Genomic DNA, 57671 nt, shown 5'->3' with positions numbered 1-57671 from the left:
GGAAGTAAGCAATTAACGCAGCATCAAAGTCTACGATTTTCTTCACTTCAACGTCAGCCATATAGCCTTCGTTAGATGCATAAACAGATACAGCTTGGTCAGCAATTGAGTAAGGAGCATATTGTTTCTGCTTCATTAACTCAGTTACACGTTGACCATGCTCAAGTTGCTTACGCGTTGCTTCATCAAGATCAGAAGCAAACTGAGCAAACGCAGCCAATTCACGGTATTGTGCTAGAGCAGTACGGATACCACCAGACAATTTTTTGATGATCTTAGTTTGAGCAGAACCACCAACACGCGATACCGAGATACCCGCGTTCACAGCAGGACGAATACCTGCGTTGAATAATGATGTTTCTAAGAAGATCTGACCGTCAGTAATCGAAATTACGTTGGTTGGTACGAATGCAGATACGTCACCCGCTTGAGTTTCAATGATCGGTAACGCAGTTAAAGAACCAGTTTGACCCGTTACTGCACCGTTCGTGAACTTCTCAACATAGTCAGCTGAAACGCGCGAAGCACGCTCAAGAAGACGTGAGTGAAGATAGAATACGTCACCTGGATACGCTTCACGACCTGGTGGACGACGTAATAACAATGAAATTTGACGGTAAGCAACAGCTTGCTTAGACAAATCATCATAAATAATTAACGCATCTTCACCGCGGTCACGGAAGTATTCACCCATTGTACAGCCTGAGTACGGAGCTAAATACTGCATAGCTGCAGGATCAGCTGCCGCAGCTGCGACAACAGTTGTATACGCCATAGCGCCAGTTTCTTCTAGCTTACGTACAACGTTTGCAATTGTTGATTGTTTTTGACCAATCGCAACGTATACACATTTAATGCCAGAGTTTTTCTGAGCGATGATCGCATCGATCGCCATTGCTGTTTTACCAGTTTGACGGTCACCAATAATCAACTCACGCTGACCACGACCTACAGGGATCATGGTATCAACTGATTTATAACCAGTTTGAACAGGTTCGTCGACTGATTGACGCCAAATTACGCCTGGTGCTACTTTTTCAACAGCATCAGTTAATTTTGCATCAATTGGGCCTTTACCATCAATTGGGTTACCTAAAGCGTCTACGACACGGCCAAGAAGTTCAGGACCAACCGGAACTTCTAATACACGACCTGTACAACGCGCTTTTTGACCTTCTTGCAGGCTTAGGTAGTTACCTAAAACAACGGCACCCACTGAATCCTGTTCTAGGTTCAGTGCCATACCAAATAAGCCGCCGTCGAATTCGATCATTTCACCGTACATTGCATCCGCAAGACCGTGAATACGCACGATACCGTCAGATACCATGACGATGGTACCTTCATTCTTCGCGGTCGCGCTGGTGTCCAGATCGCCGATACGCTGTTTAATGAGCGCACTGATCTCGGATGGATTCAGTTGTTGCATTGCGCTATTCCTCAATCTTTTTTAAGTTCAGTCTTTTTGCTATTACGCAAGAAGACGAGTCCGCATTTTTTCAAGCTTGTTAAGCGCAGAGTCATCTATCACTTGGTCGCCTGCATGAATCACAACACCTGCGATTAACGCTGGATTAACGCTAACAGTCACATGAACAGTTCTGTTAAAACGTTTTTCAAGCGCATGAGCTAAAATATGCTCTTGTGTCGCATCTAATGGAAAAGCAGATTCAATCTCTACTTCCAAAGTGTTGTTGTTCTGCGATTTCAGTAATTCGTATTCTGCTGCGATTTCAGGCAATAAAACTAAACGATCATTATCTGCAAGTAATGTCAAAAAGTTCGACACAGCTTGTGATTGATCTTCACCTAAAACTTTCGCAAAAAGACTTACCTGCTCCGCAGGAGTCAACTCAGGGCGATTTAAATAAGCGGAAAATGCTTCATCTTGCACCGCAGCACTGAGCAGTTGTAATGCATTTGACCAAGAGTCAGTTGCATTTTGCTCAGATGCATAAGCAAATGCTGCCTTAGCGTATGGGCGTGCCAACGTCAAGAGTTCAGCCATATTTCGCCTCGCTTAAAGTTTAGCAGCCAGCTGAGTCAGCATGGCATTATGAGCTTCTGCGTCAACTTGTTGGTTCAGAATTTTTTCTGCGCCAGCAACTGCCAAAGCAGCAACTTGTTGACGTAATTCTTCGCGAGCAGCATTGATGTCTTGATCAACAGTTTCTTTCGCCTGTTGACGAATACGCTCACCTTCAGCAGATGCTTGGGTACGCGCTTCTTCTACCAATTGTGCTGCACGACGGTTCGCTTGTTCGATCAATTGAGCCGCTTGTGCTTTTGCTGCGTCTAATTCTGCCTTAACTTGTGCTTGCGCATCAGCAAGGTCAGCTTTTGCTTTTTCAGCAGCATTTAAGCCATCAGCGATTTTACGCTGACGCTCACTAATCGCATTGATTAGTGGTGGCCAAACGAACTTCATGCAAAATGCGACAAAGAACGCAAATGCAATCGCTTGACCAATCAATGTGAGGTTGATATTCATTTCGCTATTCCTCAATATGTGGATTTAGGAATTAAGCTATTAACCTACAAATGGATTAGCGAAGATGAAGAACAAGCCAATACCAACACCGATCATAGGCACAGCATCAAGAAGACCCGCAATTAAGAACATACGAGTTTGAAGTTGTGGAGCCAATTCTGGTTGACGAGCAACAGCTTCTAAGAAGCGGCCACCTAAAAGACCGAAGCCAATCGCAGTACCTAAAGCACCAAAAGCGATCAAGATAGCAGATGCAATTGCAACTAGACCTAAAGTGAGTTCCATGAAAAATTCCTCAGAGGTTAGGTTATTACCAAATTAAACTAAAATTTAAGCCTAACCATCGATTGATAATTAGGCAATACTATTAATGCTTTTCGCTTGCCATGCTCAAGTAAACGATGGTCAGCATCATAAAGATGAATGCTTGCAACGTAATTACAAGAATGTGGAAAATAGCCCAAGGCACAGATAACGCCCATTGAATCCAGAACGGTAATAACGCGATTAAGATGAAGATTAACTCACCCGCATACATGTTACCGAACAGTCGTAGAGCCAACGAAACTGGTCGAGCAAGAAAAGTTACTAATTCCAAAATCAAGTTCACTGGAATCAATAACGCTTTTGCAACTGGGTTACTTGGGTTAAATGGGTTAAGTGCCAATTCACCGACGAAACCGCCGATCCCTTTTTCACGAATACTATAGAACAAGATCAGTGCAAATACAGACAATGACATACCAAGGGTAATGTTAGGATCTGTAGATGGAACAACCTTGAAATAAACGTGGTGAGGGTCCATACCAAACACGCTTGCACCAATCTTTTGAGCTAGAAAAGGAATCCAGTCAACAGGAATCAAGTCCATTGCGTTCATGAGGAAAATCCACACGAAGATGGTCAATGATAAAGGAGCAATTAAACGTGATTTGCCGTGGAAAGTATCACGAACACTTGAGTCCACAAACTCGATAATCATTTCGATTGCAGATTGGAATTTAGTTGGAACGCCAGCATTTGCAGCTTTCGCAACTGTCCAAAATAACAAACAGAAAATAACACCAAGTCCGATAGACCAACCCATTGAATCCAAGTGAATTGCAGTGAACCCCATCGAATGAGCTTCTTCAGCAGTCTCAGCCAACTTCCATGTACCATCAGGCATTTTGCCATAGGTCATATTGGTCAAGTGATGCTTGATATACTCGGTCGAAGTAAGGGCATGTTCTTCAGCAGCCATAAATCACACCTGGTCAATGTCAATCATTAAAAAGAAGCGAAGCGAATTCTGCGAACTGCAATAATCTCACTCACACTTCCAAAAAATCTTAAATGTGTTTTAAACTCGTTTTTGTAGACGTGACACCCAAAATGGCGCGACCCACGACATCGTTTGAACGAGGATAAATCCACAAAACAACGCAACCGGTGACAGCGGTTTAACATTGCTCAAAATTAAAATAAAACCCACGATCACGATTGCAAACTTACCCAGCATCCCTCGATACATGTTCAGCATGACTTGTTTTGATGCTCTTGCGCCTGCCGTTCTAAACGACTGCCAAGCAAAATAACAATGTGCCAACCAACATACCAAAGCCCCAAGCGCAGCACTTAGAGCAGCAGTGGTGTCTTTCATCATCCATGCAAGCAAAGCTGCAACAGGAATCATACACGCTTGTAAGAAGACCAAAGCTTTTGCTAATCGTCGGTCAATCAAGCGACTAGTTTGGCTCATTTTTTATCCACTCACAACATAACTGCTTGACAAGTTTTATTGATGATCGTTTCGAATCGCAGGCATTATAGAGTTACACCCCTGAACATGCAATCTTTTCTCGACTTAAGTCTGTTTTTTTCGTTAGCATATTTTCCGACGATAGAGTCAACTCATTTTTTATTTTTTTCATCATTTTTGAGTACTTAATACGCATTTATCAATTTTTGAAGCCAATTTTTTCCATGCAGCAACAAAATTATCTTGACCACGCATACTTTCATCAACTGGTTGGAACACGACTGGATTTAGCTTTTGATATTGACCACGACTTGCTGATGTTTCAGCCAACAAGCACATTTGTGTTTTAGGGCGACTATCTTTTAAGAATTTAATTTGAGCTACTGTGGGTGCAATATGAGGATCATCAGTCAATGCTCCAGCAAATTTCAAATTGAGTGCTCTTTCTAAATATTGATAGGCATCATGATAAGACCAATAAGGTTTTGCTTTATTGGAACTTTCATATTGCTGTGAAACCTGTAGCATTTGTTGCGAAAACTCTTTTGCATTCGCCATGTATTTGGCTTTATTTTCTGGATATTGTTGTGAACGTAAAGTTGCAATAAAGAAAGCGATTCGCACTGCATTGTTTGGCTCTAACCAGACATGACTATCTACGGTGTTTGCCAATGCAGCACCACGCAAACTACGCTGCGGTAAAATCGTCAAAATACCAGAATCTAAAAGTGCAATTGCTTTAGGGTTTTGATTAAGCAACTTATCTAAAGGTGCTTCATGTACTTTACCTAGCCACAATACCAGCGAAGCATCTTGAATCGCCTTACGATGAGCGGGTGTGAGTTGTACATCATGTCCTGTTTGATCGCCAAGTAACAGAACAGGCTCTTCTATGCCTGCTGTAACCTCTTTAGCAATTAAATAAATTGGATGCGTTGAAACAACTAAACTTTGAGTCCATCCCCATGTGCTTAACATTGAAAAGAAAACAAATACTATTAGGCGGGACATCACAACATTACTCAACTCAGCGAAGCGTGTTATAATATAACAAAAGTTAAAAAACACCTATGTCTTTTTTAGATTTGTCGCGCTCGCCTGCCGAGCTTCAACTTATATAGATGGTTATATTGAATTGCATGTTATGATAATGGGTCTATTGCGATATCATAAAGGCGATGAGTGCATGAAAAGCAATAGATTCTACAAAAACAATGAGGTCTACCTATGAGTTCTTGTTCACATGAACATAACAATGCTTTACATGGTGTTCACGGTCATCACGATATTAAGGCTCGCATTGCTGAAGCAGAAATTTTGTGTACTGCAGTTGGCGCTCGCTTAACACCTTTACGTAAAGAAGTGCTTGAACTCATTCTAAATGCTTCTGCTCCAATGGGCGCTTATGACTTACTGGCTAAAATCAAAGGTCAAGCAGACCGCCCTGCTGCCCCACCTACAGTTTATAGAACTTTAGACTTCTTATTAGAAAAAGGTCTAATTCATCGACTGACCTCAATTAATGCCTATATTCCTTGTTGCCACCCACGTGAAGGGCATCAAGCTGCTTTTCTGATCTGCACTGAATGTCATTCAGTGAAAGAGGCTTCAGCACAAGGATTAATTCAACAGCTCGATCAACTTGCTGCTTCTGACCAATTTGCTGCCCAACACAGCATTATTGAAATTTCTGGAAAATGTCATCAGTGCAACACACGCCAATAAGCGCTCCACTTATTCAGTTGGAGAATATTTCTGTTCGACGCGACGAACGAGATATTTTAAGAAATATTGATTTTGCATTACAGGCAAAAGAAATTGTGACGCTAATTGGTCCAAATGGTGCAGGTAAATCAACTTTAATTAAGGTACTGCTTGGCATCATGGCACCCAATAAAGGCAATGTGCACTTTTCCAAGAAATTAAAACTCGCTTACGTCCCACAAAAATTCAACCCCTCAGCCAGTCTTCCCTTACGTGTTCAAGACTTACTTGATTTAGAAATTTGTGCCGCTGATTTACGCGAAGAAATTATCCGGGATACGGGCATTCAAAAATTACAAGCCTCCAAAGTACAACAACTCTCAGGTGGCGAACGACAACGGGTTTTACTGGCACGTGCACTACTCCGCCAACCCGATATCCTAGTGCTTGATGAACCCATGCAAGGTTTGGATATTCAATCCGAAGCTGAGCTTTACGACTATGTGAGAAGCCTACCTGAACGCTACGGTTGTGCGGTATTAATGGTGTCACATGATTTACAATGGGTAATGCAAGGCACGCATCGCGTTGTTTGTCTGAACAAACACATTTGTTGTAGTGGTTTACCTGAAAGTATTCAGCAGCATCCTGAATACCAAGCGATTTTTGGTACACAACGGATGTTCTATCAGCACCATCACAATCATTGCGGACATAGCGATCATGCGGAACCCTGTTCTCATGATCCACGCCCACACATTCACCCTGAAGCGAAGGTCTAAGCAATGATGGAATGGTTACAACTACTATTACCTGCTTGGATTATGGGGTCACTTTTGGTATTTCTGACAGCACCACTCGGCTGTCTGATGCTTTGGCGCAGAATGTCCTTTTTTGCTGATACCATGGCACATGGCACACTACTGGGTGTCGCGGTTGCAGGCATTCTGCATTTACCTTTTTGGCTGGGCGTGGGCTGTCTGGCTGCTTTACTGGTTGGTATTTTATGGGTACTGCATGACTCTCGCCTCCCTAATGATGCCTTACTCGCATTAAGTTCAGCGACATTACTGTGCTCTGGTTTGTTATTAATTCAGCATATTCCGAGTTTACGCCCCGAATTATTAAGCTACTTATTTGGCGATCTTCTTAGTATTGAATGGTCTGATTTACCCATGTTTGCGGTCGTGATTGTAGGTTCGCTTATCGTTTTGTATCGTTCATGGTCTGCACAAATTCAAATTGCAATTGATCCCGATATTGCAATGAGTGAAGGGGTGAGAGCCAATTGGCAACGCTTGATTTTCATGCTGTTATTGGCGCTATTTACAGTACTTGCGCTCCGTGCTGTTGGCTCACTCCTCATGGGTGCATTACTGGTGATTCCTGCACTAAGCGCACGCTTACTTGCACATTCACCTAAACAAATGGTGATTTGGGCATTCTTACTGGCTCAATTGGCTGTGACGGTTGGCTTATGGTCTAGTGCGGCGTTAAATATTGCCACAGGTCTCAGTATCGTTTTATGTATGGCGCTTTGCTTTGCCGTTATTTTTGCAGTACAAAAATTCTTACCGAATTTTAAAACCAATTAAATGTTTCCAATCTTAGCATTCAATACTTGGATGCTATGTCGACTATTATTTAACGATTATCAATATCGCAAAAATCGTCAAAAATAAGCTATTAAGCACTGCTTACATCGGGCAAAATCATATCTTTGTATCATTTAAAAATAACGAACCAAGGAGAGCTTCATGACTGCTCAATCCGTCATTCTTCCATTACCTTCTGATCATGCCCGTTTTATTGTTTTGCGTTTAAAAGATTTAAGCATATCTGAACTCAAACAGCAGATTGAAGCTCTGCTCTCAACCCGTGATCGTCTGATTACCCAACACCCTAACGATCAAATTAAAACAGCGATTGCCTTTGGTCCTGAGCTTTGGTCAAAGCTTTATTCTCAGACACCTGAGGACTTTAGACAGCTTGACCCGCAACATGGGGCTTTTGACATGCCTGTGGTACCTGCAGATGTATTTATACACATTGCGAGTGCTCGTGCTGATATCTGCTTTGCGATCAGTCAAGCTTTCTTCAATGGTATTCAAAGCAAAGTTGATGTTTTAGATGAGCGTGCATGCTTCCGTTTCTTTGATGGTCGCGATATGACAGGCTTTATTGATGGTACAGAAAATCCTCAATTCCCAGATGACCGTGCTGAAGCTGCCCTCCTTGCAGAAACAGCAGGGGCTTTTGCAGATGGCAGTTTTATTTTCGCACAGCGCTATATTCATAATTTAGCAAAATGGCAACAACTCAAAGTCGATGCTCAAGAACATGTTTTTGGACGTACCAAACTTGAATCTATTGAACTTGATGATGACATCAAACCCCAAAATTCGCATGTCGCACGTACCGTGGTAGAAGATGAGGATGGCGAAGAAATGGAAATCTTGCGTCACAGTTTGCCTTATGGTGATGGTAAAGGTGAACAAGGTCTATTTTTTGTTGCCTATACCAACAATTTGAGCATTATTGATGCCATGTTAAGACGAATGTTTGGTACCACAGGTGATGGTATTCATGACCGTTTGTTGCATTTCACTACTGCGATTGATGGGGCATATTATTTCGCACCGAGTGATGAATTACTCGAAGAAGTTATTGAATTATAAAATTTAGAATTGAAAAGAATAAAATTTCTTCAATATAATAAAAAACTTTGCAGCATAAATAGCATCCAACTCGATCTAATATGCTGCAAAGAGAATTATTTAAATCATTATCAGTTTAAAGAAAAAACATGAACAATACGCAATATTCAGAAAATGAAAGATTTGAAAAGCTCATTCTTCAGCTACAAGAGAAAATCAAAAAAAATCCTAAAGCCTATCAATTAAAAGTATTTATGCTGGCTATTTTAGGAAATTTATATATAGGAATCATGATTTTATTCTTATTAGCCCTCATTCCCCTATTACTGATGTCGATTCTATTTTTAAAAGCTTTTGCAATTAAACTCATTCTAATCGTTGGTTTTTTTATTTGGGTCATTTTACGATCTTTGTGGGTTAAGCAAATACCACCTCAGGGTTATGCAATTACTGCTACGGATGCTCCTGAATTATTTGAGATTATTCATAAATTACAACAACAGCTCAATGCACCTGATTTTCATAAAGTGCTTATCGTAGAAGACTTAAATGCTGGCGTTGTTCAAATCCCTCGTTTTCTAGGTTTAGGCTCTTCTCAAAATTATTTATTGTTAGGGTTGCCATTACTTAAGTCCTTAACCGTAGCACAATTTACTGCGGTTCTAGCTCATGAATTTGGTCATCTCGCGAAAAATCATGCACAATTTTCAAACTGGATTTATCGTCAACGTATTCGTTGGACGCAGTTAGTCGAGGTATTAGAACAGAATCAAAGCCGCGGAGACTTTTTATTTAGACCTTTTCTCAATCGCTTTGTCCCGTACTTTACGGCTTATTCTTTCCCTCTTGCACAGGCAAATGAATATGAAGCAGATGCCATCGCGGTTCAACTAACCTCTTCGCAATCTACAGCCGAGGCATTAACCACTGTGAGTATTATTAGCCAATATCTTGATGAAAAATATTGGACTGAAATTTATAAACATGCGGATGATATGCCACAACCAGTGATGACACCGTTCTTTAATCTCACCCATGCCCTGACACATGAATTAGAGAAAGAAAATACTGAAGCTTGGTTGTCAGTGTCGATGCAACAAATGACAACGCATCTTGATACTCATCCATCATTACAAGATCGTTTAAAAGCAATCGGGGTGGTTCCTGAGTTTAAATATCCTTCTGCTGAACAACGTGCAGATCGCCTACTTGGCAAGCAACTCGAAAAAGTAACCGCTACTTTTGATCAAATGTGGCAGAGTAATATTTCTTCTTCGTGGCAAGAAAGATACCAGTTCATTCAAGGTGGCAAACAGCGTCTTATCGAACTTGATCAAAAACAACAGACCGATGATTTGAATATTGATGAAGCATTTGAACGTGCTCAACTCACGCTATTTATTGCCAAACAAACAGAGCAAGCATGTCAACAATTGGCCGCACTTCATGAAAAAGCACCAGAACATGCTGAAATTTGTTTGGAATATGGCAGAGCATTATTAGAAAAAAATGATGATCAAGGTTGTGTCTACATGATTCGTGCCGCAGAACTCAATGAATTCATGATGACAACTTGCTATGAAAGACTACGTGATTTTTATTGGCAACAAGGACAACCAGATCAAGCACAACATTATCACAACTTACTTGTAGAGCGTCTTGAATTAGAGAGTCTTGCACAACAAGAGCGAAATCAACTTCACTTAAACAATAAGTTCACTCCGCATGATTTAAGCTCAATCGAGTTACAACAACTCACAGATGAATTGAGCAAAATCAAGGATTTAAAGAAAGCATATTTCGTCAAAAAGAAAGTTGATTATTTGACACATTTACCCTGTTATGTCTTGGCATTTTCAACGACTCGTTGGTACCAATTCACCAATAAAAAGCGAATTGAGGATGTTTTACAAGAAATTCAAAATAATATGCCATTAAATCAAGCCGTCTTAATTTTAAGTATTGAGGGAGATAATTATAAATTTGGTCGCAAAATGCGATGGATTAAAGGTTCTCGTATTCTTTAATTGATAACACAAGAGAAGAGGTGTTGTAAGCACGGCATCTCTAATCAATAAACTCGAAAGATTTATAGGAATATGTTAATTCAGCTGCAATGACTCTCCCCTTAAGCTGCTAAAATTTGCTATATTTGACGTTTTTCTGCGACATTTATTTCGGTAACTATGAATACGGCAATACAAGCAGCTCTTGATCATGCGGTACAATCCCTTCAACAACAAGGGGTACTTCCTTCAGATTGGACAAACACGAGCCATTTAACCCGTACCAAAGACCGAAGTCACGGTGACTTTGCATCCAATATTGCCATGATCGGCTCTAAAGCTGCTGGTATGAAACCACGCGATCTTGCTGAAAAAATCTTAGCGGCACTACCTGAAGTCGCCGACATTACAAAAGCAGAAATCGCAGGCCCTGGTTTTATTAACTTCTTTCTAAACGCAGACCAACGCTTCGCTGTACTTGATCAAATTCAAGCACAAAAAGACCAATATGGACGCAGCCAAGCCAATGCAGCTAAAAAAATCCAAGTCGAATTTGTTTCTGCAAACCCAACATCTAGTCTGCATGTGGGACATGGTCGTGGTGCAGCTTACGGCATGACTGTTGCCAACCTTTTAGAAGCAACAGGTGCACAAGTTGACCGTGAATACTATGTCAATGATGCAGGTCGCCAAATGGATATTTTGGCAACATCAACTTATTTACGTTATTTAGAATTGACTGGGCAAACGCTTGTTTTCCCTAAAAATGCCTATCAAGGCGACTATGTTAAAGAAATCGCACAAAGCATTATTGATCAAGATGGCGATGCACACGTTCGTCCAGTTGCTGACATTTACAACGATGTGCCTGAAGATGTTCAATATGCTGAAGAACTCGATGCCGAAGGCAATAAAGTTATTCTGTCTGGTGATAAAGAAAAACACATTGATGGCTTAATCGCCAATTCACAACAACAGTTAGGTGCGGGCTATCGCGTATTTCACCAAGCGGCTTTACATGCCATTTTGGATGATATCAAAGATGACCTTGCTGACTTTGGCGTGACTTTTGATGAATGGTTTAGCGAAGCTTCGCTAACCGAAAAAATTGATGAAGCACTTGCGACGCTTGATCAACGTGGCTTTCTCTATGAAAAAGATGGCAATATTTGGTTTAAATCAACTGAATTTGGCGATGAGAAAGACCGTGTGGTCAAACGTCGTAATGGTCAAACCACTTATTTTGCATCTGACATTGCTTACCATTTGAATAAACTGCAACGTGGTTATACTGACTTGATTGATATTTGGGGTTCAGATCACCACGGTTATATTTCACGTGTAAAAGCTGCGATTGATGCAATGGGTTACGACTCTAAAAAACTGACTGTTCTTTTAGTTCAGTTCGTGAGTTTATGGCGTGGTGGCGAGATGGTACAAATGTCATCTCGTTCAGGTCAATTCGTGACTTTACGTGATCTACGTAAAGAAGTCGGCAACGATGCGGCGCGTTTCTACTACGTGATGCGTAAATCAGAACAACATATCGACTTTGATTTAGACCTTGCCGTTTCTCAAAGCAAAGACAATGCGGTGTACTACATTCAGTATGCCCATGCACGTGTAAATAGTATTTTGAACCGCGCAAAAGAGAAAGGCATTACGTTTGATGTCGCATCTGCTCGCCAAGTTGCTAATCTGTTAGCATTAGAGACTGAAACAGAGATTCTCGCTAAATTAGCAGCTTATCCTGAAATTTTGATTCGTGCTGCAAATGTCTACGAACCACATCAAATTGGTAATTATCTAAAAGACTTAGCTGCGCTATTTCATGGATGGTATGCTCAAGATGGCGTTAAATTTGTTGATGAAACAAATATTCCTTTATCACAAGCGCGTTTATTACTTTCAATTAACGTACAACAAGTTTTACGTAATGGCTTAGAGTTACTGGGTGTATCTGCTCCTGAAGCGATGTAATCAATACACAGTTGCAATAAAAAGTTTGAATCTGAAATATTGTTGTTAACAACGCTATACAGATCTACTTTTAAACTTAGCCTATCATTGGTCGGCAATATCTTAAACAAAGCATTATTTTCAAACATAATGCTTTGTTTTTAACCAGATTCAAGTTACAAATAATCTAATAGGATCAAGAGGAATTTCAGGTGTTTGGAAAAACGCAACGTGGTGTATCTGAACGACCAAACAAGCCGAAAAAACCACTTATTCCAAAGTGGTTGGGAATGCTTGTCGCGATTCTTGCGATTCTATGTGTTGGTGTCATGCTCATGCTATGGCAACCATGGCAACCTGTTCCAGCAAAAAATCAGGTAACCTCCGATCATTATCAAGAAGAAGATACCAACAAAGATTATCGTTTCTACGATTTGTTGCCACAACAACAAGTTACTCCAATCCCTGAACAGGCTGTCCCTGAAACCAAACAACAAGGTAATGTCGTGATTATTGAATCACCAAAACCTGAAATGACCACTGAAGATCCAATAACGATCACCTCGACTGAACCAACTGCACCAGATCAAGCCAGTTATATCTTACAAGTACGTAGCTATCCTGATCCTGACAGTGCTGATGCACGTCGTGCAGAAATTATTCTGAATGGTTTATCTGCCGATGTTATAAAAACGGTTGAAAATGGGCAAACATGGTATCGTGTTTTCTCTGGTCCTTATGATAGCCAAGATGCAGCACTTGCTGCTCAACAAACCTTGCAACATAGCGGCATTGACTCCATCGTAATCAAGCGTTAATACATTGATAACATGAGAAAGGGGAAACGATCTGTTTCCCCTTTCTCATTCTATATCTGGCTTTAAGCACATTGAGAGTGCAGGCTTTTCTGCTCAGCTCGCTGAAACGCTGGACGCTGCTGAACACGTTGGACAAAGGCTTGAATATTTGGATATTTACCATGTAAACGTTTTTGAATTGCAATCAGTGGAAATGCCATTTGAATGTCTGCAAAAGAAAAAGCTCCAGCAAAATAATCATGCTCTCCCAAATACTGCTCCAGATATAGCATATGTTCTTTCATTCGAGGGCGAACAAAGCCAGCTTTCACGCCATCGGTAATTTTTTCAGCAACAGGTCGAATAATCCACGGGACATGCTTACTCACATTATTGATGACGAGAGTCATCACCAATAAAGGCATGAGAGAGCCTTCAGCGTAGTGCATCCAATACGAGTATTGGAGCTGATCTTTGAATTGCTGCGGTTTGAACTGTTGTTTAACATCATACTGCTGTTGCAGATAATCCAAAATAACAGCCGACTCCACAATGACATTCTCATCATCCACCAGAATTGGTGCTTTACCTAGCGGATGAATCTGTTTCAAACTTTCAGGAGCTGCGTAGCTAGGTAATCTCTGATAATACTCAACTTGGTAGTCCATACCAAGCTCTTCTAATGCCCACAAAATACGGAACGAACGTGAGCATTGTAGGTAATGTAAGGTAATCATTTTTGTGCCTGCTTTGTCTACGCAACTGCTGTATGAATCCCTCTCACAGTTACGTTTAGAATTATGATTTGCCCAAGCACAATAGCATTTTAGTCTCAAACAATCACGGTTTGTATGTCTAAACTGCGTAACAAAGTTTTCGTCACCGGTGTTTTACTACATACATTCAGCAGCTTTTCTTGTAACACTTGTGATGGAATCTGCTCAAATATAATACGATGTGTCATCTTTTCTTGCTGTTCGCGGTTGGTATGAAAATCAACTTCAACACTGAAAATCACCCAAGTTTATTTGCTTATGCTGCGCATACATGCCTAAGGTAATCATGGTACATGATGCTAAACTTGCACTCAGAAAATCATAAGGTGCAGGTTCCGTATCATGGCTTCCAAAAGATTCGGGTTTATCGGTTAGAAATTGGTGTGTTCCACTCGTGACTTCCCCTTTCCACGGTTCAGGTAAAGTTAGAACTTTTGCACTCGCTATTATACTCATTTCGATGCCCTCATTTGCTCAGGCAGTACAGGTGCTTCGAGACGCTTCCCTTGATAATCAGGAATTTCACCAAAACGAGCATCATGATTGATCCAATCTTCTCGTGCTTGCTGTAAATCTTGCATCGTACGTCCAACGAAGTTCCACCACAGCAAAATTGGTGATTCAAACGGTTCACCCCCGATGAGTAACACACGATGACCTTCAGTCAGTTCAACTTCGATTTCAGTCAGCCCCGTTTCCAACACCACCATATTATCGGCATTGAGTTCATGCCCATTGACCTGAGCAATGCCTTCAAGTGCCATAAAAGCATATTCAAAGTTTGGATTGAGTGGAATACGGGTTTTAGTATTCGCTTGTGCAGTTAAGTCCACACCAACCAAAGGTGTATGTACTTGCACAGGAGAAACCATATCAAGAAAATCCCCTACTAAAATGGTAAATTCAACCTGATCCTTACTGACCACCGGTAGTTCTGGATAATGCTCAAACTTTGGCTCCATATTGCGCTTGTCATCAGGCAAAGCAATCCAAAGCTGTGCTGCATGCATCTTGGTTTCTGTATCTGGTGCAACTTCGGTATGAGAAATTCCTCGCCCCGCCGTCATTAAATTCACTTGCTTAGGACGAATCAGTTGTTTTGAACCAAGACTATCGGTGTGCATCATGGTGCCTTCAATCATCCATGTAAAAGTCTGCAAACCAATATGTGGATGCGGTCCTACATCCAAACCATCTCCAGCGGGAAAACTCACTGGCCCTGCATGATCCAGAAAACACCATGCCCCCACCAAACGCTTTTGACGACTCGGCAAGGCTCGCTTAATGATTGTGCCCTTACCAATTTCTGCCGAGCGAATCGTAAATTCTTGAATAAACTGATTGATATAAGTTTCACAATCTTTTGAATCAGAAATATCGTAATTGTTATTATTACTCATGATATTACTCTCTTTTACCTATGCTATTGCAATGAGTTGTTTTATTGATCTTAACAATATCAACAGTATTCAATATAGTCTTTTGGTAATACGCAGAGTGCTATGCATGAGACAATCTGTATTATTATTCAACAGCTTGATATATCAATGTGGTGGCATTTCCACAATAAAGCTTGTTAAGCGTCGAACAACAGGCAAAAACATAAGCACGACAGGATAGGCAATCAACCATGAAAACAGCCATGTTGACAGCCACTTCGTTGTAAATCCATCTATTAGCCCAACATTCATTAGTAAGTTCACCAATGATAATGTTGCGCTCATCAGCCCTGATAATAATAATGGCATAATCCAAGCAGCATATTTTGCGGGTAATTTAGTAAAGAAATTCTTCTTTGTTTGTTGTATGCCATTTGTCCCCATACTCATTCAGCCTGTTTCTTTACATGTTGCTTTAGATTCTTCATAAATTGACCGAACTGCGGTAAGAATTCTTCGAATAGTGGATGATCTTTATTTTCGAGCATCACTTCGCTGAAAAGTTTTAAACCCACCGCAAAAGCTTTCGTGGTTTGATCATCAAAAAATTCAGCACTATTTAAACGTTCAACGATCTGAAAAATATCATCATGATTTCCAGTATAAAACTCTAAACGTTCGGTATAAGTTGACGCTTGCCCTTTTGCATCTTTTAAATGTTGTACGGTGACATGGTATTGATGTTGTTTCATAAGTTTTCTCTAAATTAATATTGGATAAGGTGTTTATAAACGTCCAATCGCAATTGCCGCTTGATCAATCTTTTCAGCAATTTGATAAATTTGTTCTTGCTGTAGATCAGCGATATTGAGTTTTAATCGTAATGCTGTTTTTAGATTTTCCATTGCTCGATGGATCTCTATCAGTTGATCGTTGTTATGGATTTCACGTCTAATCCGTAGTTTTTCCAATAAGGCTGTCAACATTTCCTTCTGATCTTTCAGGTACGTTTCGCCATATTCAGTGACTTGGTATTGTTTACGCTCGGCATCGAGCAAAGAAATATAATTCATTTCTTCTAAACTGGTGAGAGTTGGGTAAATTGTCCCTGCGCTTGGTATATAGCCATCACCCACTAAATCACTAATTTCTTTAATAATTTCATAACCATGTTTGGGGCTTTGCTGAATTAAATGTAAAACCAAAAGCTTCATTCGCCCTGATTCAAACAAACGTCCACGACGGCCTGTTCGGTGATGTTCCCGATGATGTGTATCACGTTCGCTTTCATGATGATTTGATTGATGTCTCATCTTTATTTTTCTCATATTGCACAATTTATGCATATTAAGATATATCTTAAATAGTCTTATAGCAAGTTAAGATATATCTTTAATTTTTAAGCTTTTGATACTGAATAATTTATTTATTTTTTTAAATAGATCTTCAGAAAGATTAAGTAATAAAAAAGAGTGCATCAGCACTCTTTAACAATAGACTTTACTTCCAATAAGATTCATTTTTTCAAATCTTATTATTTGATCAAACTTTTTTCTGTTTAAACCGTTCATCAATTTTTGAAGACAGGAAATCAACAACAGGCTGTAAAGCATGATGCTGTTGTTGCCAGTTTTGCTTTTCAATCTCACCTTTATATTCTTGCACCATTCGCTGCAAAACAGGCTGATGTTGCGGTTGTAACTGAGCAATCACCCATTGCGCAGCCTGATCTTTAGGCGCAATCTCATTCGTCACCAAACTAAAATAAATACGGCATAAGGCCAGAATCTGGTTACGCTCATCCGCATCTTCATCCCAATGTGCCACTATCGATGGATAGGTATCTGCCATCGCCTGCCAGAGTTGCTGATCCGGAATTTCAACTGACCACTGCGTCAAACTTGGTCCAAACAAGCTACGATGATGTAGTTGTGCTTTCTTCAGTAAAATACTCAGATCTGGGTCTGCATGTTCGCTAAGCATATCGCCTTGGCTTAACTCATCCCGCAACCATTCCCCAAACTGTAGTTCATAGCTGAGTGGATAACTTCCCGAAAGAATATGGTCTTTGCGTACGATGGTGACTTCAAGTGCACGTTGCGCAGCACCAATCGGATGCGAAATTTGTAATAAGGTTTCTGCCAGTTGCTGTCGTTGCGGAAGTGTCAGTGCTTGACTCACCACAACCAAAATATCCAGATCACTTTCTGGACCTAGCCCGCCATCAACAGCTGATCCATATAGATAAATGGCAAAGAGAGATTCACCCAAAAGCTGCTGTAAATATCCTGTTAACTGTTCCAGTTGCAAGGTTTCGGACATGCTTTACCTCTTTGCTAATCGCATAAAAAAGGCAGGATTTTCATCCTGCCCTTGGTCTTATTCCCACTCAATCGTAGCTGGTGGCTTAGATGACACGTCATATACAACACGTGAAACATCTTTGATTTCATTCATGATACGCGTTGAGATTTTATCAACCAAATCATACGGTAAATGTGCAAAACGAGCTGTCATAAAGTCAACTGTTTCAACCGCACGAAGTGCAATCACCCATGCATAACGGCGACCATCACCGACAACACCAACTGATTTTACAGGCTGGAATACTGCAAATGCTTGCGCAGTTTTATCATACCAACCGCTTGCACGAAGCTCTTGCATAAAGATGTCATCTGCAAGACGTAAAATGTCTGCATATTCTTTCTTCACTTCACCCAAAATACGCACGCCCAAACCTGGACCTGGGAATGGGTGACGATAAAGCATTTCATGTGGTAAACCTAAAGTTGTACCTAGACGGCGTACTTCATCTTTAAACAAATCACGAATCGGCTCAACCAATTCAAAAGCTAAGTCATCTGGTAAACCGCCCACATTGTGGTGTGATTTAATCACATGAGCTTTACCATTTTTAGTTGCAGCAGATTCGATCACATCTGGGTAAATCGTACCTTGTGCAAGGAAATTTACGCCATCAAGTTTACGTGCTTCTTCAGCAAATACTTCAATGAATTCACGACCAATAATTTTACGTTTTTTCTCAGGATCAACTTCACCCGCTAACGCAGTTAAGAAACGCTGTTCAGCATCAGCACGAATCACACGGATACCCATGTTTTTCGCGAACATATCCATTACTTGCTCACCTTCGTTTAAACGAAGTAAGCCATTGTCTACAAATACGCAAGTCAACTGATCGCCAATCGCACGGTGTAAAAGTGCAGCAACAACAGAAGAATCAACACCACCAGAAAGACCTAACAGAACTTTTTGATCGCCAATTTGCTCACGCAATTGTTCAACACGCAAGTCAATGATGTTTTCAGAATTCCAGAGATTACGGCATCCACAAATCCCATGCACAAAGTTCGATAATAACTCTGCGCCTTTCGCTGTATGGGTCACTTCAGGGTGGAATTGAACACCATAGAAACGACGTGCTTCATCACTTACCGCGGCAAATGGACAGCTTGGTGTGCTTGCAGTAACAGAGAAACCTTCAGGAATCACACTGACTTTATCGCCATGACTCATCCAAACATTAAGCTTGTCGTCACCATCATTGAGATCACCCAACAATTGATCGCGTACCAATACATCAACAGCTGCATAACCAAATTCGTGAACTGTACCTGGTTCTACTTTACCACCAAGCTGTTCAGACATAGTTTGTAAGCCATAGCAAATACCCAATACTGGTACACCAAGTTCAAATACAACTTGTGGCGCACGTGGACTACCTTCTTCATGTACGCTCTCAGGACCACCTGACAAAATAATCCCGTTCGGATTAAACGCACGAATGTCTTCTTCAGACATATCGAAAGCATACATTTCAGAATAAACACCCGCTTCACGTACGCGACGTGCAATCAGCTGGCTATATTGAGAGCCGAAATCCAAAATAAGGATACGATCTTCAGTAATTTGAGTATTGGTCGTCATGGCTAAACATTAAAGGCAAATGAATTAAGCGCCATATTCTAACATTTTTCACGCTTTGGCGCACCGCAATTCATCATCTATCTTATTTTTTAGCATGTATGATCAATTGCGACTGATATTTAAACTAAAATTCCCCAAGCACGTGTTGGAAAAGAGAATTAAATCAACAATTCTTGCTGATTCCGATCAACAAAAAGCAAAAATTGGTGCTAAGATGATGAGTCGAAAATATGCATGACCACGGAAAGGTATGCAGTCGGCATCATCGTTTCCTTTTTGTGCGACTGCACTATCCTTGGAAAGAGGAAAATAAAAAGGTAACTAAAAGCCTAAAAGATATTGGCTCAGTCAATATTCTAAAATATTTCACTATCATCTATGGCTTGCCCTATCACGAGCAACAATTAGGACTTGAAGGACCAATAAAATAATGTTTCAAGAAATGATTGCGGATTTTCAACAGAATTTCTGGTTATATATTTCGATCCCATTTATTAGTGGCTTTATTGGCTATGTAACGAAAGTTATTGCCATTCAAATGATGTTTGCACCACTTGAATTTAAGGGACTCAGGTTATTTGGTCTTCCAATCGGATGGCAAGGCATCGTCCCGCGAAAAGCTGAAAAAATGGCGACCATAGCTGTTGAGTTAATGACCTCAAAGTTAATTCAGCCCCAAGAAATTTTTGCCAGACTGGATCCCAAACGTATTGCTCAGGAAATTGAAAAACCGTTAATGGCCTCTGCCGAGGATATTACTCGCGAAGTTGCACAACAATATCAACCGGGTTTATGGGAAGGTATGCCTGAGTTCGCACGCAAGAAATTAATTAAGCGAGTTCAAGCCAAAGCCCCTGAGATTGTTGAACATATCATGGGCGAAGTGCAAAAAGATGTGATCAAATACTTTGACATCAAACACATGGTGATTAGCAATCTCCTCAAAGATAAGCGTCTTCTCAACGAAATTTTCAAAAAAGTCGGTAAGCAAGAGTTTAGATTCTTTAGTAATGTCGGCTTTGTCTTTGGTTTTGCGATCGGTGTTGTACAAATGTTGTGTTGGGTGGTCACTCAAGGAAAATATCCTTGGATGCTGCCAATGTTCGGTGGCTTTGTCGGCTTTTTCAGTGACTGGATGGCTTTACAAATGATGTTTAGACCATTGTACCCAAAGAAGATTTTGGGCTACACATGGCAAGGTTTGTTCATTAAGCGTCAAAATGAAGTCGCGGCAGACTATGCAGCGCTCATTTCTAAACAATTACTCACATCCCGTAATATGATGGAAGAGCTTTTCTCTGGAACAAATTCAGATAAAGTCATCGAACTTGTCAGTCGCCATGTCAAACAAGAAATTGACCTACAGGCAGGTATCGTTCGTCCATTGGTTGTTTATGCGATTGGTGGTGAAAAATATCAAAATCTGAAAGCAGAAGTTGCCGAACGTATTTTAAAACAACTCCCAGAGACGATGCGCTATGTAGAGTCTTATGCCGAAGATGCCATGGATGTTCGCACGACTTTAGTCGAACGAATGCAAAAATTAAGCCCTGAAGAATTTGAAGGTATGCTCCGCCCTGCATTTAAAGAAGATGAATGGTCATTGATCATTGTTGGCGCAGTACTCGGTTTCCTTGTTGGGGAAATGCAAATTCACTTTATGCTCTAAAGCAATACCATCAGAATCAAACAAGGAAGCCAAGGCTTCCTTTTTTATGCTTAATGCAAGTGTTTTTCTATTTTGATCACTTCAATGTCAGTGGGTTTATAGCGGTGGGTATCCACCTCTCCCACTAGCCGAACATGATCACCCACTTTCAAGCCTGCTTTACGCCAAATATCATCATCAACTTCAATGCCAATCGTGCCACTCAGATCTTTAAATTCGTAATGATCACTTCGCAAATGTTTCGTAATTTGGCCTGTTAAAGTAACACCCATTTCATCAGCCAGTTGAGCAATCTGATTCACCATTACCACATTTTTTGCTGCTTATTGCACAAGCACATGATCATCTTTACCTGCCCAAGTTGATGTTGATAAGCCAATTAAAATCACTATTCCACAAGGCATCAAGATTTGTTTCATTGAATATCTCCTCCAGTTCTTCTCTTTATTATTATCTAAACAGAGATAAGCCGTTGCTTCAGCTTCTGTTTGTAATTAAGCATCAACTTTATCTGTATAAAAACCGATCCACACTCACTAACGTAGGGATTGTTTTAAATGGCTCATTATTTCTCAATCATATGATCTAAGCTCAAACGACCAGCACCATGCAACATTAAATAAAATAAACCACCAGACATAGCTAAGTTTTTCATAAAGTTGATTTGTTGCATTTGATCATCTGCGCCGTGGAAAATGAATGCGGTAATAATGCTAAAGATACCTAAACCAAATGCAGCTAAACGAGCTTGAAAACCAAATAACAGCGCAAGTCCGCCACCAAACTCAACCAAGATCGTCACTGGTAACAATGCGGCAGGCACACCCATCGATTCCATATAACCCGCTGTAGCGCCATAAGCACTGAGCTTGCCCCATCCTGCAATAATAAAAATATAGGCCATTAGAATACGAGCAACAAGCGTAACGATATTTTCTACACCTGACTGCGTTACCATATTTTTTACGATAACATTTGGATTAAACATAATTGATTCCACACTCGTTGTTTTTTAATACAGAAACAGTTTATGTGTGCTTTATTTTGCAATAAACATTATATTAATTAATGCATCGTTCTATATTTGCAACAAACATCATTATTCCAGATCAAAATTAATCATGTCGCTACTCAATGAATGTTACCAATTAAATTGGTTTTTATACTGACATTCTATAGTTGCACTGCTACGATTTAGCTCAAATTCATACTGTTAACAGCTTCATGGAACTTATTGATTTTATTCTGCACGTTGATGAACACCTTTTAGAATTTATTACCAATTATGGCGTATGGATTTATGCCATTTTATTTTTAATTATCTTCGTGGAAACGGGTCTCGTAGTGATGCCTTTTTTACCCGGAGATAGCTTATTATTTGCTGCGGGTGCACTAGCAGCATCAACTGGTGCGATGGATCCGTGGGTACTCGGTATTTTATTATTTATTGCCGCAGTATTAGGTGATACCGTAAATTACCATATTGGGCGTTATATCGGCCCACGTGTATTCGAAATGAATTTACGATTCATCAATCAACAACATTTACTCAAAACACAGCAGTTCTTCCAACGTCATGGCGGTAAAACCATTATTTTTGCCCGCTTTGTTCCGTTTGCACGTACTTTTGCACCATTTGTGGCAGGTGCAGGCAGTATGAATTATAAATTTTTCCTCACCTATAACGTAATTGGTGCTTTTTGTTGGATCGCATCATTTATTACGTTAGGTTATATCTTTGGTAATATGCCAATCGTTAAAGATAACTTCACCCATTTAATTTTTGGCATTATTATCATCAGTATCTTACCGGGCGTGATTGGTTTTGTTCGGCAAAAACTCAATGAGCGTAAAGCTCAATAAATTAAAATAATCGAAAAATCATAGGCAACATACAGATCAGTAATAACATAGCCGACCCTTTATATAAATGGTCGGCTGTAATTCCATTGAAACTCCCAACCAAAAGTGCTCGTCCGAAGTACATCCAAAAAATACTTACAGGGATTAAAATCAAACTAAAAATCGCAAAAACCAGCACTGCATTTTCAATCGAATTCCATGTTTCAACAGGAAAAATACCTGCCGCTAAAAGCACTGTTTTTGGATTTTTTAAAGTAGCGCTAAACAATTTTGTCTTACGTATCTTCTGATGGCGTTGATCATATTTTTGCAAATGCGCACTTTTCCAAAGATGAAATGCCATCCAAAGTACCACTGCTAAACTCACCGTATGTAAAATCACATCTAAAGCTGGCCAAATCGGCTCAAAGAGATGAATAAATAATGCCCACAAACTTATGCCATATACATATCCCAACCATTCAATTGGAATGAAGATTATCGTCTTAAAAGCGCCTTGTTGATGAGTTGCACTGGCGAGCAATGCATTGGTTGGACCGGGTATTAATAACACCGCCAACATCGCCAAAACAAAAAACCAACTTTCAATCATAGACAGACCAGATGACAAAATATGCTCGTCACCTTAAACGAATTTGAAGCAAAAAAACAAATTTAGAGGAAAAAATTAGGCTATAAAAATTAAAGAAATGAATATAAATATTATTAAGATATTGTTTTATATATTTTTATCTTGAAATATTTTGCTAAAATTTAGTTATTTATCACTGTAGTAAATTACAGTGATAAATGAATTTCAACTTATGATTTTGAACGTGGCTTGACCACAATTGCACAACCTTTGAACTGTGCAGCTTGCACAATTGCATCCTGCTGACCTAATAAGTTAGCGAGCTCGGTGTTCTTGGTGTTCATCGACTGGCCCATATTTAATGAGATTGTTGGTGAAATTCCCCAACCACCGCCTCTTGCCCAACCACCACCAAGTCCAATACCGACACCAACCCCAGTACGTTTAGGTGTCTGCACACCATTATCGATGTATTGTTGAATACGATTATATTCAGCTTGCAACTGTTGGCAGTTTAAAGCTTGGTACTGAGTTGGTGAAACATAAGACGGCTTAACCGTTGATGCGCAAGCACCTAATAACATACTGAGTGCTACCACAGGCATCCAATATAAGCGTTTCATAAGATTCTCTTATTTTTTTGATTCAATCTCACCAAATAAAGTGACGTAAGCTAAGGTCAACTTATGTTCTGATGCCAAGTGAATCAAGGGTAAATTCTTTTGATGTGATTCTTTCATCAACACGGATGGCGGTAACATGCTTTCTAAAACAGGCAAACCTTCATCTTTTAATTGCTGAACCACTTCACGCGGTAACTTTGCTTGAGACTGGAATTGATTTACGACGATTCCTTCAATCTCCAAGCGATCATTATGATCATCTTGGGTTTCGAGTACATTTTCAATCAAAGTTTGTAACGCGCGTTTCGAGAAGACATCACAATCGAAAGGAATCAATACTCGGTCTGCTGAAATTAATGCTGATAACGTAAAAAAGTTAAACGCTGGAGGAGTATCAATAAAAATACGGTCATAACGCGCACTCAGGGACTGAATCGAGTCGCGTAACTTATAAATTTTGTGCTTACTTTCTAATGCGTGCTCCAAAGCACCAAGACTTGGACTTGCAGGAATCACATCTAAGTTTTCAAAAGATGAGCGATGAACGTAACTTTCTAAACCCTTACCACGTGGTGCTTTCAAAATCGAACCAATTGCATTACCAATCAGGCCCTTTTGCTGCGTGCTTCCCAAAATATCTTCAAAGAAATTTTCAATGTTTGGCTCTAGTGCTGCTTTGTCAGCAGAATATGTTGCATCTTCACCTAAAAGGTACTGGCTTGAATTTGCTTGTGGGTCAAGATCAATCACCAAAGTTCTTAAACCTTGCTTAGCACTAATTGCAGCTAAGTTGACTGTAATACTTGATTTCCCTACACCACCTTTTTGGTTAAATACCACACGAGTTAACATGATTTCCCTCTACAAGATTTTTGTAAACTGCACGCAGTTTAACCTAGTGCAAAAACAATTACTAAAACAATGTCAAACAATTACGCAAAAACAGGTTTAATGATGACTAAGCCAATAATACCAAGCAATGCCACTGTACCGACCAATAAACCTGCACGGCGCTGTTGTAACAACACGCTGTTGTCTTTTTTATAAATTTTGATTAAAGATGACCAAAGTACAAAAAAGAGAATCACTTTGGCATAAAACCAAGGCGCAACCTCAAAGTTTTTCATCACCACTAAAATAGCACCTGTCACAATAATCAGCGTCAGTGATAAGTGTTGTAAGCCAACGAGTGCTTTAAATCCCTTTGGATTTGGCTGCTGATCCTGAACACCAACAAATAAAGTCGCTGCACGAAAAACAAAAGCAATAATCAGCAAACTTACAGCGGACATATGAATAATTTTGGTGAGTAAATGTGCGTCCATGATCCATCCTTAACTTTTAGGTGCGTGTGCACATTCAGGACTGGCTGGCGCTTGACCTTGCCATTCACTAGCAACGTAAGCATGAATTGCTAAAGCATGAATTTTACCAGGACTCATTAGTTCAGCAGCCACAGCATAAATTTTTTGATGACGCTGTACTAAACGTAAACCCTGAAACTCCTCACTCACCACAATCACTTTAAAATGTGATTCTTTTCCTGGGAAATAGCCTCCATGTCCAGCCGACTCATTCAGTACTTCCAAATGGGTCGGTATTAATGTTTGCAAACGCTCAATCAACTGTTGCTCTAATTTCATCAGCCACTCTATAAAGTCAGATTGTGATAGTGCCTTAGTATACATGACCCTAGATGAAGAGAAAATTTTGTACAAAATTTTGCCTTTTAACTTTTTTAATCGCAGAAATGCTTTAATTTTATGCAATTAATTAATTTATTTGCATAAAGTTGTTGACCCTTGTTTTGCTTAATGTATTATAAGCGGCACGCGGGAATAGCTCAGTTGGTAGAGCATAACCTTGCCAAGGTTGGGGTCGCGAGTTCGAGTCTCGTTTCCCGCTCCAGTTTGGTTTTTTAAGTGTAAGTTTTAGTAAAAACTGCTCAATATGCGGGAATAGCTCAGTTGGTAGAGCATAACCTTGCCAAGGTTGGGGTCGCGAGTTCGAGTCTCGTTTCCCGCTCCAAATTTAAAAGGCCCTAGTCGAAAGATTAGGGCTTTTTTCTTGTTGATTTTATTATATTTTTTAAAATTCCCCGTTCCTTTGTTATTCGAGTCAATAAAAAATATTCTTAATGTAATTTGTATTTTGTGACCAAGATGTGACCATAGCGTGCCCATAACTATAAAAATGCTCTTAATTGATCTCAAATGCTCTCATTTCATCACTACTTTTTAGCCCCCTCAGAGCTTTTTTGGCTGTAAAAAACACCAAACTCTTTTCAAAGTACAGTATTTTTTTACCAATCGTTCAATAATTTGTGACCATTTCACTTTTTGATGTGACCATTTGTGACCAAACTAGTCATTATCATTTTGATTATTATCAATTTTCTTAAAAATCAATAAATCACCCACTCCCACATCTAATGCAATACAAATTTTATCAATGGTTTCAAAATCAATCCGTACAGATTCATCATTATAAAGTTTGTGCAAAGTAGATTTATTAATTCCAGTACTTCTTACCAAATCAGCAACCTTAAGTTTCCTTTCTGCTAATAAAACTGCCAAGTTTGAAATAATCATAAAATTTCCTACTTAAATCATAAAAAGTACTTGCAACAACATAAAAATATGATAATTTATGTCTTAGGAATAATTTTTCCTAGTTACCTAGTAAAAAATATGAGGCTCTATTATGTCATATACCTATCTCACAGCCCAGCAACTGGCTGAAAAAATCCAGTACGACGCTCGTACTATTCGCAACCAGCTAAAGGACAGTGTCTTTATCGAAGGTGTTCACTACATCCGTCCTTTTGGTGGCCGCAAAATTCTTTTTGTTTGGGAACGCATTGAAACTGAAATGCTTAAATTCACTGGTTTAAGCATGGATGCCCTGCAATAAGGCTTAGGAGGTTTAACTGATGGCTACCATCCGGGAACGAAGTGGCAAACTGATTGCCGACTTTCGCTACATGGGCATTCGTTGCAGAGAAACAACCAATCTTGAAGACAATGCTTATAACCGACGCATTTTGAAAAAACGTCTCGAACAGCTTGAAGCTGAAATTACTTTGGGAACTTTTGAATACGAAAAGTACTTTCCAAAAAGTAACCGTGTTGAGGAGTTTAAGGAAAAAAGAAGTCAGCAAATTGCTGTACAGACCAAAGTTCCTCTTTTTAAAGAGTTTACTGAATTGTGGTTTAAGCAGAAACAAGTTGAGTGGAGAACCTCATACCAGCAAAAGGTTTCAATTGTGATCAAAAACTATTTGATTCCTGCTTTTGGTAATCAGGTTCTCTCGAAAATCAAGAAGTCAGACTTGCTGAACTTCCGTGCCTCTCTCGCCAAAGTGACACACGGAAAAGATCAAACAAGTCTGAAAGCATCGAGGATCAATCAAATCATGACGCCTTTACGTATGATACTCAATGATGCGGCTGAACGATACGAGTTTGAGTCGCCTTATAAAAATATTAACAATCTGAAGGAAAGCAAGATTGAAGTCACACCTTTTTCTTTGGAAGAGGTGCATAAAATTCTTACCACAGTGCGTGAAGACTTCCGCCCCTATTACACCATTCGCTTTTTTACGGGTATGCGTACCAGTGAAATCGATGGTCTGCAATGGAAAAATATCGACTTACAGCGTCGTGAAATCCATATCAGAGAAGCGTTAGTGAATGGTGTGCTTGGTGCAACCAAAACTTATGGTTCTGACCGCACGATCCAGATGAATGACCGCGTTTACCAAGCCTTTCTGCAACAGAAAAGCTTAAATAATGGTAAATCAGAGTTTGTTTTCTGCAATCGTGATGGTGGACCTCTCGATTACCGTCTGGTGAATAAACGTGTCTGGCATCCGATCTTGCGCTTTCTAGGATTGAAGTCTAGAAGAGCCTACCAAACACGTCATACAGCAGCAACTCTTTGGTTGTCGGCAGGAGAAAATCCGGAATGGATCGCACGTCAATTGGGACATTCAACGACTGAAATGCTATTCCGAGTCTATAGCCGTTACATTCCCAATGTTACGCGCCGCGATGGCAGTGCATTTGAAGCCATGTTGGAAAAACTAAATACAGAGGAGCTTGCACATGAATAGTAAAGCTTTCTTTGGTGGTGTGGTCGTCAGCCCTGAAGCAGATATGGTCGCTCGTGAATTAATCCATGAGCTACACATTCCGAAACTGCACAATCTGGCCTTTTTGCTGGAAATCAATAAATGCTTCGATGATCACCAAGCATTAAGACTCTGGCTACAGCGAATGCTAGATGAAGGGCAAGCTCATTACGATGACTTGGCTCAACAGGCCCGTCTCCGCTTAATGAGTCTCGCTCACTCATAAAACAAACATAAAAGGTCATCAAATCGATGACCTTAGCCCCTTTATACCTATAAAAAGGTCAACATATGAATAAAGATATTTCAATTTGGATGCCACTCTATATTGGCGACCTACAGGCGAAATTTGCACGAATGACAGCAGAACAAATTGGTGCGGCACTGCTGTTAATGATGGATTTCTGGAAAAATGGTGCCATTCCTCATGATTTAGCAACGGTATGCAGCATCACGAAATTACCGCAGCACACCAAGGCTAAAACTTTGTTAAATACGCTGATAGCCCTGGAATTGTTTGAAGTCGAATCTGAGCAGATTCATTCAAATTTTTTAACCAGTTTAAAAAGCCAAGCATTGCAAAATCAGCAAATGAAATCTGATAAAGCTAAAAATGCAGCTCAAGCACGTTGGGGTAAATCCGCAAGTAATGCTCAAGCATCAACCAAGCAACGAAAAGTAAATGCTCAAGCAGCTCTTGAGAAGAGCCCGAGTATTACTCAAGTCATGCTTGAATCATGCCCTTCATCTTCATCTTCATCTTCATCTTCATCTTCATCTTCATCTTCATCTTCATCTTCAAATTTTGAAGAAAAAAATGAGAATTTTTTAGAAAATTCAAAGTGGATTTAGGAGATCAGTCATGAATACCATGCTTAAAACACTCCAGTTTCGCGCAGAAACAACGGAAACACTTTGCGCTACCCATCATATACCCTTGATGGAAATTGCAGGTCACAGGCTCTGTAAATTGTGTGCCAAAGAAACCGTCCATCACTCAAATGCAGCCTATGAGGATGAACTGCAACAGCGATTGCTACAACAGAAAATCAAAAACTCAGGGCTCAATAAACGCTATCTGGACCGTGGCTTCAAGAATTTTGTAGTTGCATGCCCTGCTCAAGACAATACCATCAAGCTATGTCAGGCCTTTGCACAACAGATTATTTCTGACCAAAACCCGAACATGTTGATGATTGGTACACCGGGTACAGGTAAAACCCATCTGAGTGCATCAATTATTCGCAACATTCTGCATAACAGTACAAAATCTGCACGCTACTATACCAGTGCAGAAATTGCTCAAAAAATGATGGACACATGGTCAGATGCTTCACTCTCTGAAAAGGAAGTTATCGAACATTTCTCCAGTTTTGATTTATTGGTGATTGATGAATATGGCCTGCATGACCGGCATGAGAAACGTTTGGAGATGGTGCATAAGATCTTATATAGCCGTTACGACAACATGAAGTCGACGCTGCTAATTTCCAATTTCACATTACAAAATATACAGCGGGATTTAGGTGTCCGATTATGGTCACGGTTGCATGAAAATAATTTGACTGTAGTGCCGTGTTATTGGGATGACCGAAGAATAAATGGATAGCTAAACTGTTTGCTTAAGCCAATTATCTCAATAAAATATAGGGGTAGCTTTGTACAACAAAGCCCTTGAACTGTTAACCTTAAGCATACAAATAAATTTCATAAACCCATTTATTTCAATCTAGCAGAAAAGTTGATTACAGCTTCTAAGATTTTAGAAGCTGTTTTTATTAATTTTCTAGGGCATTAATATAATTCTCGAATTAGAGACAATATTTATGAAGGCAACTACAAGGAATTAATGAGATGAAATAGTATTTAATTTCCGACTCTTTAAAATCAATATTCCATAATTTTCTACATTCATCTCACAAAGATAGTCAAAAAGAGACCTAAAGAATTTAATTTTAACTATTAAAATTAGGTTACTTTAGCTCCTCAATGTCAGGATCATTTTCTAAATATTCATATTGCGATAATAATTCCCAACATTCATTTTTTTTTGCCCATTCAGAAATCATTTTCCCTTTGGCACTTTCATGCAGGTATTTATTAACTTCCTCTGACCAAATCAGAATCTGTTTAACAAGTCCTTCAGAAAGTTTTTGATTTAACCAGATTTTTTGAAGGTTAACACGACTTCCGATTTTTTGAGATAAAATTGCCACTGTATATGCAGTTATATTAGCTTGGAAAGCAGGAAATTTTGACCTGATAACTTTCTGTGCAGTTTTGAATATGATGGTTTGTGCAATAATATTTTTATAATAGATGACATCAAATTGTAACTGCTTATCCTCATCGGTCGACTGAATCATATTCATAAATGCAGTAAAGTTCTTTTGCCCTCCTAAACTCACCAGATCAGGCTTTTGCTCCCATGCACAAACATATTTGGCTAATTCAGTTTTAGTAATTTTTCTGCTGGTAGGTATAAGTTCCTGTATACGTTTAATGCCAGCAGGAGTTTTGCCCTCACGCTCAAGCATTACTTTATAGCTTCCCCCAGCTCTTTCATAGAACCATCGGCTTACACCATCAGGGCAATAAGTTGATAGTGCTAACTTTTCAAGATTAATATGATAAGGTTTATTCGCTGAAAGATCCGATTGCTTGACTGCATTTTGGCTATTCGCATAGCGTGAAATATCTGAAATCAGTTGCTCTTCTTCCAGAGGGTCTGTTTTTCTTAAAACAATGATTTTCGCAGGTACATGCACAGCTTTCAGGTTAACTGCTGGATTTTTTTTCTTGGTAAAGAACATGGAAGCTGTTGTTTGTCCTCCATTTACGATTTGCATTCCCTTTAACCAAGAGATACCAATTCCACCGTTTTCTAATCTGCCTAAATGTGCTTCATCTGCGATAATTACCACGCCATTGTTGTAAGCCATGAAACGTTCTGGCTGATCAATTAAAGTATCACGGATACCTTTATTTACTTTTCCTGTCTGACTTAAAAAAGATCTAACGTTTGCCTCTAGAATACGTGGACCATATTTTTCATATACATATCTTAAAGCCTCTCCAGGAATTACAGTCATTGCATAATCATACTCTCCATGCTCATTTGGAACCCACACACATGGAAGTGGGCTACCAGAAACATGTTCAAAATTCACAATGAGTTCATCCCTAGGTTTACCTTCTTGTAGGTGATTAAATAGCCTTGATATATCAATAACTTCAAGTTTTATTGTTTTACCTTGTATTTCTCTACTTTGAAATTGACGAGTTTTTGCCACTCTGTCTGTTAATACATAAATCCGTATCTGTTCAAATTGAGAATAACCATCTTCTATCGTACGAACTAATGGGTATGCTTCATGAGACTCATCCATTTTTGAAGATAGCTTTTTTTCAACACAGTATTTGAGAAATCTCAAACAGCGTTCTGCTGCTGCTTTAATTTCTGAGTCAGGAATATTTTCTAATTCGTTATTGCCACTATATTCAGTAACATATAGATCTAATTGATCGGCTTCTTCAGATATTGCAAAGCCACTTAAACGGAGTATACCTTGTATATTTGCATAATAACGACACATCTCAGGCTCGAATGTCATACCAATCTCTGACATGTGCTGAGTAACAATTTCAGTAAATATAACTTCTGCATATAAACCTTGTTGATCTGATTCTTCAGTTCGTGTAGATATTTCAGTTTGTACATCACTCTGAATATTTTTTAAAAAATCAATTAATTCCACAATTTCCAATTCCTAATTTCTGAAGAACTAAACTTAAATCAATAGACTGGTTTATAAAGGGTGTTAAATCTATTTCATATTTAGCATGTCTTATATTTACAGCGATATTCCCAGGTACTAATCGTGGAAAATTTTCATCAACCAACCAAAAAAACGAGTTTTCAGTTTTAAATTTACGGATATAGTTTTCTTTCTCACTTTCCAGATATCCAATTCTCAACAAAAGGTTATTAAACCTAGAAAGTTCAGCTGGATAATCATTTAACTGCTCACGAATTAAATTAATTCGTTCAGTTAATGTTTTACCTACTGAATTTAGAGAAAAACGATAGCCATTTAAAAATAGTGGTGATTTCTCACTATCATCTAATTGTTCGAGTGAATTAATTTTTGCAACAAAACCTTGATTTGATAATGTACTTTTAGTTTCTATAGCACCAGAACCCATTTCAAAGTCTTTTAGGCCATCCAGAGGCCCTTTCCAAGCATTTAATACTTCTGAGATAGGTAGATTTAAGGAAATTAAACTCAATATTACCTCTAACTCCCCTATTAAACCTAATTCCGCCTCCTGAGAGAGCTCTCGCTCCCCTTTCGACATAAAAGAAAGCCAAGCATAAATTCTATTAATAAATACAGAAACTAGTTTATTTTCATTCAAGTCCTGATATTGGATTATTGTGTTACATACATCCACAATCATCTTTGTGAATAAGTCCAGATCACCTCACGGCTTTGTTGCATAAACATTCAAAAGCTGAGTTCTCCCCAATCCATTCAAATTTAAGACACAACTTGGGTGCGAGGTCTACCTAATTCCGTAAATCTATTCAGAACTGCCACACGCGCATGAATTTCATTGACCTGACTTTGAAAATGTCTTGCCGTCAGCCTATCACCTAATAATTTGATGCAATGCATCTTGGTTTCCACCAAACTACGACGGTGATAACCCGACCATTTTTTCCATAGGGTTCTGCCTAAATGTTTAACCGTTTGAAGTAACTCATTTCGTTCTATTGAACTTATTTTAGAATCTTTCCAGGGCTTGGCATTCTTTCTGGGTGGAATTACTGCATGTGCTTGACGATCTGAAATCACTTGTCTGCAGCACTTCGTGTCGTACGCGCCATCGGTATAGACAGAATCTATTCGCTCATCTAGTGGAATTTGATCCAGTAAATCACCTAGTACTTGTGAATCACTGACATTATTTGTCGTAAGCTGAACGGCACGTATTTGCAGTGTTTCAGCATCTATACCAATATGCAGTTTACGCCATTGCCGACGGTATTCAGGCTGATGTTTTTTACGCTTCCATTCGCCTTCACCTAAAAATTTTAAACCCGTAGAGTCGACGAGTAGGTGTAACCCATCACGACTTTTCTGATAGCTTATCGCAATATCAATATGCTTTTGTCGTCTACAAAGGGTGGAGTAATCTGGTGCTGTCCAATTCAAGCCACAGAGTTTAATCAGGCTTTGAACAAAGCCAGTAACCATACGTAAAGAAAGACGGAATAGAGATTTGATCATTAAACAGCATTGAATCGCTGTATCGGAATAAGTTTGATTTCGTCCGTGCTTGCCTTGTGGTTGTGCATACCATTGCGTCTTAGGATCAAACCAGATTGAAATATTTCCTCGCTTGATTAAAGCTTGGTTATACGAGGACCAATTGGTTGTACGATAGATTTTAGGTGTAGGCTTCTTCATCTGGAAATTATATTACTGAAGAAGCCTTCAAGAATAGCTTTGTGCAACAAAGCCAATCTATACTACCTTTTATGAAAATTGGTTCATATTTTTTCATCAAATTGAGAAAATAAAAATCGAAAATAACCCTTATCAATTTCAGTTAAATTTTTAAAATCATGTTAAAAAATTACATATTTTTTGTTATTTTCAACATAACTTATAGTATAATTATAATATATAAAACAGCATCTTGTGATAGGAAAATGAAAAAATGAAGCTCACATCTAATAAATTTTTAATTCCCTTTACTCTTATCATTTTAATCAGCAGTTTTTTAATTATTCTCTACCGTATTACTATCAGCTAATACAGAAATTTTTCATATAATGATATGAAAAGAATTTAAAAAATTTAGATCAAATGAAAACCGACATAATTTAGATATATTCAAATTATGTCATTATTGTTTCATCGTACTCATTCGCTATGAAATAAAATAAGCCAAATGAAATATTTTTACCAAGGCAAAAAGATCAACTTCGGCATCTGGACAGGTAAGACTTGATCAAAATATAAAGTACCCAAAAATGTTTATCCTATTTAAATGTGTTAAATCAAAAAACAATGACCATCCAACAACTTAAAATATTATATCTGCCTATAACTTTATTTGACAAAAGGTGGCAAAGTGCTTGCTACTTTAAAATTAGTGGCATTCCACCTGTATCGAAAGATCATAATTTCTTAAATGTTGTTGAATAGGCCTAAAAAGAGTTAACTTTAAGTTAAGCATTTACTTTATAACGCTTAACAAAAAGTGCTGCGCATTATGTGGCTTTTCATTTTCTATGCATGAGTTACGCTTCCAACTACCATCACTTTGTAATAGCCATGCTTGTTGATTATCCATTAAATAATTTTCTAACCCTTGCTGATAAATTCTTTTTTTGAGTCTAGTATTTTCAATAGGAAAGCACACTTCAACACGTTTAAATAAATTACGCTCCATCCAGTCAGCACTAGAACAATACACACGTGTATCACCATTATTGTAAAAATAATAGACACGAGTATGCTCAAGAAAACGCCCTACAATTGAGCGAACACGAATATTTTCTGATAAGCCAATTAGGCCTGGACGTAAACAACAAATAGAACGAATGATTAATTCTATTTGCACACCAGCTTGAGAAGCTTCGTATAATTTATTAATCAATTGAACTTCGGTTAGTGCATTGACCTTAATGATAATTTTTGCCGGTTTCCCTGCTTTCGCAAGCACAATCTCGTTTTCAATAAAATTCATCAACTGACTATGCAAAGTAAATGGTGCATGTAGAAGTTTCTTTAACTTCACCATTTTGCCCATACCGGTTAATTCTTGAAAAATACGATGTACATCTTCACACAAATCTTGATTGGTCGTTAATAAACCGTAATCAGTGTAAATTTTGGCATTGCCAGCATGATAATTTCCTGTACCTAAATGTGCGTAGCGCACCAGTTTTTGATTTTCTCGGCGTACCACCAAAATCATTTTGGCATGAGTTTTATAGCCGACAATGCCATATACCACCACGGCACCCGCTTCCTGTAAAACATTGGCAACAGCGATATTGGACTCTTCATCAAACCGTGCCCGTAATTCAATCACTGCGGTGACTTCTTTACCATTTCTTGCCGCCTCAGCCAAAATTTGCACAATTTCTGAATTTGCACCGCTACGGTACAAGGTCTGTTTAATGGCCAAAACATGCGGATCTTGCGCGGCTTCACGTAATAATCGAATTACAGGGGAAAATGATTCAAAAGGATGATGCAATAAAATATCTTGTTTCTGCATCGCACTGAAAATATTTGCAGATTTTTTCAGTATTTTTGGAATCACAGGAGTATGTGGCTCATAGCGTAAATATGGGCGTTTAAAATCCGAGACCAATCGAGCCAAATTAACAGGCCCGTCGACACGATACAATTGATGTGCATGTAAATCGAATTCTTTGAGTAAGTATTCATAAATATGTGTTGGACAATTTTTATTGACCTCCAAACGTACTGCCCGACCAAAACGGCGTGAACTGAGTTCGTCTTTTAAGGCTTCCGCTAAGTCTTCAACATCTTCAGTTAACGTTAAATCTGCATTTCGGGTTACTCTAAATTGATAGCAACCCGTTGCCGTCATTCCCGGAAATAAATCAGACACATGAGTATGAATAATTGAAGAGAGCATCACATGATGCTCTTTGCCTTCGGTCAACTCATCTGGCAAACGCACCACACGTGGCAATGAACGTGGTGCAGGAACCACTGCCAAATCGATCTGACGGCCAAAGGCATCCTTACCTTCCAAAGTCACAATGAAATTAAGTGATTTGTTGACCAAGCGTGGAAAGGGATGCGCAGGATCTAAACTTATTGGTGTTAAGGCTGGTGCAACCTGTTCCTGAAAATATTTTTTGACCCAATTAGATTGTGCTTGAGTTAACTCTCCACGTCTTAAAAAGCTGATGCCTTCTTCTCTTAACTGCGGAAAAATTTGCTCATTTAAAATTTGATATTGGCGTTCAATCGCAGCATGTGCTGTCTCCGAAATTTGATGTAAAATTTCTTGTGGGGATAAACCATCAGCCGTTTGTATGTCTCGCTCTTGAACAAAATGTTCCAACATAGTTGCAACACGAATTTCAAAAAACTCATCTAAATTTCTAGAAAAAATTAATAAAAAATTCAATTTTTCTAAGAGTGGATTTAAAGGATCGACCGCTTGTTCTAAGACACGTAAATTAAAATCTAAAATTGACAACTCGCGATTAATATATCGCTCAACTTGACCATATACCGGGGGGGAGGCTTGTGTAACTACGGAATTCATATACTACCCATATTTCTTAAAAGCAATGCCATTTTTAGTTGGCTAAAAATAAATAGAATTACAAAACAAAAACTTAAATACCATTCTAAAATATTGAAAATAAATCCTAAATTTACTGAATAACCATCCAAAGTACCGCCATTAAAATCGCCATATGCAGCATTTGTGCGGGGGCAAAATATAGAAAATATTTCCCGCCACCAGTTAAAAATGCATTGATGCTTTTAGAAAATGCATGTGCAGCCAAACCAATCATCATAGCGTAGACCAACGTCATCTGCTGTGGTGTTCCTTGCATCACCACCGTTGCCATGGCGGCATGTACTTCAAATAAAGAAGCGAAGAATGCCCCAATAATCAAACCGCTATCACCCAACACTACATTCAAGCCATATACCGCTGCTTGAATCACTGTCAGTGTTACCACAATGATTAAGGCTTCCTTAATGCTGAACATACGACTGTCCATATGCGTAATATCATTTTGTGGTGTAGCCTGTTGACCCATCGTCGCTTTGGATGAATGAATTAACATCAAGGCAATGATCAAAAGCACTGCAATGCCAATACTGCAAGGCAACAATAAAACCTTAAACCAAGCAAAATTAATCCCTGCGACAATAATCAGCAGCTGTAACAGGGTCGCAATACAGGAAATTAAGCCTGCACCAGCATTAGATTTGGCTTCTGCTTTGCCTGAACGGACTTCCATGCCCAAACTGGCAATAGTTGCGGTGCTAGAAACAAAACCGGATGCCAAAGATGACAACATCAAAGCTTTATTGTTTGGCAAGAGACGTTTAGCAATATGTGCCAAGGACTGTACGCCTAAAATCATGATCAGCAGTTTTAGAATCACATATGGATTGAGTACTGTGCCCCACATTGCCTGATCCGGCATCAGTGGCAACGCAATTAAAATCAGTGCCAGTAAAAACAAACCGTCACGCAGTTCAAAATGCTGAATCCAATTGCCAGCAAAATAATGCAATGACTGCTTGCCCATTAAAATCAGACACAACACTACCGCTAACCCTGCAGCAAGCGGCACATTAAACACACATAATGCACCAATCAAATAGGTCATCAAAAATGCCAGTTCAGTGGTCGCACCAATATCCTGTTTTTGTTTAATCAGACTATAAACACAAAAAGTCGTAACCGAAAATGCACCTAAGATACCTACTGCAAGATGCAGTAAAAAACATACTGCCCCAAGCAAGGCGCAAATGGTAAATGAACGCAGTCCGGCAAAACTGGGTTCACTTTCTTTACGATTATGCTTTTCTCGTTCTAAACCGATTAATAAACCGCAGCCTAAAGCAGATGCCATGATTCTCAATAATTCTTGAAAGGATAAATCTAGTAATACAGTATTCAATGTCTTAGCCTCAGCACAGCGGAATAAAAAACCCGAGGAACCACATTCATCAAGACTCCTCTAAAAGACGCTCATACATCACATTAGAGAAACGATAGCTATGTGCAATTAAGCGATCCATCCAACGCTGTGCAGCTAATAATTCCACCCCTTTGGACGCGCTTAATTGATTTACTTCGGTATATTCCATGACTTTTTCGCGCATTTCGGCACGATGGCTACTGGTCCATTTTTTTAAGTGATTTAAATCGGCTCTAAGACTTTCAATGACTGATTGATCTGCTAACTGTTCTATATTTGAAAAGTAACTTTCTAAAATATTGCAATAATCTAGTGCTAACTGAAAAATTGCCGGCTGTGTTCGTAGCAATATGGCATTATCTAAACGCTCTAAATCATTATGTAAGACACGTACATAGACCATTACTCGCAGTAATGATAAGAATTTTTGTTTGAGTGCAGGATGCTCAGGAATCGCTATTTTTTCTAAATACTGCTCAATATGCTGAATAATCTCATTCAGCGTATTCAACTGTTGATGTCTAGGTAATGTACCGGTCTGAAAAACCATTTGTAGAATTTTAAAAATCTCAAATATGCTGAAATATACCGCCTTTTCCGCGGCCTGTACTGCAATGGCAGGTACTTGCAAACTTGCATCATCCAGACTGTCTAAAATGGCAGGATTATTACTTGGCAACCATTGGATAATTTTCTGTTCTAAAAATTTCAGACTTGGCATAAACATACATGCCCCCAACACACTGAATGCTGTATGAAACATCGCGAGCATAATCACTTGATCAATGCTGCTGAAAAATGCACTGTGTTTAATCAACCAAAGAAAAAACGGTGCTAACAGGAAAAATGCAGCAATCGCACTCACGAGATTAAAAATCACGTTCACAGCAACTGTTCGTTTGGCATTGATCGAAGCGCCAATCACCGAAATCACGGTAATGCTGACTGCACCAATATTTTGCCCAATCACCATATATAGCGCCTGCGGCAAGTCAATCGCACCACTGACTAAGGCAGCCATAGTCGCTGTAATAGATGCACTAGAGGACTGCAGCAGCATTGCCATAATGATGCCGATCAGCACCAAAACCAATTGTGACCACAAGCTGTCATAACCAAAAAAGGATAAATCTGAGTGTACAGCAAACCCCGCCATGGCTTTTTGCAAAACATCGATGCCAAAGAAAATCAGACCAAAGCCTGCAATCACAAGGCCCAATAAGGCCATTTGGCCTTTAGCGATGAGTTTAAGCAGAGCGCCTAAAGCAATCATCGGTAATGCCAACATGGAAATGGAAAATTTCATGCCCAAAAATGCCACAATCCAACCAGTACTGGTTGTGCCGATATTGGCACCAATCACCACACTCATGGCTTGCGTGAAACTGAGTACCCCTGCTCCGACAAAACCAATGGCGGCGACAATTGTTGCTGTAGATGAATGCACCAGCAATGTCATACCCAAACCTGACAGCATGGCTTTAAACGGCGTTGCCGTAAACCTTGTCAGTAACTCCTTCAAGGTCTGACCTGCAATTTCTTTAAGGCTATCAGTCAGTAACGTCATACCAATTAAAAATAGACCGACACCGCCACATAGTTCAGAGAGAATTTGAAGCACTACATTCCCCTATAAATTTCAAAAAAATTATGCTATTCAATGACATTTATTTAAATCTTGCGCCATTGAATTATTATCAAAGAATAAAAAAAAAGCAGGCAGACTATTCGGGGAGTCATCTGCCTGCAAAAGGGAAACCCTTTACGCCATGGTATGAATCGTGTCTTTAAAGCGCTTCCAAGACACATAAAAAAACACTGACGCAATACCTAACAACCATACAAATGATGGCCACACCACATCGAATCCTGCATTACGGTATAAAATGGCCTGAGCCAAAGAGACGAAGTGTGTAGTTGGGGCAATCATCATGACCTGCTGCACAATTTCCGGCATACTTTCACGTGGAGTTGAGCCGCCTGATAGCATTTGCATCGGAATCAATACGAGCATCATGAGCAAACCAAACTGCGGCATAGATTTAGATACAGTTGCCATGTAAATACCCATTGAAGTTGTTGCAAACAGTGTGAGTAAGGCGCCAAAGAAAAAGAGCGGCAAACTACCATCAATCGGGACATGCAATACACCCTGAATCACGACTTTTAAGCCAACAAATACTGCGATCAATACCACAAGACTCATTGACCAGACTTTGGACATCATGATTTCAAATACCGTTACTGGCATCACCATCAAATGTTCAATGGTGCCATGCTCACGTTCACGAATCAGCGCTGCACCAGTCAGAATAATTGAAAGCATTGCCACGTTATTAATAATCCGCATGACACTCATAAACCATTGATTTTCCAGTGTTGGATTAAAACGGGAGCGTATCGCCAAATCTATAGGCAGATTAGTAACTTCACGGTTACGCAGCACATATTCATTCACTTCAGCCTGAATAATTTGCTGAATATAGCCTGCACCAGACATAGCCTGACTCATGCGGGTCGCATCGACATTGACCTGAATCTCAGCGCTGTCGCCAGATAATACATCTAGCTGAAAATTTGCTGGAATATTTACAGCAAAAGTAAACTCACCAGCATCCATCCCCGAATCCATCGTACTGAGCATAGCCGTTTTACTGGTGAAATTTGGTGGATAAAAAGCTGAGGAAATCCGCTCAGACAAAATCGAGTGATCCTCATCAACAATTGCAATAGGGGCCATATTTAGCGTGTCTTTCACTGCAGTTGATGAGGTGTAAATCGATAAGGTAAACGTGTAAATAATCAACACTAACATTATCGGATCTCGCCACAAGCTCCAAAGCTCTTTACAGCCGAGCTGATAGATATTCTGTAATTTTGTGAACATCTTATTGCTCCTGTTTTTTCAACAAAACAATGGCCGCAAACATAATCACCGGAACAGCGAGAGCCATTATCCAGATAGCCTGCTTGAGATCTGCAAAGTCCAAACCTTTATTAAAAATTCCACGGCTGATATTCACCATATGTGTTGCAGGATATATCTCCCCAAACCAACGCCCAAAACCTTCCAAAGAAGATACAGGATTGATAATTCCAGCAAACTGCATAACTGGTATCAAAGTCCCAATCATGACTAAAAACATTGAAGCAATCTGGCTTTTGGTAATAGTAGATGCCAATAGGCCCATACCTGTGGCAAAAATTACAAACAAAAAAGAAGCTAAGGTCAGAGCAAAGAAGCTACCTTTTACAGGTACATCAAATAAAGTAACCATGACCAAACACATAAGGAAATAGTTCAACATTGCCAACAAGATATATGGAATCTGTTTACCAATTAAAAATTCTGTCCGCGTCACTGGTGTGACATACAAATTCACAATCGAACCTAATTCTTTTTCTCGCACCACAGATAAAGCAGTCAACATGGCAGGAATCAACAGTAATAATAAAGGCAATACTGCGGGGGTCATCGCAGGTAAACTTTTAATATCTGGGTTATAGCGGTAACGAGTTTCAACACTCACAGTACTAGATGTTTTATAACCACTTTGTTCCAATGCTTTTTGCATCAGCCAATACGTGTGAATCCCCTGCACATAACCTTGCACAGTTTCTGCACGCTGTGGCATCGCACCATCAATCCACGCAGCGACTTGCACCTGTTCACCACGAGCAACATCACGAGCAAAATTAGGCGGAATTTCTATCGCTAAGGAAATTTCACCGCTACGCATTCGCCGATCGATATCGTCATAACTTTGCAACGGTGGTTTTTCAATAAAATAGCGTGACCCCGCAATACTCATGCTGTAGTTTTGACTTAAGCTCGTTTGGTCACGATCCAGCACAGCGAATTTGAGGTCTTCAACATCCATGGTGATGCCGTAGCCCATGACCAGCAGTAAAATTAATGACCCCATTAAAGCCATGGTTGCGCGAATCGGATCACGCGCCAACTCCAAAGACTCACGCCAGGCAAAACTCAATAACCGGCGCAAACTGAATTTTTTTGGCTTGGCATTCAGTTCTTTACTGCCATTTGTTTCAGCAATACTTTCCGCCAAATCATTGGGCTGATCTTTAGTGCCTGCACCAGCATCAATCAAATAACCGATAAAAGCTTCTTCAAGTGTTTCAGCATGGCGGTTTTTAATCAGCTGTGCTGGTGACGCACTGTCAAGCACCCGTCCAGCGTGCATCATTGACATTCGGTCACAGCGCAAGGCTTCATTCATAAAATGCGTTGAAATAAAGATCGTGACCCCATCATTACGCGACAAATTGATTAAATAGCGCCAGAAATTATCACGCGCAATCGGGTCAACCCCAGATGTTGGTTCATCCAGAATTAAAATTTCAGGATTATGCACCAGTGCCACTGCGAGTGATAAACGCTGACGAACCCCCAAGGGCAAATCATCAGGCAGTTTTTCTTTCACATTCTCAAGATCAAAACGCTCGAGCATCAGTTGTACACGCGGCTCAATTTGCTCTTGTGGCACATGAAATAATTTGGCATGTAAGACCAAATTCTGCACAATGGTCAGCTCGCTGTATAGGGAAAATGCCTGCGACATATAGCCGACACGGCGACGAGTTTCAATATTGTTGCCCTCTACAGGCTCACCAAACAGCCACGCCTGACCTTCTGAGGCTTCTAAAAGTCCCGTCAGCACTTTCATGGTGGTGGATTTACCACAACCATTCGAGCCTAAGAAACCAAATATTTCACCACGCTTAATTTTAAAATTAACATGATCTACCGCAGTAAAATCACCAAATTTCACTGTTAAATCTTGCGCTTCAAGAGCATAGCTTTCTGAACCGTAGTCAGGTAAAGGCGGAATCACCACAGGCTCATAGCCGAGCTTTTTTTCTTCTGGCAATAGTTGAATAAAAGCATCTTCTAAACTGTTACATTGCGTTTCAGTCAATAATTCTTGTGGTGTGCCAGTTTTTAAAATCTGCCCATCATCCATCATCGCCAGCCAGTCAAAGCCTTGTGCTTCATCCATATAAGCAGTAGCAACAATAACACTCATCTGTGGACGAACTTTGCGAATGCGGTTAATTAATTCCCAAAATTGCGCTCGCGCCAAAGGGTCAACCCCTGTGGTCGGCTCATCTAAAATCAGAAAATCGGGATCATGAATCAAAGAACAGCACAGACTTAATTTCTGCTTCATCCCACCCGATAATTTACCCGCAGGACGGTCGAGAAAATTGTACAAGCCTGTGCTTTTGGTCAGATCATCAATCCGTTTGCGTCGCTCGGCAGCATCATGCCCAAACAGACGTGCCACAAACTGTAAATTCTCTTCAACCGATAAAGTTTTATATAGGTTTTTCCCTAAACCCTGCGGCATATAGGCAATATGTGGGCAAACACGGGTACGGTGTTGTTTATCGGCAATATCACCGCCCAACACCTTTAAGCGACCTTGCTGTACAATTTTCGCCCCTGACAGCAAAGCCAATAGACTGGATTTCCCCACCCCATCTGGACCGATTAAACCGATCATGCAGCCTGCTGGTAAGGATAGCGACACTTGATTCAGTGCAACCGTTTTTCCATATTTCAGACTAACATTTTCAATTTCTGCAACAACCGATCCTTTTTCAGATTGTTGTGTCATCATTTAACTGTGTTCTCTAAAAATGTCGGCCAAGCTGCCTGATCATCAATTTTGATATATGCCACACCTGGCAAACCTGTTTTGACTTGTTCGATATATTTGTTCAATAAAGTTGGATCAATTTTCGCTTTAACACGGAACATCAGTTTTTGACGTTCGCTTTCCGTTTCCACCGATTTTGGTGTGAACTGTGCAGTATCGGCAACAAAAGACACTGTAGCTGGAATCACCACATTTTTCGCAGCATCCAATACAATACGTACTTCTGTTCCAATAGCAATTTTACCTGCAACGGTTTCAGGCAAAAAGAACGTCATATACACATCAGATAAATCAATCAGATTGAGCACACGCCCGCCCGCTGCCACCAACTCACCCGGCTGCGCGACACGGAACTGAACACGTGCTTTTAATGGTGCACGTAACTGTGCATCATCCATATCAAATTTAATCCGTTCCACCGAGGCTTTGATGGCATCGACTTGAGAATGTGCGGCTGACACTTGGCTTTTAGACGCAACAATTGCCCCTTGGGCACTTTGTACCTGTGCTTTGGCTGCGCTTAATACCGCAATGGCTTGCTGTGCTGCGGCACGTTCATCATCCAGTTGTTGCTTGGACGATGCGCCTTCTTTGGCTAAAACTTCGGTACGCGCTAAACGATTTTTAGCCGCCATCAGTTCTGTTTCACGCTGTTGTACCATGGCTTCAGCGGCGGCTTTTTCGCTGATCCGCATCGCCACTTGTGCTTCCGCTGTCGCAATCGCATCCTGGGCTTGACGCTGTTGTGCTTCCAATTCACGTAACTGGGCTTCTAAAGTCGAAATTTTAACCCGCGCCAAGATTTGACCAGGCTCGACAAAGTCACCTTCTTTAACCAAAATTTCTTCTAACTGACCAGATAGCTTACTAGATACGTTAATTTCAGTGGCTTCAATACGTCCATTGCCACTGACTAAGGCATCAGTGTCTGGCTTATTCATATTTTTCCAGATCAGATAAGCGACCAACCCTAAAACAACGATGAACCCAGCAATGGTTATTTTCTTAAAATTCATGTTTAATTACCCAATATTTTAAATTTTTTTTGCAAATGCGGTGTCACCACCCAAGGCAAAATAAAGACTGACATAGGACTGCATTAAGCTACTTTGCGTTTCAATCCATTGCTGTTCTGCACTAAGTAAATTGCGCTGTGCATCCAAAACGTCTAAATATCCCACAGCACCGTTGTCATAACGCAGTTGTGCCAGCCGTGCAGTTTCCTGGAAAGCACTGAGTCCTTGTTTCTGAATCCGTAATTGTTGATCTAAATATTTCTGTTGAACCAGTGCATCAGAGACTTCACGGAATGCGTTCTGTACCGTCTTTTCATACTCTGCCACTGCAATCTCTTTACGCACTTCTGCTAAGGTCAAATTATTTTTTAGACGACCCGCAGTAAAAATCGGCACACTGATACTTGGAGCAAACGACCAAACACTGCTGCCAGATTTAAATAAATCGTCTAAATCTGCACTGGCTGTTCCAAAACTGCCCGTCAGTGCGATACGTGGAAAAAATGCTGCGCGTGCCGCATAGATATTGGCATGCTTAGATTTAAGCATTGCTTCCGCAGCATGAATATCAGGACGGTTCAACAATAAGTCTGAAGGCAAACCCGTTTGTAGCATACTTGTTTTAAAAGTCACTTGATCTAAATCTGTTTTAGGCAAAGAAATCGGCTGTCCCACCAATTGCACTAAATAGTTTGCAGTCAGTGCACGGGATTTCTGTAATTCAGCCACTAAAGCTTGACCATTACTGAGCATTGTTTTTGCTTGCATGTATTCCACTTTAGAGCCTGCACCCACCTCAAAACGGCGCTTAAAAATTCGTACTGATTTTTCATAATTCTGTACAGAGCGCTGAGCAAAATGGATGCGTTTATCCAGTTCAGATAACGTTAAATAACTTTGAACAGTTTGCTGCATAATACTATTGCGTGCTGCACGCACATTGCTTTCAACTGCAAGAAATTGCTGCAAAGCCGCTTCATTCAAGCTGCGGATACGACCCCACAAATCCAGCTCCCATTGGTTCATGCCAAGACCCACAGAATACTGACTGGATGTCACTTCTCTACCGACATAAGATAAGTCGGCAGGCACATGACTGCGTTCCATGCTCGCAGTACCACCTATATTCGGAAAAAGTTCAGCACGTTGAATGTTATAAGCCGCTTGTGCTTCATGCATACGTAATGAAGCAATCTTTAAATCCTGATTCGCCACTAGTGCCAGATCGACAATATTAATAAGTTGTTGATCTTTGACATAATCAATCCAAGAAAGTGCTTGGTAAGAGTGCTGAGTTTGAATCGGATAATTATGAGATAAAGAAATTTTAGGCTGTTGATAAGGATCTATTTGTTGACAACCAGTAATACTGAATATAATTAAAAAACTACTATATTTTAATTGGGTAAATTGCATAATATTATTCACCCCAAAAATTAACAGAATGATACAAATGAGAATTTGAAAACATATTTTTCAAATGAATATAAACTAACTGCTTCAATCTAATTTCAATATTAAAATTAGGATCTACCATCCAGTTATGAACTAAACCCATCAATGATGTTTTAAGAAAATCATGTACCATTTCAATATCTACATTTCGTGATAATTCCTCTAGAGCTAATGCTTCTTTAAGCCATTTAATAGTGTTTTCCTCACGAATATTACGAGATTTTACCAGACATTCATTTAAAATTTTATTTTGTTCTAAACCATAAAATCTCAACCAAAAATATGCTCTATATTTTTCACGATACAAATAAAAATCATCTGAAATACTTAAAATTAATGAATTAATAGCATCTAAACCATATTTATTATTAGTTGCAATTTTAGATTTCTCATTTAACCAGTTTTCCAAATAATTTAAAACTCGAACAAGTAATTGATCCTTAGAACCATAGCGCCTAGAAACCAAACCGCGACTGTATCCTGCATTCACACCTACTGCCTCTAATGTAACTGCATTAACGCCACCTTCTGATAGAAGCTTAATAGTCTGATTCACCATCTTAAAATCAGATTCAATTGCTCTAACCTGTGTCTTTTTCTTAAAAAAAGCATTATTCAAGTTTTCTTTATGTTCTAAAACAGTTGAAATCTCAAGACTCACAACAGCCCCCATCCAAAGACATATAAAAATATTGCTATTAACAAATTTTTCTTATAAAGAATATAAACTTAAAATAAAAAAAGGTCAAAAATTAATTTTTTAATATTTTAAATACTAATAAATATTAATAAATAACAATAACTTATATTAATAACACTAATAAAAATAATAATTAAAAAAATACCGATCTTTTTAGTCGGTTTTGTTTTACTGGCACAAAAAAAAAGTTGTTGCAAAACAACTTTAATCATAAAACAATAACATTGACTACAACTGAATTTATAATTATTTTATTAAAAATTTTTTAAACGAGACTTAAAATGAATTATCAAGACCTCTCCATTAAATTAATTCAAGAACAATATAAACTCAAGAATTCTAAATCAAAAAGTATATTAGTAATAATTGGCGGAATTGAACTAACGCGAAAAAATCAATCAATCAAAAAGCTAAGTGAATTAATGGATCCTAGATATTTAAAAATTAAGGCTGAAACCCCAAATAGAGTCAAAGAAAATAAATTAATTTGGCAACCATACATAAATGACATTCCAAAAAAAGGACAAATCATGTTTTTTTATGGAAATTGGTATACTGATTTACTAGCGTCAACTATATTAAATGATGAAGAAATACAAAATAATACATTCAACGAACACTTAAAGCGTATATATGAATTTGAAAGTTACTTAAAAAATAATAATGTAGATATTATTAAAGTTTGGTTTGAAGTTTCATGGAGCAAAGTAAAAATTCGCACAAAAAATATTGATATTATTGATAAAATCCAAAGAGTTCCACGTTTTACATGGGATGATTTTCCACAAAAAAAATGGAAAACTAAAACCTTATACAATCAAATTAAAACTTTAAGAAATAGATTCACCCACGATTGGGTAATCATTAATAGTGAAAACAATATAGAAAGAAATACACAGTTTTCTCAATTAATACTTAAACATCTAAAACTACCACCTGTACAAATTAAGAATAAATTAAAATATCAGGCGGCACCTATTCCTTCAAGTTTAACTCAAATAAAAAAAAGTGAAATTAGCCACATAGAGTATAAAAAAACCATTAAACAACTAGAAAGGAAAGTCGCAGATGTTCTACGTTATTCATCACATAACGTTGTATTAGTTTTTGAAGGTATGGATGCCGCAGGTAAAGGCAGTTCAATTAAGCGCATCATTAAATTTCTAGGGCTACACGAATATAATATTCATAGTATTTCAGCACCAGAAAATTTTGAACGATTACGTCCTTATTTGTGGCGTTTTTGGAATAAGCATTCAACGAATGGGGCACTTAATATTTTTGATCGCAGCTGGTATGGACGTGTACTTGTAGAACGTGTAGAAGATTTAATTAACCCAATAGAATGGCAAAATGCTTATGAAGAAATAAATCAGTATGAAAAACAACTGTCTGATACGAATACAATTGTTATAAAATTTTGGCTAGCAATTTCAAAAGATGAACAATTACGTCGTTTTTACATGCGAAAAAATACACCTCAAAAAAACTTCAAATTAACAGAAGATGATTGGCGTAATAGAGAAAAGTGGGATGCCTACTTACAAGCAGCTTCAGATATGTTCAAATACACGAGCACAGATATTTCTCCTTGGTACATCATTGCCAATGATAGTAAATATGCTGCACGAATTGAAATTTTGCAAACTATCCTTCATAGCGTACAAAATAAAAATTTAGGTCACTTAGAAAACTTATAAGATTATATAAAGATATTTTATAATCAAATCAGGTGCCATTAGCATCTCTAAAGAATGAGTCCAAAAGCATTTGAAACAGCTTCAAAATGAGGCTGTCTCATACTGGGATAACTAGAGCTGTCCCCTATGAACTCAAAATAATAGCCCTCTAGGTAAAGAGGTCCATTTTAATTTTGAGGCTGTATTAATTTAATATTCAACTTCTTTCAGTTCTTTAGCTATTAAAAATTTTCAAGCTCCGTTTTTATCAGGCTTGAAACTATACCTCTAATGTGTAAATAAGGCTGAAAACTCGAGTGGGAGATTGATTGCTTAGAATATTTGTAACAATTTCTACCTGTTTCAATTTTTTAATTTCCTAAGTAAGAACCTCTATATCTTTAAATATACAGCATGTTATAGATTGTTATTTAGTTCTTAAAATTATATAAAAATAACAACATATTGTATATTAATTGTAAATATACACAAAATATAGGGTGAATCAACCTTGTTTAATATTTCAAAAAATTATAAGAATATTCACTTGATTATTTTTTAAACTTTTTGGGGACTATGGAAACGGCTTTTGATTTCAATGAAAAATTTGGCGCACCTAAAAAATTGTTGTGCAAAAATTTTAATAAACTCCAAATCAGTATACACCCTGATTTTTCTGGAATTTATCTTTGCTATCAAGAGGCTTTCAAAGCTTTAAAAACAGATCTAGGTATCTTGAATCCACGTCCCGAAATTCACGTCTGGAAAGATACTAATCTATCCGGTTATACCATCGCCAGTAATTTCCAATGGTTCCTATACTGGACTCAGAACGCACCCAAAGAAATTAATCTAATTATCCATTCTCTTCCCAAAGATAACAAAAAAATCGAACTATTAAAAAATGTGGCTAGTTCCGAATTTCTAAAATTTCTATCATCTACTTATTATGATCTTAATAGATTAAATCCCAAAAGGTTACATAACTTAATAAATGAATACATTTCTGCCGAGGCTATTTACAAGTTAAACAAAGAAAACTCTTTCAAACCTCACCGTACAATGAGTTTGGATCTGCTTGCCTATCTACTGTCATATACACGAAATCAGCTGAATTATCGCAATAAAGTTATAAACCGGAAAAGACAAAATGTGCTAGATCAACTGCAACAAACCAGTGAAGTTGTTCAACAGCTTTTAAACAATGTGGACTTCGTTCTCACGCCAGATCAGTTATGGAAAGCATAATGTCAGAATCTAACCCAAGCCGTCAAAATGCTGCTGATATTCCGCGGGTATCATTAAAACAGACACTGGAAAAACTCTTTGGTGACGAGCAGTTCAACCGTGCAGAACATATTCAATATATTGCTGATTTACTGACTTCACACCCCAGTGATCAATATCTGAAGGAGCTGAACCTCGATCTATTAGATTTTGATCTACAAACCAATTCTGTTGTTGCTAGACCCGCTGCCTTAGTCTCCTCTCGAAAACATACTGTTAGTGCAACACCCGTTACTTGGTATGTGAACTCAATTGCACAATTAGCAGAGTCAGAAGAAAATGCCTTAATCTGGAATATCCTAGTCTTAAAAGCAGCAATCTATTTAATTGCACTGCCAGACATTAAACCTGAACTTTTTAAAGAGGATCACACTGAACATTTCAATACTGTAAAACGTTTATTCCAACGCTTCCGTACCGCCAATCGGATTCTAAGTTCCGAAAAAGAATATCAAAATACTCCTGAATATAGACTCCTTTGGGAAAAGTATCTTAAAGATCCCTCCCTTTCCTTAGTTGAATTTATTCGGTATTTGAATGAGGTTATTGATGAAGAACGTGATAAAGAGTCATCTAATGATTTTATGCAAAACCTGCTAAACGTGATCCGCATCACCTTTAATTATGTTTTGGAAAATAAGGCAAAAATTGCAAAAGCGAGCATCGAGACGCAACTGCAACATGAATTTTTAGACGAAGATCAGCTGATTGCAGAAAGTTCAGAAATTAAAAAAGGGCAAAAATCTAAAGCCCTCAATATAGAACAACAACTAGATGACCAAGATACACGTCAAATATTAGTAGACCCAACCATCGTTACCCCCCTTGCTGCATATTCAGAATCCAGCCAGAGCTATGTGCTGCCTCTGGTTGCCAAACATATTCAACGGAAAGAACATTTGCTGCCATACAGCAGCCTCTTTCCTAATACCACAAGCATAAGTGCCCTAATTACTGAACTATATAAAAATTACATTATTGAGATTAAAGAAGACTCTAAAGACAAGGATAAAGAAACCAAAAAAAAGAAGGCATCCTTGATCCTGATGTTGTCATTTCTGACAGGAAATAAAATCCAGGAGTGGCTACGTCTACAAAGTAAACGTGCTAAAAATTTAAACGCTCGCCAACAAATCAAGCAAAGCAATGGACAATATTATCTGAGAAGTAAATTTTCAATTTTTGAAAATAAGGATTTTGCTTATCCAGAGGGCTTGCTCAACCAAACAGTTCATCTGGACATCCCGATCCCGAATTCATTTATTGAATCTCTGCGAGACGGTGACCCCGTTACGGAAGAGGACCTTCAGCAACATTTGAAACAGCTGAGAGCCAAATTTTATATTCCAAAATTATCACTAATAAGAATTGGCTCTCTTTTACATCAGACTATTTTGCAACGCACTGGAAATAAACAGCTTGCTGACATTCTTACTGGTATTGATGCCAATAAGTCTTCTTCTACTTCTTATTGTCATCAAAATATCCTGACTTTACAGACTGAATATGTCTCAATTTTAAAAGAGCTGTGTGAGTCGTTATCCGATGACTACCAGAATATTGAATATGCTGCAGAAAAAAACTTTGGAAGCCGCAAAGCACCTACTTCAAATGTGATTCAAAATATCTTTGCCACTCTCAAATTCAGAATAATTTCACAAAAAGAAGACGACTGGATAGCAATTTTTAATCACTACAATCTGTGGATGTGGCATTTCTTGTTGCTCTTTACTGCTGCACGACCCGTCGCTGAATTTCCAGGTTTTTTAAAAAGCTTTAACCTGAAAAGAAAAATATGCATGGTTTCTGATAAGGAGGTGGGTGGGCGTCAAGGCTATGGACGTTTAATTCCACTGGGTCATTTTGTTGTACAAGAACTCCAGAAATTCATAGATTTTTTACATTATTTTAAAACTCAAATTGCTCCTAGTCAGCCAGAAATTCCACAACATATTCAACAAATTTTAGAGAGCAAGCTCCCACTATTGAATATCTTTCAGGATGGTCAATGGTACCCCTTAAGGCCTTCGATTATAAAAAAATCTAACCCTGAGTTAAGTTTGCTACATGAAAACTGGCACCGGCATACTGCCCGTGCGTTTCTCAGCCATAAAATTAGCGAAATTGAAATTTTAGCTTTATTCGGTCATGAACCGATGCAGCAAGAAGCTGCTCATCCTTATTCCAGCTTATCTATTTCACAATATTCAAGGATTGCTCATATTCTTGAACAAATGAAAGATCATTTTAATATTACCGGTATTGAACTCGATGTCCTCACTCAATAAACGTACTAAGCAAACTCGAACACTATATGCCGAAGCACGTAGAAAACAAGACCGACTCGATCAGGAAGAACAGCTTCGAGTAGATGTAGAACAGGAGCTAATTCAATACTTCCAAGAACAAGATTTGGAACAAAAAGGGCATCTTGAATCCTTATATCCAGCAATTTATGAGTTTATTAAACGCAAAGCTCCAAGCTTGGCCTGGAAAAAATATGCACATGAATTTTTTCGGTCATATATCAAGCAAATCAATTTAAATCGTCGTGAGACTTTGCCCCTACCGAATCTGACATTTGAGATGAAGCGTGATCAGCCAGTTTTTACGATGGACTGGATCGAGAAGGGACAGCAGGTTGATGAAGTTCTTGATAAGCTTTGGGACTACTGGATTCTAGCAAAAGATAGCAAGACATTTTCTGATGATGAAATCATTGGAAATATTGTTATTTCTGCCATGCTTTATTCCGGCTTAAATCAAAAAGCCTCTTTAGAGGCTTTGCTTCAACATTTAAAAGATCCGGCCAAAATTAGAAAGATCGAAAATCTGAACATTATATTTTTAGAACCGCTCTCCCCTTCCTATGGAGATCTCTTTATTGATGAAAAAACCATCCGTAAATCGCGTAATTTTATTCCTGATCAAATTACCCGCTTATGGTTAATTCATTTTAATAGCAGAAATATTCGTACAGTAAACCAGAATGTAGAAGATTATCTACAGCTTATTTTTAATAAGATAAATTTACCATTTAATCTTAAAACTTATAAATTATTACGCGACTACGCTAGCTTCAACTGGATGCAACTGCCGAAAGTTGACATTGATCCTGCTCTGTCACAATGTCTCATTGAAAATACAGCAACCTGTGGCTTATCAGAAATAGAATTTGAACGATTTCTTCATCCAAAATTTAAATATCAGCAGAACACTCTTACTGATTCAGATGTAGAAAAATCACCATCTATTGTGGGTCAATCTTACTCAAATGATGACATTCAACAAGCATTATATGATGTGATAAAGATTCACAAAGACCTTTTACAATTGATTCGTACCACACAAACTGATCAAAGCATCGATGCATTAATCATTAAATATTGCATTGAAAATACTAATAAATTTAATGAGTACAGTAAACGTGTCGCCTTATGGCTCATCAGCCTTTATAAACCAGAATTAGAACAAATTCAGTCACTGGCTGAACGTTTAAATTTTTGCACTAGCCAATTTCAAAAATCGTTTCAGCAGAATAAGCGTTTAAAAGACGGTTCGATTTACACTTATTATTCGCGTATTGCAGAGCCTTGGCTGACCCATTCTTTACAATATCTAGATAGCGAAGATGATCCTAATACAATAATCATTAATATCTACCGACAAATCATTACAAACACCCGACTTGCAGCTGAAGCCGGCGAGCCTAACTTTAAAAAATCCATTGGTCAAACTGTCAGTATGTTGAAGCGCTTCCAGAGCTTTCAACAAATAGTTTTTGAAGCTGAACCTCTCGAATTAGAGTCAATCGCTGTACAAAATAGGCCTAGAGCCCGTATTATTAGCCCTTTGACTTATCAAGCTTTCATGAACAAGTTAGATACCTTATTTTCAGGTGCTAATAGTCAAGAAAACACTTATAAGATATTAAAAATCATCTATATCTTAGCTTACCGAACCGGTATGCGTATTAATGAAATTCTGGGCTTACGTGTGCGGGATATCGAGGGCTTGAGCTGTCTATCCGTATGGATTCAGCCCTACGGCTCAAAAAAGAAAGGAAACTTACATCAACTTAAAACAGATAGTGCTGAACGCAAAGTCCCTGTGTATTGCTTATTAAAAACCGATGAATATCAAATATTTCGTAATTATGTAGTCGAGCAACGATTACTCAATCAGGAAAACTTATACCTATTCCGTAATTGGAATGAAAATAGCAAGCTGAACAAACATACGGTGACAACACCTTTTAGAATGATTATGAACGAGCTTTTTAAAACTCATGATTATTCTTTCCACTCATTTCGACACACAGCAGCGAATCACCTATCGGTTGTTCTCAACTGTAATTACGCTCCATTGGTCAAAAATCTGACGGATTATACAGAAGAAGAATATCAATCTATTCGAGCAGAATTACTCCGTCATACGCATGGTCAAAATCATTGGTTTATGATTGCCCATTTACTGGGTCACATTGACCCTACAGAAACCTTTAAAAGCTATATTCATCTTAGCTACCTGATCGCTGGGCATAAAATACTGCAATATCATCCAGACATCGATACTCAATTAGCAAAGAAGATGATGGGCTACCTACCTTCTTTCAAATTTTTAAACACAGTAAAAGATTCTGCTCCATTCAATTTTGAAAAGCATGCTGTTCATTTAAGTCAGCAGTTACTTAACGATCAAACTGACTGGTTAAAAAGTAACGTAGAAGACATTCTAGATGAGGTTTCATTTAACTCACAGCCTCATGATTTTTTTAAATATTTCGCAGGAACAAAAGAATCTAAAGTTTCATTTGCATGGTTTTTTAAGTGCCTAAATTTACTGGAAATTCATCATGATCCAGACCGGGTATCACAAGAAATGAGCTTACCTGTCGAACTGGTTAGCTATTGGTATGAAAATGCCAAACAACTGGGCCAACTCAAATCTCAAAAAAGCAACCCAAGGTTATTTGATCTCAACAACAAAAATCATCTGGATAAACCTTTGAAACCCGCCATGATAGATACCGTTGAAGAGCGCATAGCAAGAAACTATTTCTTTGAAAATATTCAAAATATCTTTGAAAAAAAGCCAGATGAAATAAAAGCGGTGCTTGAGACATTTTTAAGTCGTGTTACGGTTTGCATACCGGCATTCATTATCGATGGAATAAAATCGATCAATTGGAATCATTTTATTCCAAGGTAAAAGACCTGTTTCCCCATCAATTTTGGCATTTGCTCGGACAAGACTTGGTACAATTGCTAGATAAAAAGAAACAGCCTTTATTACTGAAGCTGGCTAAATCGAGCACAACAGAGCATCCTACGACTCAAGAAGATTATGTTCGTCTCCAGCTTTACTCAACAAAAGATACTAAAGCACTGGCCGCATTTAAATTCTGTTTACATTTAGCCTGTATTGGCAGACCTCGATCTCTTGAACTTAAAGCCGAAGGTCTAAAAATAACTACATGCTGTTAAATAATTTAACCGTTGCTTCCTTATCTAAAGCCAAATTTAATATATGTTTAGTAAAAATTAAGTTAGCAGCGTCTGAAACAGGGATAGGTCATGCATACAACATCAGAAAAAACTGCAAAACAGAAAATGATATTAGCTAAGGCAGTTTTAGCTGCTGCTGAACGACTTGGTCTTGCACAGGATCAACTAGCCTTAATACTCAGTATAGATTCGGTGAAAACTTTAACCTCTCTTGAATTAGATCCCACTTCAAAACAAGGAGAAATAGCCCTCACTTTAATCCGTATTACCACATCACTAGAGACTCTGGCGGGTGGAGATACTACCTGGATGCAGCATTTCATGAAGTCATCAAATAAATTAACTAATGGTATTCCGGTAGAACAGATTCAAAATGCTCAGGGATTGTTTTCTGTTTTACAATGGCTTTGTTGCACAAAGATTTGAAATGCAAAGCGCCCCTAATTGATCCAAATTTAAGGCGTAACTTGGGTAAGTGGGCGACCTAATTCCGTAAATCTGTTAAGGACTGCTACACGTGCATGGATCTCATTCACCTGACTAGGAAAGCTTCTTGCCATTAATTTATCGCCTAATAATTTGATGCAATGCATCTTGGTTTCCACCAAACTGCGGCGATGATAGCCTGACCATTTTTTCCATAATGTCCTGCCTAAATGTTTAACTGTTCGAAGTAATTCATTTCGCTCTAGCGAGCTACTCTTTGTATCTTTCCATGGTTTCGCATTTTTTCTAGGTGGAATCACCGCATGCGCTTGCCGATCTGCAATGACCTGACGGCATTGCTTGGTGTCATAAGCTCCATCGGTATAAACAGAGTCAATCTGCTCATCTTGTGGAATCTGATTAAGTAAATCACCAAGCACCTGTGAATCACTGACATTATTGGTTGTGAGCTGAATAGCGCGTATTTGTAGGGTTTTGGCATCTATACCAATATGTAGTTTACGCCATTGGCGACGATATTCAGCTCCATGTTTCTTGCGTTTCCATTCGCCCTCACCTAGAAACTTCATGCCTGTAGAGTCTACGAGTAGATGCAGCCCATCGCTACTTTTTTGGTAGCTGATTGCAATATCAATATGCTTTTGTCTTCTACAAAGCGTACTGTAATCTGGTGCGGTCCAATTTAATCCGCAAAGTTTAATCAGACTTTGCACAAAGCCAGTGACCATACGTAAAGACAAACGGAATAGAGATTTAATCATTAAGCAGCATTGGATAGCTGCGTCGGAGTAGGTTTGATTTCGCCCTTGTTTGCCTTTTGATGGAGCATACCATTGCGTAGCAGGATCAAACCAAATGGCAATATTTCCGCGACTCATGAGTGCTCGGTTATATGCGGGCCAATTGGTTGTGCGGTAGATTTTGTGTGTAGGCTTCTTCATTTGAAAATTATATCGCTGAAAAAGCCTTTACAGATAGGTTTGTGCAACAAAGCCTTTTACAATTGCTAGAGGGTCTTCGAGCTAAACTTTAAAGAAATTAATGCATATAAATAATTTTGTATAATATTTTGAAAATTAATTGATTTATTATATTGTAATTCTTTAATTTAAGATTTGATATTAGGACAGTAATAGCTGTGTTTTAGGAAAAATCAGTGAATAATAAGTTAAAAGAAATTGCAGTTAGATTACAGCAAATTTTAGACCAAATCACATTATTACAAAATGAATATCAAAGCCTTTATCAAGAAAAAGAAAAACTTATATCGCTTGAAGAAAAAAATAAGAATTATTTATCAGCAGAAGAAAGACTTTTATTATTTTCTCAAAGGTTTATTGGACGAACTGATACCTTTGCTTATCGTTGGGAAAATAGCAGTGGAAAATCTGGTTATTCTGTTGCTTGTGCAAATGAGTGGAAACATGGCATTTGTTACAAACCTCAAATTAAATGTTCAGACTGTAAAAGCCGTCAACTATTACCCATCACACAAGAAGTTCTTTATTCTCATTTAACTGGACAGAAAGTTATAGGCATTTACCCACTATTAGCAACAGATCAATGTAGGTTACTCGCAGTAGATTTTGATAAATCAGATTGGAAAAATTGTGTAACTGCATTTTCTGAAGCGTGCTTATCTTTAAATATACCATTTTTGGTTGAGCGCTCTCGTTCAGGTAATGGCGCACATGTTTGGATATTTTTCTCTGAACCAATTGCAGGGCGAATTCAAACATGAGGTGCGACAGTTTGAAAAGTCTTATGATAATCAACAAGCTGAGCAAATTTCTCTAATGGTGTAAGCCAATCTAACGCTTTTCTAGGACGAGTATTCAGTGACATGGCAA

The 57671-nt window shown here is 38.7% G+C and carries 52 protein-coding genes, 2 tRNA genes and 5 pseudogenes (1 of these 59 running past the window's edge); 22 read left to right on the top strand and 37 right to left on the bottom strand.

Annotated elements, in window-relative coordinates; all coding sequences use genetic code 11:
* The 7 genes from atpA to HYG88_RS07505 form a co-directional block, all read right to left on the bottom strand.
* Positions 1-1429: the 5' portion of a F0F1 ATP synthase subunit alpha gene (atpA, locus tag HYG88_RS07535; protein WP_087544534.1), read on the bottom strand. It extends 116 nt beyond the left edge of the window; the window shows 1429 of its 1545 coding nt (coding positions 1-1429); its start codon is at positions 1427-1429; the stop codon falls past the left edge of the window.
* A gap of 42 nt (positions 1430-1471) precedes the next feature.
* Positions 1472-2008 (bottom strand): F0F1 ATP synthase subunit delta, encoded by a 537-nt coding sequence (locus HYG88_RS07530; RefSeq protein WP_004665206.1) that lies wholly within the window; start codon positions 2006-2008, stop codon positions 1472-1474.
* 12 nt (positions 2009-2020) lie between these two features.
* The gene (locus HYG88_RS07525) at positions 2021-2491 is read right to left on the bottom strand and encodes a F0F1 ATP synthase subunit B (protein WP_004665208.1); all 471 of its coding nucleotides are present in this window, start codon (positions 2489-2491) and stop codon (positions 2021-2023) included.
* A 39-nt stretch (positions 2492-2530) separates the two neighbouring features.
* Positions 2531-2776, bottom strand: a complete 246-nt coding sequence (atpE, locus tag HYG88_RS07520) for a F0F1 ATP synthase subunit C (protein ID WP_000424060.1) — start codon at positions 2774-2776, stop codon at positions 2531-2533.
* 82 nt (positions 2777-2858) lie between these two features.
* Positions 2859-3734, bottom strand: coding sequence for a F0F1 ATP synthase subunit A (gene atpB, locus HYG88_RS07515; protein ID WP_004665210.1), 876 nt, complete (start codon positions 3732-3734; stop codon positions 2859-2861).
* Between the two features lie 99 nt (positions 3735-3833).
* The gene (locus HYG88_RS07510; RefSeq protein WP_004665211.1) at positions 3834-4232 is read right to left on the bottom strand and encodes an ATP synthase subunit I; all 399 of its coding nucleotides are present in this window, start codon (positions 4230-4232) and stop codon (positions 3834-3836) included.
* 171 nt (positions 4233-4403) lie between these two features.
* On the bottom strand, positions 4404-5243 hold the full coding sequence (locus HYG88_RS07505) for a metal ABC transporter substrate-binding protein (protein ID WP_178882825.1): 840 nt from the start codon (positions 5241-5243) through the stop codon (positions 4404-4406).
* 216 nt (positions 5244-5459) lie between these two features.
* Between HYG88_RS07505 and HYG88_RS07500 the strand changes: the two genes are divergently transcribed.
* The 7 genes from HYG88_RS07500 to HYG88_RS07470 all read left to right on the top strand — a co-directional run bounded on the left by HYG88_RS07500 (position 5460) and on the right by HYG88_RS07470 (position 13376).
* Entirely contained in the window at positions 5460-5957 is a 498-nt protein-coding gene (locus HYG88_RS07500; protein ID WP_087536716.1) for a transcriptional repressor, read from the top strand.
* Complete coding sequence (znuC, locus tag HYG88_RS07495) at positions 5930-6718, top strand: zinc ABC transporter ATP-binding protein ZnuC (RefSeq protein WP_178882824.1); 789 nt, start codon at positions 5930-5932, stop codon at positions 6716-6718. The genes HYG88_RS07500 and znuC overlap by 28 nt, the downstream gene beginning before the upstream one ends.
* A gap of 3 nt (positions 6719-6721) precedes the next feature.
* On the top strand, positions 6722-7531 hold the full coding sequence (gene znuB / locus HYG88_RS07490) for a zinc ABC transporter permease subunit ZnuB (RefSeq protein WP_178882823.1): 810 nt from the start codon (positions 6722-6724) through the stop codon (positions 7529-7531).
* 162 nt (positions 7532-7693) lie between these two features.
* Positions 7694-8614 carry a Dyp-type peroxidase gene (locus tag HYG88_RS07485; protein WP_178882822.1) on the top strand — a complete coding sequence of 307 codons (921 nt, stop codon included), beginning with the start codon at positions 7694-7696 and terminating at the stop codon, positions 8612-8614.
* 128 nt (positions 8615-8742) lie between these two features.
* Entirely contained in the window at positions 8743-10620 is a 1878-nt protein-coding gene (locus tag HYG88_RS07480; RefSeq protein ID WP_178882821.1) for a M48 family metallopeptidase, read from the top strand.
* Between the two features lie 159 nt (positions 10621-10779).
* Positions 10780-12579: an arginine--tRNA ligase gene (argS, locus tag HYG88_RS07475; protein ID WP_087536712.1), complete on the top strand. Its 1800-nt coding sequence runs from the start codon at positions 10780-10782 to the stop codon at positions 12577-12579.
* Between the two features lie 191 nt (positions 12580-12770).
* Positions 12771-13376: an SPOR domain-containing protein gene (locus HYG88_RS07470; RefSeq protein WP_178882820.1), complete on the top strand. Its 606-nt coding sequence runs from the start codon at positions 12771-12773 to the stop codon at positions 13374-13376.
* 62 nt (positions 13377-13438) lie between these two features.
* Here the strand turns inward: HYG88_RS07470 and HYG88_RS07465 are convergent, their stop codons facing one another.
* The 8 genes and pseudogenes from HYG88_RS07465 to guaA all read right to left on the bottom strand — a co-directional run bounded on the left by HYG88_RS07465 (position 13439) and on the right by guaA (position 19458).
* Entirely contained in the window at positions 13439-14092 is a 654-nt protein-coding gene (locus HYG88_RS07465; RefSeq protein ID WP_178882819.1) for a glutathione S-transferase family protein, read from the bottom strand.
* Positions 14093-14187: 95 nt separating this feature from the next.
* Positions 14188-14587, bottom strand: a pseudogene (locus HYG88_RS07460) (OsmC family protein).
* Positions 14584-15531 (bottom strand): pirin family protein, encoded by a 948-nt coding sequence (locus tag HYG88_RS07455; RefSeq protein WP_087536709.1) that lies wholly within the window; start codon positions 15529-15531, stop codon positions 14584-14586. The pseudogene HYG88_RS07460 and the gene HYG88_RS07455 overlap by 4 nt, the downstream one beginning before the upstream one ends.
* 144 nt (positions 15532-15675) lie before the next feature.
* On the bottom strand, positions 15676-15954 hold the full coding sequence (locus tag HYG88_RS07450) for a DUF2798 domain-containing protein (RefSeq protein WP_005155332.1): 279 nt from the start codon (positions 15952-15954) through the stop codon (positions 15676-15678).
* 2 nt (positions 15955-15956) lie between these two features.
* The gene (locus HYG88_RS07445; protein WP_004665235.1) at positions 15957-16262 is read right to left on the bottom strand and encodes a DUF3861 domain-containing protein; all 306 of its coding nucleotides are present in this window, start codon (positions 16260-16262) and stop codon (positions 15957-15959) included.
* A gap of 33 nt (positions 16263-16295) precedes the next feature.
* Entirely contained in the window at positions 16296-16823 is a 528-nt protein-coding gene (locus HYG88_RS07440) for a PadR family transcriptional regulator (RefSeq protein ID WP_178882818.1), read from the bottom strand.
* A gap of 229 nt (positions 16824-17052) precedes the next feature.
* A complete protein-coding gene (locus HYG88_RS07435) occupies positions 17053-17832 on the bottom strand; it encodes an aminoglycoside nucleotidyltransferase ANT(3'')-IIc (protein ID WP_004680079.1) in 780 nt (259 codons plus the stop codon).
* Positions 17833-17889: 57 nt separating this feature from the next.
* On the bottom strand, positions 17890-19458 hold the full coding sequence (guaA, locus tag HYG88_RS07430) for a glutamine-hydrolyzing GMP synthase (RefSeq protein ID WP_005155336.1): 1569 nt from the start codon (positions 19456-19458) through the stop codon (positions 17890-17892).
* A gap of 442 nt (positions 19459-19900) precedes the next feature.
* On the opposite strand from guaA, the gene HYG88_RS07425 reads away from it, so the two are divergent.
* Positions 19901-21127: a DUF445 family protein gene (locus HYG88_RS07425; RefSeq protein WP_171063521.1), complete on the top strand. Its 1227-nt coding sequence runs from the start codon at positions 19901-19903 to the stop codon at positions 21125-21127.
* A 50-nt stretch (positions 21128-21177) separates the two neighbouring features.
* Here the strand turns inward: HYG88_RS07425 and HYG88_RS07420 are convergent.
* Both HYG88_RS07420 and HYG88_RS07415 read right to left on the bottom strand, forming a co-directional pair.
* Positions 21178-21546, bottom strand: a pseudogene (locus tag HYG88_RS07420) (NirD/YgiW/YdeI family stress tolerance protein).
* 146 nt (positions 21547-21692) lie between these two features.
* Positions 21693-22115, bottom strand: coding sequence for a DoxX family protein (locus tag HYG88_RS07415; protein WP_087536703.1), 423 nt, complete (start codon positions 22113-22115; stop codon positions 21693-21695).
* A 236-nt stretch (positions 22116-22351) separates the two neighbouring features.
* On the opposite strand from HYG88_RS07415, the gene HYG88_RS07410 reads away from it, so the two are divergent.
* The gene (locus HYG88_RS07410) at positions 22352-22990 is read left to right on the top strand and encodes a DedA family protein (protein ID WP_005155341.1); all 639 of its coding nucleotides are present in this window, start codon (positions 22352-22354) and stop codon (positions 22988-22990) included.
* A 1-nt stretch (position 22991) separates the two neighbouring features.
* Here the strand turns inward: HYG88_RS07410 and HYG88_RS07405 are convergent, their stop codons facing one another.
* The 5 genes from HYG88_RS07405 to HYG88_RS07385 form a co-directional block, all read right to left on the bottom strand.
* Positions 22992-23582, bottom strand: coding sequence for a LysE family transporter (locus HYG88_RS07405; RefSeq protein ID WP_178882817.1), 591 nt, complete (start codon positions 23580-23582; stop codon positions 22992-22994).
* Positions 23583-23791: 209 nt separating this feature from the next.
* Complete coding sequence (locus HYG88_RS07400) at positions 23792-24184, bottom strand: hypothetical protein (RefSeq protein ID WP_087536701.1); 393 nt, start codon at positions 24182-24184, stop codon at positions 23792-23794.
* Between the two features lie 9 nt (positions 24185-24193).
* The gene (locus HYG88_RS07395; RefSeq protein ID WP_004665257.1) at positions 24194-25036 is read right to left on the bottom strand and encodes a ParA family protein; all 843 of its coding nucleotides are present in this window, start codon (positions 25034-25036) and stop codon (positions 24194-24196) included.
* 80 nt (positions 25037-25116) lie between these two features.
* The gene (locus HYG88_RS07390; protein ID WP_087544501.1) at positions 25117-25509 is read right to left on the bottom strand and encodes a SirB2 family protein; all 393 of its coding nucleotides are present in this window, start codon (positions 25507-25509) and stop codon (positions 25117-25119) included.
* 9 nt (positions 25510-25518) lie between these two features.
* Entirely contained in the window at positions 25519-25827 is a 309-nt protein-coding gene (locus HYG88_RS07385; protein WP_087544499.1) for a BolA family transcriptional regulator, read from the bottom strand.
* Between the two features lie 189 nt (positions 25828-26016).
* Here HYG88_RS07385 and HYG88_RS07380 point away from each other — a divergent pair.
* Both HYG88_RS07380 and HYG88_RS07375 read left to right on the top strand, forming a co-directional pair.
* A tRNA-Gly gene (locus HYG88_RS07380) sits at positions 26017-26092 on the top strand.
* Between the two features lie 44 nt (positions 26093-26136).
* Positions 26137-26212: transfer RNA gene (locus HYG88_RS07375), tRNA-Gly, on the top strand.
* 335 nt (positions 26213-26547) lie between these two features.
* Here the strand turns inward: HYG88_RS07375 and HYG88_RS07370 are convergent.
* Positions 26548-26775, bottom strand: a complete 228-nt coding sequence (locus tag HYG88_RS07370) for a helix-turn-helix transcriptional regulator (RefSeq protein WP_000587224.1) — start codon at positions 26773-26775, stop codon at positions 26548-26550.
* A gap of 112 nt (positions 26776-26887) precedes the next feature.
* On the opposite strand from HYG88_RS07370, the gene HYG88_RS07365 reads away from it, so the two are divergent.
* The 4 genes and pseudogenes from HYG88_RS07365 to HYG88_RS15435 all read left to right on the top strand — a co-directional run.
* Complete coding sequence (locus HYG88_RS07365) at positions 26888-27097, top strand: hypothetical protein (RefSeq protein WP_000122748.1); 210 nt, start codon at positions 26888-26890, stop codon at positions 27095-27097.
* A gap of 19 nt (positions 27098-27116) precedes the next feature.
* Complete coding sequence (locus HYG88_RS07360) at positions 27117-28298, top strand: site-specific integrase (RefSeq protein ID WP_000201379.1); 1182 nt, start codon at positions 27117-27119, stop codon at positions 28296-28298.
* Positions 28291-28542, top strand: a complete 252-nt coding sequence (locus HYG88_RS07355) for a hypothetical protein (RefSeq protein ID WP_001084945.1) — start codon at positions 28291-28293, stop codon at positions 28540-28542. The genes HYG88_RS07360 and HYG88_RS07355 overlap by 8 nt, the downstream gene beginning before the upstream one ends.
* A 65-nt stretch (positions 28543-28607) precedes the next feature.
* Positions 28608-28769: pseudogene (locus HYG88_RS15435) on the top strand (DUF1376 domain-containing protein); the annotation flags it as partial.
* A gap of 25 nt (positions 28770-28794) precedes the next feature.
* Here the strand turns inward: HYG88_RS15435 and HYG88_RS15430 are convergent.
* Complete coding sequence (locus tag HYG88_RS15430; protein ID WP_227553848.1) at positions 28795-28893, bottom strand: hypothetical protein; 99 nt, start codon at positions 28891-28893, stop codon at positions 28795-28797.
* A 285-nt stretch (positions 28894-29178) separates the two neighbouring features.
* On the opposite strand from HYG88_RS15430, the gene HYG88_RS07345 reads away from it, so the two are divergent.
* Entirely contained in the window at positions 29179-29925 is a 747-nt protein-coding gene (locus HYG88_RS07345) for an ATP-binding protein (protein ID WP_001095014.1), read from the top strand.
* Between the two features lie 364 nt (positions 29926-30289).
* On the opposite strand, the gene mzaE is transcribed toward HYG88_RS07345, so the two are convergent.
* From mzaE to HYG88_RS07290, 11 genes are all read right to left on the bottom strand, one after another.
* Complete coding sequence (gene mzaE / locus HYG88_RS07340) at positions 30290-32074, bottom strand: MZA anti-phage system associated AIPR family protein MzaE (RefSeq protein ID WP_000419013.1); 1785 nt, start codon at positions 32072-32074, stop codon at positions 30290-30292.
* Complete coding sequence (locus tag HYG88_RS07335; protein WP_256731516.1) at positions 32061-32795, bottom strand: PD-(D/E)XK motif protein; 735 nt, start codon at positions 32793-32795, stop codon at positions 32061-32063. The genes mzaE and HYG88_RS07335 overlap by 14 nt, the downstream gene beginning before the upstream one ends.
* A gap of 62 nt (positions 32796-32857) precedes the next feature.
* Entirely contained in the window at positions 32858-33790 is a 933-nt protein-coding gene (locus HYG88_RS07330; RefSeq protein WP_004907077.1) for an IS5-like element ISAha3 family transposase, read from the bottom strand.
* A gap of 775 nt (positions 33791-34565) precedes the next feature.
* Positions 34566-36644 (bottom strand): polyphosphate kinase 1, encoded by a 2079-nt coding sequence (ppk1, locus tag HYG88_RS07325; RefSeq protein ID WP_178882815.1) that lies wholly within the window; start codon positions 36642-36644, stop codon positions 34566-34568.
* A gap of 112 nt (positions 36645-36756) precedes the next feature.
* The gene (locus tag HYG88_RS07320) at positions 36757-37977 is read right to left on the bottom strand and encodes an MgtC/SapB family protein (protein ID WP_052242923.1); all 1221 of its coding nucleotides are present in this window, start codon (positions 37975-37977) and stop codon (positions 36757-36759) included.
* 97 nt (positions 37978-38074) lie between these two features.
* The gene (locus HYG88_RS07315; RefSeq protein WP_039047366.1) at positions 38075-39667 is read right to left on the bottom strand and encodes a Na/Pi cotransporter family protein; all 1593 of its coding nucleotides are present in this window, start codon (positions 39665-39667) and stop codon (positions 38075-38077) included.
* 141 nt (positions 39668-39808) lie between these two features.
* Positions 39809-40933 carry an ABC transporter permease gene (locus tag HYG88_RS07310; RefSeq protein ID WP_178882814.1) on the bottom strand — a complete coding sequence of 375 codons (1125 nt, stop codon included), beginning with the start codon at positions 40931-40933 and terminating at the stop codon, positions 39809-39811.
* Position 40934: 1 nt separating this feature from the next.
* Positions 40935-43691, bottom strand: coding sequence for a ribosome-associated ATPase/putative transporter RbbA (rbbA, locus tag HYG88_RS07305; RefSeq protein WP_178882813.1), 2757 nt, complete (start codon positions 43689-43691; stop codon positions 40935-40937).
* Positions 43688-44746, bottom strand: a complete 1059-nt coding sequence (locus tag HYG88_RS07300) for an HlyD family secretion protein (protein ID WP_004907097.1) — start codon at positions 44744-44746, stop codon at positions 43688-43690. Before HYG88_RS07300 ends, rbbA begins: the two co-directional genes overlap by 4 nt.
* Positions 44747-44764: 18 nt before the next feature.
* A complete protein-coding gene (locus HYG88_RS07295; protein ID WP_039047364.1) occupies positions 44765-46162 on the bottom strand; it encodes an efflux transporter outer membrane subunit in 1398 nt (465 codons plus the stop codon).
* A gap of 4 nt (positions 46163-46166) precedes the next feature.
* A complete protein-coding gene (locus HYG88_RS07290; RefSeq protein ID WP_005137634.1) occupies positions 46167-46862 on the bottom strand; it encodes a TetR/AcrR family transcriptional regulator in 696 nt (231 codons plus the stop codon).
* Between the two features lie 320 nt (positions 46863-47182).
* On the opposite strand from HYG88_RS07290, the gene HYG88_RS07285 reads away from it, so the two are divergent.
* From HYG88_RS07285 to HYG88_RS07265, 5 genes and pseudogenes are all read left to right on the top strand, one after another.
* Complete coding sequence (locus tag HYG88_RS07285) at positions 47183-48601, top strand: phosphate--AMP phosphotransferase (RefSeq protein WP_039047363.1); 1419 nt, start codon at positions 47183-47185, stop codon at positions 48599-48601.
* A gap of 555 nt (positions 48602-49156) precedes the next feature.
* Positions 49157-49828, top strand: a complete 672-nt coding sequence (locus HYG88_RS07280; RefSeq protein WP_100834159.1) for a hypothetical protein — start codon at positions 49157-49159, stop codon at positions 49826-49828.
* Entirely contained in the window at positions 49828-52155 is a 2328-nt protein-coding gene (locus tag HYG88_RS07275) for a hypothetical protein (RefSeq protein ID WP_000004527.1), read from the top strand. Before HYG88_RS07280 ends, HYG88_RS07275 begins: the two co-directional genes overlap by 1 nt.
* Positions 52139-55353 (top strand): annotated as a pseudogene (locus HYG88_RS07270) (tyrosine-type recombinase/integrase). The gene HYG88_RS07275 and the pseudogene HYG88_RS07270 overlap by 17 nt, the downstream one beginning before the upstream one ends.
* Before the next feature lie 90 nt (positions 55354-55443).
* Positions 55444-55800 (top strand): antitoxin Xre-like helix-turn-helix domain-containing protein, encoded by a 357-nt coding sequence (locus HYG88_RS07265; RefSeq protein WP_178882812.1) that lies wholly within the window; start codon positions 55444-55446, stop codon positions 55798-55800.
* Positions 55801-55829: 29 nt separating this feature from the next.
* On the opposite strand, the gene HYG88_RS07260 is transcribed toward HYG88_RS07265, so the two are convergent.
* Positions 55830-56762 (bottom strand): IS5-like element IS17 family transposase, encoded by a 933-nt coding sequence (locus HYG88_RS07260; protein ID WP_099475569.1) that lies wholly within the window; start codon positions 56760-56762, stop codon positions 55830-55832.
* Positions 56763-56977: 215 nt separating this feature from the next.
* Between HYG88_RS07260 and HYG88_RS07255 the strand changes: the two genes are divergently transcribed.
* Positions 56978-57562, top strand: a complete 585-nt coding sequence (locus HYG88_RS07255; RefSeq protein WP_256731203.1) for a hypothetical protein — start codon at positions 56978-56980, stop codon at positions 57560-57562.
* On the opposite strand, the pseudogene HYG88_RS07250 reads toward HYG88_RS07255, so the two are convergent.
* Positions 57553-57671: pseudogene (locus tag HYG88_RS07250) on the bottom strand (IS30 family transposase); the annotation flags it as partial. The gene HYG88_RS07255 and the pseudogene HYG88_RS07250 sit on opposite strands and share 10 nt — an antisense overlap.

It is taken from the genome of Acinetobacter sp. SwsAc4, assembly GCF_013391535.1.
Taxonomy (GTDB): Bacteria; Pseudomonadota; Gammaproteobacteria; order Pseudomonadales; family Moraxellaceae; genus Acinetobacter.
The sequence above is the reverse complement of the archived record's forward strand: the minus strand, read 5'-3'. Positions and strand labels throughout refer to the sequence as shown.

Coding starts and splice junctions, on each gene's coding strand:
- HYG88_RS07530 (WP_004665206.1), bottom strand. CDS start 2,008: ATGGCTGAACTCTTGACGTTGGCACGCCCATACGCTAAGGCAGCATTT.
- HYG88_RS07525 (WP_004665208.1), bottom strand. CDS start 2,491: ATGAATATCAACCTCACATTGATTGGTCAAGCGATTGCATTTGCGTTC.
- atpE (WP_000424060.1), bottom strand. CDS start 2,776: ATGGAACTCACTTTAGGTCTAGTTGCAATTGCATCTGCTATCTTGATC.
- atpB (WP_004665210.1), bottom strand. CDS start 3,734: ATGGCTGCTGAAGAACATGCCCTTACTTCGACCGAGTATATCAAGCAT.
- HYG88_RS07510 (WP_004665211.1), bottom strand. CDS start 4,232: ATGAGCCAAACTAGTCGCTTGATTGACCGACGATTAGCAAAAGCTTTG.
- HYG88_RS07505 (WP_178882825.1), bottom strand. CDS start 5,243: ATGTCCCGCCTAATAGTATTTGTTTTCTTTTCAATGTTAAGCACATGG.
- HYG88_RS07500 (WP_087536716.1), top strand. CDS start 5,460: ATGAGTTCTTGTTCACATGAACATAACAATGCTTTACATGGTGTTCAC.
- znuC (WP_178882824.1), top strand. CDS start 5,930: ATGTCATCAGTGCAACACACGCCAATAAGCGCTCCACTTATTCAGTTG.
- znuB (WP_178882823.1), top strand. CDS start 6,722: ATGATGGAATGGTTACAACTACTATTACCTGCTTGGATTATGGGGTCA.
- HYG88_RS07485 (WP_178882822.1), top strand. CDS start 7,694: ATGACTGCTCAATCCGTCATTCTTCCATTACCTTCTGATCATGCCCGT.
- HYG88_RS07480 (WP_178882821.1), top strand. CDS start 8,743: ATGAACAATACGCAATATTCAGAAAATGAAAGATTTGAAAAGCTCATT.
- argS (WP_087536712.1), top strand. CDS start 10,780: ATGAATACGGCAATACAAGCAGCTCTTGATCATGCGGTACAATCCCTT.
- HYG88_RS07465 (WP_178882819.1), bottom strand. CDS start 14,092: ATGATTACCTTACATTACCTACAATGCTCACGTTCGTTCCGTATTTTG.
- HYG88_RS07455 (WP_087536709.1), bottom strand. CDS start 15,531: ATGAGTAATAATAACAATTACGATATTTCTGATTCAAAAGATTGTGAA.
- HYG88_RS07450 (WP_005155332.1), bottom strand. CDS start 15,954: ATGGGGACAAATGGCATACAACAAACAAAGAAGAATTTCTTTACTAAA.
- HYG88_RS07445 (WP_004665235.1), bottom strand. CDS start 16,262: ATGAAACAACATCAATACCATGTCACCGTACAACATTTAAAAGATGCA.
- HYG88_RS07440 (WP_178882818.1), bottom strand. CDS start 16,823: ATGAGACATCAATCAAATCATCATGAAAGCGAACGTGATACACATCAT.
- HYG88_RS07435 (WP_004680079.1), bottom strand. CDS start 17,832: ATGTCCGAAACCTTGCAACTGGAACAGTTAACAGGATATTTACAGCAG.
- guaA (WP_005155336.1), bottom strand. CDS start 19,458: ATGACGACCAATACTCAAATTACTGAAGATCGTATCCTTATTTTGGAT.
- HYG88_RS07425 (WP_171063521.1), top strand. CDS start 19,901: ATGATTGCGGATTTTCAACAGAATTTCTGGTTATATATTTCGATCCCA.
- HYG88_RS07415 (WP_087536703.1), bottom strand. CDS start 22,115: ATGTTTAATCCAAATGTTATCGTAAAAAATATGGTAACGCAGTCAGGT.
- HYG88_RS07410 (WP_005155341.1), top strand. CDS start 22,352: ATGGAACTTATTGATTTTATTCTGCACGTTGATGAACACCTTTTAGAA.
- HYG88_RS07405 (WP_178882817.1), bottom strand. CDS start 23,582: ATGATTGAAAGTTGGTTTTTTGTTTTGGCGATGTTGGCGGTGTTATTA.
- HYG88_RS07400 (WP_087536701.1), bottom strand. CDS start 24,184: ATGAAACGCTTATATTGGATGCCTGTGGTAGCACTCAGTATGTTATTA.
- HYG88_RS07395 (WP_004665257.1), bottom strand. CDS start 25,036: ATGTTAACTCGTGTGGTATTTAACCAAAAAGGTGGTGTAGGGAAATCA.
- HYG88_RS07390 (WP_087544501.1), bottom strand. CDS start 25,509: ATGGACGCACATTTACTCACCAAAATTATTCATATGTCCGCTGTAAGT.
- HYG88_RS07385 (WP_087544499.1), bottom strand. CDS start 25,827: ATGAAATTAGAGCAACAGTTGATTGAGCGTTTGCAAACATTAATACCG.
- HYG88_RS07370 (WP_000587224.1), bottom strand. CDS start 26,775: ATGATTATTTCAAACTTGGCAGTTTTATTAGCAGAAAGGAAACTTAAG.
- HYG88_RS07365 (WP_000122748.1), top strand. CDS start 26,888: ATGTCATATACCTATCTCACAGCCCAGCAACTGGCTGAAAAAATCCAG.
- HYG88_RS07360 (WP_000201379.1), top strand. CDS start 27,117: ATGGCTACCATCCGGGAACGAAGTGGCAAACTGATTGCCGACTTTCGC.
- HYG88_RS07355 (WP_001084945.1), top strand. CDS start 28,291: ATGAATAGTAAAGCTTTCTTTGGTGGTGTGGTCGTCAGCCCTGAAGCA.
- HYG88_RS15430 (WP_227553848.1), bottom strand. CDS start 28,893: ATGCTTGGCTTTTTAAACTGGTTAAAAAATTTGAATGAATCTGCTCAG.
- HYG88_RS07345 (WP_001095014.1), top strand. CDS start 29,179: ATGAATACCATGCTTAAAACACTCCAGTTTCGCGCAGAAACAACGGAA.
- HYG88_RS07330 (WP_004907077.1), bottom strand. CDS start 33,790: ATGAAGAAGCCTACACCTAAAATCTATCGTACAACCAATTGGTCCTCG.
- ppk1 (WP_178882815.1), bottom strand. CDS start 36,644: ATGAATTCCGTAGTTACACAAGCCTCCCCCCCGGTATATGGTCAAGTT.
- HYG88_RS07320 (WP_052242923.1), bottom strand. CDS start 37,977: ATGGCATCTGCTTTAGGCTGCGGTTTATTAATCGGTTTAGAACGAGAA.
- HYG88_RS07310 (WP_178882814.1), bottom strand. CDS start 40,933: ATGTTCACAAAATTACAGAATATCTATCAGCTCGGCTGTAAAGAGCTT.
- rbbA (WP_178882813.1), bottom strand. CDS start 43,691: ATGATGACACAACAATCTGAAAAAGGATCGGTTGTTGCAGAAATTGAA.
- HYG88_RS07300 (WP_004907097.1), bottom strand. CDS start 44,746: ATGAATTTTAAGAAAATAACCATTGCTGGGTTCATCGTTGTTTTAGGG.
- HYG88_RS07295 (WP_039047364.1), bottom strand. CDS start 46,162: ATGCAATTTACCCAATTAAAATATAGTAGTTTTTTAATTATATTCAGT.
- HYG88_RS07285 (WP_039047363.1), top strand. CDS start 47,183: ATGAATTATCAAGACCTCTCCATTAAATTAATTCAAGAACAATATAAA.
- HYG88_RS07280 (WP_100834159.1), top strand. CDS start 49,157: ATGGAAACGGCTTTTGATTTCAATGAAAAATTTGGCGCACCTAAAAAA.
- HYG88_RS07275 (WP_000004527.1), top strand. CDS start 49,828: ATGTCAGAATCTAACCCAAGCCGTCAAAATGCTGCTGATATTCCGCGG.
- HYG88_RS07265 (WP_178882812.1), top strand. CDS start 55,444: ATGCATACAACATCAGAAAAAACTGCAAAACAGAAAATGATATTAGCT.
- HYG88_RS07260 (WP_099475569.1), bottom strand. CDS start 56,762: ATGAAGAAGCCTACACACAAAATCTACCGCACAACCAATTGGCCCGCA.